This window comes from Methanobacteriaceae archaeon, from assembly GCA_030656015.1.
GTDB lineage: Archaea > Methanobacteriota > Methanobacteria > Methanobacteriales > Methanobacteriaceae > UBA349.
Genome location: JAUSNX010000014.1, coordinates 173,015 through 230,685, shown reverse-complemented (window position 1 = coordinate 230,685; position 57,671 = coordinate 173,015). Strand labels below are relative to the sequence as shown.

Genomic DNA, 57,671 nt, shown 5'->3' with positions numbered 1-57,671 from the left:
TTTTCAAATTGTCAGAAAAATCAGGATCCGTGAAATCAAGGTTTTTGGCATTTTTTATATGGCCTTCTGCGAATTCCCATGGTGCTCTCACATCCAAAATGATTATTTCATCGTTTTGTATTAATTTTAGGGTCTCTGATGGATTAATATTCTTGATGGTGGACATTATATCACTATTTAACTGCTGTTTTTGACATTAGATGAGTATTATAATTTAAAAATTATTAAATGTTCTGAAATTTAATAATTGTTTATATTTTTAATAGATGCTTATTTTCCAAATATGCTCAGAAATAGTAAAAATAAAAATTAGATAGCAGGATTTAACCCAGGAAATCTTCAGGTAAACCCTGCTCTAGACATTTTTCCAGTACTTTTTTAATTTTCTTCTGATGAGGTGGCCAGGCTATGTACAACAAGCCCTTTAACTTCAACCAGGACGATGCTTCAGGGGGTTCTACCAGTTCACGCATTTGAGGAGTATCTGGAATGCCGGCCAGGTGAAAGATATTGCTATGGGCATCGGCATAATAAACCGACTCTGCAAATCCTTTACCAAGCAGTTCACCATCTAAATTCCTAATATATGCTCCTCCCTCTGAATACTGGGCGCCGCTGGCATTGTAACCGGTTTGGCCTCCCTGAACAATAGGGGTCAGGTTGAAGTGACGAATGTCTTCCGGAACCATATCTTGGAACTGGAATTCCCAGTGATCAGGATACCAAGTATTGGTGACGAAATAATCTTCTGGATGGGACGATTTAACACTTTTAACCCATTTATCGATTTTTAAAGTCCCTTTAGTATCCACTGGACGGTTTTCAGCATCAATAAACTGCCCCTTCACATCTACGGTCATCGTCCCTGGCGGGTGGGGCCCAGTGAGCCAATAAAATTCCAGGTTATTATCTGTATGGGGTGCATACATGGTCATTTCTCGATCTCCATCGAATTGGGCCATGAACCAGTCCCATCCTCTAGAATGTGATGGTTTATTCAGAACACTAGCGGCCCGAACCACCTTGCACCGGGAGTTACCCAGAGGTTCCAGGGCATTGCCCCACTGGTGGTCGAACCAGAACTTACCCTCTTCAAAGGTTATTTCTTCCCCATCCAGCTTTAAGGTGCTGCCTGGTTCCAGCTGGAGATTGGTGGCAGAATAATAGAGGGTCCCGATGTCACAGCAGCACGGAAGACATCCCTGGTTTCCCTGTAAGAGAAAGTCCTTATTAGAAGAGAACTTAAGATCCACTTCCATCTCCAAATCCTTTTCACCGCCCTGATTCACTCCCCAAGCCCGCACTGTGAGAGGAAATAGCTCATCTTTTTTCTCGGATATTATCTGGTTTTTCCCGGCTTCATAAGAAAAGGGTTGTGATTTGAATTTTAATAATCCAGTAGTACCTGCAATGGCGAAGGGTCTGCTCTGGAGGTGTTCTTCACCTGCTTTGGCTACGGCCAATTGCATCTCAAAAATCTGATTTTCCCAATCTGTTAAGCCAAAATAATGTGCTATATCTGGGGGTAGTAAAGAATAGTGATAGAATGAAACTAGAATGCCATAGTCCCGCTGTTGAGTATCCTGGCAGTTACCTACAAAGAAGTGCCAACCTACTTGATAACCCAGTTGAGGGGCAAAGTCTCGAGGAAACTCAATATTTGATTTTTCAGGAATTTTTTGGTAGCCGCGGCTGCTGTCCACTCCTAAAAGATGATTCATGGCATAAGCCTGCAGTGAACTTAGTGAAGAACAGTGTTTGAGAAGTTCTTGATACCGTTTCTGGTAACTGGGGGTGAATGAATCAGGATTATCTAATAAATCCTGTATTCTGTGCCTCATCCTATTACCAAATGCATCAGGACTGTTTTTATCGCTCAAAATACATTTTTTCACATCAGGTGATATTTTATCTGCATGGAATTCTTTCATCCACAGAGCCAGAGCAATATTTTCCTTTGTCAAATCATCCAAGTTATTAAAATCATCTTCTTCCATTTTTTAACCCCTGAAAATTTCAAATTAAAAAATAATAAAAATTTGTTAAATTTCTTATTTTACCAGAATATTTTTGCTAATTTCTCCCAAATTATCGCACCCGGTGAGTATCATAGCCCGACGTAAATCATCTTTAACATAATCTAAATACATTTTAACAGCTATTTCGCCACCAGCAATAGCCATTTGGGCCAGAGGCCTACCAATGAGGGCCACATCAGCACCTAGGGCTAACATTTTAAGCACATCAAAACCTGTACGCACGGCACCGTCGGCCATAATGGTGATTTTACCTGAAATAGCATCCGCCACATCAGGTAAAACCTCGGCCACGCCCTGACCACAATCCATAACTCTTCCTCCATGATTAGAAACGTAACAGGCACTGGCCCTGGAATCTACCACCTTCAGGGCGTCTTCACTACCCATAATCCCCTTAAAAATCACCGGTTTTTCCACAGAATCTACCAGTTCCTGCAGCTCATTTTCACTTTTACGGTACGCTCTTTTTTCCGGTGAGGTCCAGAAGGTGGAACCCGCCCCTTCTAAATCTACTCCCACAGCAATAACGTCCTTTTCTTCAGCCAGTTTAAAAAGCTGGATTAATTTCTGCTGGGATTGAGGTTTGAATATGGGGATGCCCCACCCTCCATTTTCTCCCACGGTGTTTACTCCCAGGTCTTCGGGAGCGGTTGGAGTGTTTCCAACTAGACCAACTGATCCAAAGGTTTTAGCCCCGTTTAACAACCCACGATAGAATAATTTTTCAGGAATGCTGTCATTTAAAGAGAGTTTTACTCCAGAAAGACTGGCCCCCATTATGGGAGCAACCAGATCCTTTCCAAAAATGTTTAAAGACATTTCTGGTTCGTGGTGGGCCTTAACCACTCTCATTTTTAAACGGTATTCGTGTAGGCTATTATAATTGGTTTCAAAGGTCCGAGATTGACCAGCTCCACCCATACCAATGGGAGCCCCGAATTTCTGGCCAGTACATATTCGATCTCTTTGTCCGTCGCAGATAGAGTAAACACCACAGGTACCTGTGAGCATTTTTCGAGCCAGGTTACGGTAATAATTTAAATCTGTGGTTTCAGCATTTTTGCCCTGATAGGCAGCAATTTTTAGAGCAAAAACATCATCACTTATCTGTTTGAGGAATGTTTTGGGCATTCCACACACTGGGCATCTCCAAGTGTCAGAAATGTTATCAAACGTAGTACCTGGCTCCAGAATGGCATTGAGGTCTCCTTTTTCATCATCATAGGCAAAAACATTGCAATAGGTGCACACATACTTCATATTTTCCCTCGGATTGCATTTAACTCTGAGAATAAAATTATTTTTTATCCTCCGATTTTTCTTTTTTTTCCATTAATTCCGTCTGTGACTGCCCTATAGCCATAATAGGGGGAACTCCTTTAGGGCAAACCTGGCAGCAGTTTCCATGGAAATCACAGGCCCACCAGCCATCAGGAATATCTGCTTTTGCCAGACGCCTATTATCTGCGTCACGGGGATCAATATGGAATCTATAAAGCTTGGCTAGAGCAGCTGGACCTAAATAATCTCTATTTTCTCCATCAACTGGACAGGCTCCATAACAGGCAGCACAGAGAATACAATTGGTATAAAGTTCCAGATCTGGCAAATCAGAAGGATCCATGAGATGTTCTTTTGTTGGCATAGATACTGTTTTAAGAACCGGTTCCACGAATTTGTAGGATTTAAAAAAAGCATTCCGATCTACAATAAGATCTTTAACAACTGGAAAATGGGGAAGTGGTTCCACCAGAACTTCCTGGGAGGGGTCCCAGCCCACTTTTTCTTCCAGTGCAGGATAAGGTGACAAAGCGATTTGCTGTTCTCCTTTTAAGAGAGATGCCACCTGGGTCCTACAGGCCAGCCTGGGAACCTTATTAATGAGCATGGCACAAGCACCACAGACCGCGCCCCGGCAAGAGTACTGAAAGGCCAGAGAATCATCAAATTGTTCTTGAATATGAAATAATGCTCTAAGAACTGCCATACCAGGTTCTTCTTCCAAAGAAAACATATCGTAATGGGGAGCACCCATTCCTTCATGATAACGGAATACTTTTAATTTCATTTAGTAAACACGCTCCTGGGGTTTAAACATACCTAGAACAACCGGCTTATAGGAAACTGAAATTTTTTTATTTTGTAAAGAGGTAAGGGTATGTTTAAGGAATTTTTTATCATCACGTGAAGGATAATCTGTTCTGGCATGGGAACCACGACTTTCTTCTCGTTTCATGGCAGCAAATGCCACGGTTTCTGCCAGTTGAACCAGATATTCTAGCTCTAATAAACGGATAATTGCCTGGTTCAAGGCCAGTTCTTTATTATCTATTTTGACCTGTGATAATTTCTTTTTAATTTCTTCTATCTCTAAGATGCCTTTTTCCATTACTACTCGGTCACGAAATATTCCGAATTTACTGGACATAGTCTTATTTAAGGACTCTTTAATTTTGAACTGATTTTCACTGGTCTTTCTAGATAATATATTTTTTAGTTTACTATCTATTTTCGTAATGGCCTTTTTCAGGGGTTCCAGATTTTCCTGTTCTTTGTTTGGGCCTTTAGAAATTTCTTCTATTATTGCATCACCCACCAGTCGCCCAAAAACAACAGTTTCTAATAGTGAATTGCCTCCCAATCGGTTGGCTCCATGGACACTTATACATGCACATTCACCTGCTGCATAAAATCCTTTAAGAGATGTTTTCCCATCTTTATCTGCATCAATTCCTCCCATGGAATAATGCTGCCCTGGCTGGATTGGTATTGGTTCATTAATTGGGTCCACTCCAGCAAAATCAATAGATATTTGCCTTATACCTGGTAAACGCTCTTTTATAAGTTCCTCACCCAGATGGCGCAGATCCAAATGAACATATCCTCCTTTAAATCCTCTTCCCTCAGCAATCTCGATGTCTATGGTTCGGGCCACCACATCTCGAGGCGCCAGATCCAATGAATTAGGAGCATAATTCTCCACGAAACGCTCCCCATTTTTATTAATAAGAATGCCTCCTTCACCACGGGCCCCTTCGGTTATCAAAATATTTGTTCCATATAGTGTGGTAGGGTGGAATTGGATAAATTCCATATCTTTTAAGGATACTCCAGCATTTAAGGCTAATGATTGTCCATCACCTGTATTTATAAGGGCATTGGTGGAACTATTAAATAATCTACCAAACCCTCCGGTGGCCATAAGCACAGCTGATGCCTGGAAGCCATGAACTTTCCCAGTACGAATTTCCAGGGCAGTGCAACCCACACAATACTCATTTTCAGTTACTAGTGAAGTTACAAAAAAATCTTCATATATAGGAATATCTATTGATATGACTTGTTCATACAAGGTATGGAGCGCATTATGCCCGGTTCTATCTGCAGCATAACATGTTCTTGGAAAACCAGCTCCCCCAAATGGCCGCTGAGCAATTTTACCATTTTCTAAGCGTGACCAAGCAGTTCCCATGTGTTCCAATTCAATAACTGTTGAGGGGGCCTCTCGACACATTATTTCCACGGCGTCCTGATCGGCCAGATAGTCAGATCCTTTTACCGTGTCATAGGCGTGAATTTTCCAGTTATCCACGGTTTCGTTTTCACCAGGAACATTGGCCAGGGAAGCATTCATTCCACCCTGTGCAGCCACAGAATGAGAACGCAGGGGATGAACTTTACTGATTATGGCCACTTTTAGCTGAGCATTAGACACTTGCAGTGCAGCTCTAAGTCCAGTAAGGCCGCCGCCTATTATAATAACATCATATTGATGAATATCGGACAAAATATTCTTAGAAATAATATCTTTTTCATCATCTAAGCTTGAAATACCGTTCTTTTTTTCTTTTTCCTGCGAAGGACATTCTTTTTCTAATTCTTCTAATTCAGAATAGGATATTTTTTCTTTTTCCAGGGGTTTAATGTCCAATTCACCATCTCCTATTTTTAATTAAAAATCAAAATTATCGTATGGTAAAATATATTAAAAAATTAGATTAATATTAAAAATAGTGGTATTTCAATTCAATCATCTGTCAGGGGTAAATTGCTGACTTTCCAGGCCACAAAGCCACCTAAAATGTTATAAACCTTTGAAAAGCCGGATTCTCGCATTTTTCCCATAAAATACTCTCCTCTTACTCCAGATTTACAATAAATTACGTAACTCTTATTTTTATCCAGTTTTTCCACTTTTTCCTGGAAATGATGGCCGTCATAATCTAGATTCTGGGCATGGGGTATGTGTTCTTGTTGAAAGTCAACATGAGGCCTTATATCCACGATACTAATTTCAGAATCTTCTTCCATTAATTTAAGTGCATCTTTAGGGTCTATGGTTGTAAAATGAGACATGATAAAAACTCTTTTAAAAATCTTAATTATATTATGTTTTTCATCATTAGTAATTTTTTTGCTTGTGATGGTTTGAAACTATTTTTGAAAAAAAGGAGTATTATATGGTTTGGGGACATGAACAGCTCGTTTATCTCTGTTTAAAAATTATTTTTACACTGGCAATGCATGACTGATGGGGCAATAAAAATTTTCTTAATTTACTACAATTTTATTAACAAAATATTAAATATCTTCTAAAACATACTATTATTAGTTTAAATTCCTAAGTTATAATCTTAAAATCCTACTAGGTGATTAAATTAGAGTTTTAGTAAATTCTTTAAACTTCTAATTTCAAATTATAATTAAAATTCATATTCTAATTTGAGTAATGCTAAATTGCATGCAGGGGTTGAATAATATAATAGATCCAAATCTCATGGCCATAATTATGCCCTTATCCTGGGCTGCAGCAGTTAGTCCCACGGCATTGTCCGTTTTCTTGATTATGGTGTCTATTACGGATAATCCCAAGCTTTCAGGATTCTCTTTTTATTTGGGAGCGATATTCGTACTTTTATTAACGGTATTAATCGGATTTTTAATGGGAAATGCTCTCCAAAATACGGGTCATGCCGACCCGGCCACCATAGCATCCATTGACATATTTTTAGGTGCTATTTTAGTTCTATTGGGGTTAAGAAGTGCTTTTTCTAAAGGAAATAAAAGAAATAGCTCTTTATTCGAGTACCTTAAGATTGATAAAAAAGCAAGTAAATTTGCCCAGTTCCGTCGATATTTCACAGTTGGTCTTTTAACCTTTTTAATTAATTTTAGTACAGCTATATTTGTTTTAGCCGCTGGAAGACAAATTGGAATTGCTAAAGCAGGACTTTGGGCGGATATAGGTGCAGTAGCTGTCTTAACCATCATCACTTTAATCGTGGTGGAAGTTCCTCTATTCTTCTTCTTGGTGTTCCCTAAAACTGCCCAAAGAGTTACTCAACCCCTGAACCATTGGCTTTTTAAGCACACTAATTTGGTCATGGCAGCGTTTTTACTATTTATTGGGGGATTGGTCATTTATAATGGTCTTTCTCGTATAGGAGTAACCTGATAACAAGTAAAAATTCTTAATATGTTTATAATAACTCAAACCTAATTATAACAAAATTATAAATTATTTATTTTAATTTATTCTTCATTAATTTGATATAATATTAAAATGAATTATTAATTATGGAATTCATACTTAATCCCAATGAACTCAAAGGCCCCTGTAATCTTTCATTAACTATCAATAGTGGCCAAACTTCTCAACCAGCATGGGGTGAGAAAAATGGGGTTTTTCAGGAACTAGTTTTAATTGATAATAAACCATGTCTTTTAAAAGTGGCTGAAAGGGATGATTCATTAATAATTAATACGGAATCGCCTAATAAAATTTCAGAAGCCGCTATAAAACAAGAGATTAACCATATATTCGATCTTGATTTTGATTTAAATCATTTCTACGATTTTTTAAGAGAGGATCCTAATTTGAAACCTACCATTGAATTCTGCGGTGGAATGAGATTATTCATGGCTCATGATCCATTTGAATGTATAATTTCATCAATATCCTCGGCCAACTGTTCCATTGTGAGATGGAGCCGTTCCATTAGAGATATAAAGAGTAAATGGGGCCAAGAGTATTCACCTGGCCTTGAAAAATTCTATACTTTTCCTTCATCAAAAATAATCTCTCAATTACCGGAACACGACCTGGAAGAGATGCAGAGATGTGAAGATCACCTTTCTGAAGATTTTGAATTTACTAACAATCTTCAATCTTGTGGTGTGGGTTATAGGGCCAAATACATCATTAAAGCAGCTGAAATGATTCAAAACGAAATAAAACTAGATAAATTGGCTAAGATGAGTTATGAAAATGCATTTGAAACCATTCTAGAACTGCCTGGTGTAGGCCCTAAAGTGGCCGATTGTATTTTACTGTATGGTTTTGGTATGGGGGAAGCATTTCCAGTGGATGTATGGATAAAAAGAATAATTTGTCACCTATATTTTGATGGAAAAGATATTTCGGTTCCTAAAATACGGGAATTTGGCATGGATCAGTTTGGTGAATATGCAGGTTACACTCAGTTGTATTTATTCCACTATGCCCGTAAATCTGGACTTTTGGATAAATTAAAACCATCTAAAAGTTGATTATATTCTCTTACTGTATTTTATTTCCTGGAATTTAATCTTAAATGTGGCACCAGGGCTTTTTTGCATTTGTAGACTTCCATCTAGCTGGTTTATAAGGCTGGATACCAGTTCTAGGCCGAGAGTTTCTGAATGTTTTAAGTCGATTTCTGGAGAAATACCTACTCCATTGTCTTGTATAACCAATTCAAATTCATTTGATGCATTTTTATTAAATTTAATCCGAATTTCACCAAGTTTATTGTCGGGAAATGCGTGCTTAAGACTGTTACTCACCAGTTCATTAATTATCAATCCACATGGTATGGCGGTATCTATCCCTACTTTAACTTCTGCTATATCCACGAAAATATCTAAATCATGCCTTCCATAATTCCGCACCAGATCATCCACTAAATGCTGTGTATAGCTTGACATTTCTACTTGAGCTATATCTGATGAGCGATAGAGCTTTTCATGCACTAGGGAAATGGATCGCCAGGATTGTCTTCTACCAGTAATATTTCTATAGGTTTACTATTTATCATTTTCAATCCTCCGGATTTTTTGGAATAGTAAAAATAAATTTAGATCCTTTATCCAATTCAGATTCCACCCAAATACTCCCACCATGCCGTTCTACAATTTTTTTAGATATGGCCAGTCCAATTCCAGTTCCAGGATACTTGTCTTTACCATGCAGCCGTTTAAACACTTCAAATATTTTTTCTGAGTATTCTGGATCAATTCCAATTCCATTATCTTGCACCGTAAAAATCCATTCGTCTTCATTTTCATCGGAATTTATATTAATAACTGGATTTTCTTGCCTTTTGAATCTAATACTATTGCCAATTAAATTTTGAAATATCTGAGACATTTGTGAAGGGTCGGCTTTAATTTTAGGCAGTTTTTCATAGTTTATCTGAGTATGGTTTTCATTAATACTTACTTCCAGATTTTTCAAGACTTTATCTAAAATTTCGTCCATATCAATGAATTCAAATTCTTTCCCTCGAGTAGTTACCCTAGAATAAACTAAAAGATCATTAATCATCTTTTGCATTCGATTAGCACCATCAACAGCAAATGCCATGAATTCATGCCCATCTTCATCCAGTTTGTCTAAATATCGGCGTTCAATCAACTGCAAATAGCTGGAAACCATTCTTAATGGTTCTTGCAAGTCATGAGAAGCAATATATGCGAACTGTTCTAATTCAGTATTGGAGCGTTTTAACTCATTTAATTTTTGATCAAGTATTTTTTCATATTTTTTTCTTTCATTAATCTCTTTTTGAAGATTTTTATTTAATTGTATCAATTCTAAAGTTCTCTTTTCTACTTCTAATTCTAAATTATCTCTGGAATTTTCTACTTCTTGGTGGGCTTTTTGAATTTTTAGATCGGTTTTATTCAATACCTTAGTGTTTTGCCAGGTTAAGATGAAGGTTAAAATAATGGTGGAAAGGGCAAATAAAGAAATGGCAAATGGCCCCTTATATAATCCATAATTTCTGCCCTGGACCAGCAACCATCCCACAATTAGCGTGAGTAATATGGGTGGTAAAAGGATTCTTAACGCATTTTTACTTCCTAAAAGGTCGCTATTGAATGTCTGCATGATGCCTTTATCTGGTCGGGCGAATATAAATCCTAAAAATAAAATTAAAAATGCACTAGCAGCATATATGGCTATTCCAGTAAATGAAGGGATTTTATAAAGGTATGAAACATTATAGGCAAATCCCAAGAGTGCCATTATGGCCATGGACCCCAATATTAACAGTAAATACTGTCCTGGTCGATGCCCACTTTTAGTCTCGTAATCAATAAAAATAGCACTTAATCCGGCCAAAGTCAATCCTATGGATGCTGAAAATGCCATACGGTTGGGACTTGATGCTAAAAATGCTCCGGGCGCTTCTTTAAATAATATTTGGTCTATAAATAAATTAATTCCAGATAAATATTCAAAAAGCGTTAAAAAACCAATTAGAAATACTATAACTGATAATAACTGTGATAATTGCTTATTTGATTTATTATTCCTTTTATCTTGTAGTAAGTATAGTGCAAAACCAATTAAAACAAAACCCAATCCTGCATTGGCTTTAATGGTAGAAAAACCATCACCTGGACTTAATAAAATATTAATGTTGAAAGCCCAACCTAAAATGACTAGAATACCAAAAGTGATTATAATTAAGCTAATTAGCTCGGAAATTGATTTTAGCTTGAGGGAAGTATTTTTTGCATCGGACATGTTAACCGACCTTATTCATATTAAATTATGCATCAGATAATACTTATATTTGCTCATAATCTCCAATTTAATTAGATTAAATGCTTTTTTGAAACTATTTATAATAATTTAAGAATTAAAACACAGTATTGAATTAAACTGAAAAATTAGAATATAATTTAGAAATAAAGTAGAAACAATTAATTTATTATTAGTTTATTGACAATATATTCATAAGTTTAAATATAATCATGATAAAAAAATAAGACTAGTTATTTATCATGATAATCTGGAGGATAATCGATTTTCAATGATGAAAATTGATTTAATATGTCTTTAAAAGAATTTAAAAACTTTTAATTATATTATGGAGAATTTACAATGTTGAATAATGAAAATTCTACAGAAAATAATCTGGAAAATGCTAAAAATAAAATTTTAGGCATGCTGGATGACTATTCTTTGAAAGAAATTTCAGATGTTGTATATGAAGAAACCAGGGCCCTTACAAAAAGTAAAAATTGTTATGTGGCTTTTGTTGATCCAGAAAATAAAGACAGTGTAGGTATTTCGTTTTCTCACCTAACCAAGGGGTGCCAGTACTATGCAGATTTAGGGGAAGCAAGATTTAAAATCCGAAAGGATGGAACTTACGGTGGCCTTCTAGGTTATTCTCTGGATACTGGAAAATCATTTTTTACCCATAATCCTAAAAATCACCCGGCAGCACATGGATTGCCGTTAGGACATGAACCAGTGAGCCAATTTCTTTCAGTGGCAGTTAAAAATGAGGATGAAATTCTGGGACAGATTGTAGTGGCCAATCCAGAGGAAAATTATTCTCAATATCACCTGGAAATCACTGAAGAAATAGCTAATGTTTATGCCACGGTTTTAGAGCAATATTGTCTGGGAAAAATTAATATGAGGTAAATATTGTATTTCTTTATATTTTATATTAATTAGTTTATATTAATTAATAACTAAAAAATTAATTTAATTAATAGTACTTTACTGTTATTTTGCTTACTTTTATTAAAATCTAGATAATTCAAGAATTTAAACGAAAAGGAAGAACAGCATAATTCCCATGGCAAGCAAAAAAACTAGCATAATTACAACTACTTGAATTAGTTTCGTTTTCTGATTTTTATTCATATAATTTCCCCTTTTCTATAGTAAATACACTAAAAACTGAGTATGAATTAAAATTTGAATTAAAATTTGATATTAAAAAATAAATAATAAATATAGATTATTCTTCAATAACCCTTACTTTTTCCATAACATCTTTTTCCTGAATGGAATTGACTACACTCATCCCATTGGTCACTTTACCAAATACGGTGTGTACTCCGTCTAGGTGTGGTTGTGGGGAGTGAGTTATAAAGAACTGGCTTCCTCCAGTGTCTTTACCAGCGTGGGCCATGGACATAGCACCTCTAACATGCTTATTTTCATTTATTTCACATTTGATGGTGTATCCTGGGCCTCCTGTACCGTTTCCTTTAGGACATCCTCCTTGGATTACGAAATCTGGGAGTACTCGGTGGAAAGTTAATCCGTCATAAAATCCTTTATTAGCTAGTTCTTCAAAATTGGCCACAGTATTTGGAGCGTCTTCTTCAAACATAACCAGTTCAATATTTCCTTTTTTAGTTTCAATAACAGCTTTTTTCATTTTATTCACCTGATTCAGATTATATTTGTTTAAAAATATGTTAATTAATATATTTTAGAATATGTTGTATGTCTGGACATTTATTATTTTTAAATTATTTTCATAATTTATAGAGATTGCTTATTTTCACTATTTTTAATAAGTTATGGATAATACTACGAAGAAAATTATAGCAGCACTTATTAATAAGCGAAACCAACTAAATATAAAATTGCCGGTTACAAATGGTATTTAAAAATTTGTGACTACTTCCTAATTAATATAATGGGATTAACTAATAAAGTGCATTAGCATTAATTATAAGCATTGATGATTTAAATCCATGCTTAAGTTTTATTAACCGATTATTTAACAATAAATAGGGCAATACCATTTATAATTAGTTTTTAATTAAGAATATCAGGTGATATGATGAATACTCAGGAGATCATGGATTTAGATAAAAAATTCGTCATGCAAACTTACGGTCGCCAACCTCTGGCCCTTTCTCATGGAAAAGGAGCTGAGGTATGGGATGTGGAAGGAAAATCCTATCTTGACTGTTTTGCAGGAGTGGCAGTGAACAATGTAGGCCATGCCCACCCTAAAGTGGCTTTGGCTATATGTCACCAGGCCCAGAGAATGATTCACTGTTCTAATGTTTACTACACTCAGGAACAGGTAGAATTAGCCAAGTTACTTACACAAGTATCTCCCCATGACAGAGTATTCTTTGCCAATAGTGGTGCCGAGGCCAATGAGGGAGCCATAAAATTGGCCCGAAAATACACGGGAAAAGGCGAGATCATATCCACTGATAATTCTTTTCACGGACGTACTCTGGCCACAGTAACTGCTACTGGTCAGGACAAATATAAGGAACCATTTAAACCACTTCCTGGGGGATTTAAACACGTCCCCTATGGTGATATACAGGCCATGGTTGAAGTCATAACTGAGGATACTGCAGCAATTATACTGGAACCTATTCAAGGTGAAGGGGGAGTAATTGTACCTCCAGAAGGTTACTTGCAAAATGTACAAAATATTTGCCGCCAGCGAGATGTTTTACTGATTATGGATGAAATCCAGACTGGATTTGGCCGTACTGGGGAAATGTTTGCTTCCACTTTATTTGGAGTGGAGCCGGATATAACCACTATAGCTAAGGCCATGGGCGGCGGATACCCAATTGGTGCTGTACTAGCTAATGAGCGAATTGCTACTGCATTTGAACCAGGAGACCATGGATCAACCTTTGGTGGAAATCCATTAGGTTGTGCTGCTGCTAAGGCAGCCATTGAAGTTATACTGGATGAAAATCTGGTTCATCAATCTCAAGAATTAGGGGCTTACCTTAAAGCAAATCTAGAACAGATGGCTTCTAAATATGAAATAGTAAAAGAAGTACGGGGTAAAGGCCTAATGATAGGCATAGAACTCACAAAAAGTTGTGGAGATGTGGTTACTGCGGCTCGAAAACAAGGCGTTCTAGTAAATTGTACTGCAGATACGGTTGTTCGATTGTTACCACCTCTAATAATTACTAAAGAACAATTAGATGTAGTGGTAAAGGTTTTGGATGCGGCTCTGGCTAAAATATCTTAAAATCACAAAAACATTTATTCTTCAATTTTTATTTTAATTTTCTATTTTTAATTCTTATTTTAGATTTTTCGGCTGTTATTAATAGGTTTTATAGATAATTCAAAAAAATAGATTAAAGTAGATAAAATTCCTAATTAATATAAATTAATTAAATATCTTTTTCATCTAAAAAGCTTTCAAACCAGTTAGATAACTTTAGAGTCTTTATTTTGTCTAAACTTCTCCATTTAAATTCAGTGTGTTCGTCACTGATTTTTAAATCTCCAGAATTCACTTCTACAGTCATTATTACATGCACGGAATGTATGTGGGGAAGATCCTGCTGAGCTATACCTACTGCACGATTCAGGGTGATATCTAAATTGGTTTCTTCTTTGATTTCTCTTATCATGGCCTTATCAAAAGATTCTCCTGGTTCTACTTTACCTCCTGGAAGTTCCCAGCACTGAGGATTACTTCGAGAATCTGGGGCACGTTTTAAAATAAGAATATTGTTATCAGAATCTTTTATTATGGCTCTAACTACCAGTCCAAATGGTTTATCTGTCATTTTATTCTCCTGAATTCTCATTATTAAATGGAAAATGATGCTTTTTAATTATAAATCCCTATTAAATGTCATATTTTTTAATCCATTGTCCACTAATTAATTTTATTTATACATATCATTTATTTTCTTTTCGGGCTTATTTATGATGATTCATATTGATTTCAAATATTTTATATTTTTTTAAATAATTTATACTTTAAAAATAATAAATATATGCAAAGAAGCGTAATTATGGAGTTTGCAGAATTAGTGGAGAAAAGATTTGCGGCCAGAGCATTCAGTTAAAAGAAAATCAAGGAAGATAAAATAGACTATATCTTGGAGAACTGCCTCAGAATATTGTGCCCACGAAACTCATTGTTTTAGGATAATACTCTAGAAGAACCATCAGCAAAAATAAGGTTCCCTAAAGAAGAAATAATGCTTTAATTTAGTTACTTATTTTAATATTTTTCTTTTTCCATTTTTTTAGCATTATTTGGTAATGCTATTTTATTTTTAAGATCCATTAGATGCGTTTTATGTATAATAACCTTTCTTCATTACTCTATTTAAGTCATCTAAATATTCATTTAATTGATTTATAAATTTAAATAAAATGAAAAATAGAAAGTTGATGTTAACTTAAGTTTATTTGGAGGATTTATAGATGGTTTTCGATTTAGAAATTAGCGAAAAAGGCAATCTAAGTATTGGCGGTGCCGACGCTACAGAGATTGTCCGGGAGTATGGAACTCCTTTATATGTTATAGATGAGAATAAAGTGCGAGAAAATTACCGTCGAGTTTACGAGGCTTTTTCCAAGCATTATGATGATTTTCAAATATTTTACGCCTGCAAAGCCAATACCAACCTTTCTGTGCTGCGTATTTTAGAACAAGAAGGTAGTGGCATAGATGCAGTATCTCCTGGAGAAATTTATACTTCTTCACTCACGGGATTTGATCCTCAAAGAATCCTTTACACTGGAAACAATGTAAAAGATGAAGAAATGGAGTTTGCCATAGAAAGTGGTGTTAGATTAAATGTGGATTCTGTTTCTCAGCTTAAAAGACTGGCCAAAATCGTGGATCCTAAAGGTTTTAAAATATCTTTCCGGGTAAATCCTATGGTCGGGGCTGGCCACCATGAGCATTGTATCACTGGTGGAGAAATGAGTAAATTTGGAATAATGGAAAAAGAAGCTGTGGAAGTATATAAATTAGCTAAAGAGCTTGGATTTGATCCGGTAGGTATACATACTCACATTGGATCCGGTATTCTGGATCCAGAACCATTCAAATTAGCAGTAACCACTCTCATGGATATTGCAGGTGATATTGCAGAGAATGCTGGAGTTAAATTTGAATTTATAGACTTTGGTGGGGGACTGGGAATTCCTTATACTCCTGAAGAGGATATACTGGACATTGAAACCTTTGCCAAAGAAATCACGGATTTATTCAAGGAAAAATTGGCTCAATACAATCTGGGAAAACCAACCATGTGTATAGAACCTGGAAGGTATATAGTAGGCGATGCATCTTACTTACTGGCTAAAGTAAACACGATAAAACAGAGTTATCGTAAATTTGTAGGAGTAGATGCAGGATTCAATACTTTGCTGCGTCCGGCCATGTATGGTTCCTATCACCACATTGTGGTGGCTAACAAACCTCAAGCAGAAGCAGTGGAAGAAATAGACGTTGCTGGAAATGTATGTGAATCAGGAGACCTTTTTGCCAGAGATAGAACTCTTCCAGAGATAGAAGAAGGAGATATAATCGCTATTATGAATGCCGGGGCCTATGCCTTTTCCATGGCTTCTCAATATAATTCACGGCCAAGGCCAGCAGAAGTACTGGTAAAAGATGGTGAAATGGATTTAATAAGGGAACGAGAATCTATGGCTGATGTTTTAAATAAACAAATCCTTCCTGCAAGACTTTTAAAATAAATTCATAAAATATGGGGATAATATTATTGACGTATTGGAGATTATAGGGAGATTATAAAATGAGTAAAGTTAACATTTTATTTTCTAAAATGCACGGTCTAGGAAACGATTACGTGGTAATTGATGAGATTGAGAGTGAATGTGTTAGTGAAGATAAAAAAAGCGAACTTGTGGTGGAATTATGCCGCAGAGGATTCTCAGTAGGTGCTGATGGAGCAATATTTGTAGCACCTGCTACGGGAGAAGGAGATATAAAATTCCGTATATTCAATGCCGATGGTAGTGAAGCTGAGATGTGTGGAAATGGTATAAGATGTTTTTCCAAGTTTGTTTATGATAATGGGATTATTCGCAAGGAAAAAATGGATGTAGAAACCCTAGCCGGAATTAAAACGGTTGAGATGACTCTTTCGAATGGGAAAGTTGAATCTTGCAGGGTTAACATGGGTAAAGCCACCTTTAAAACTAGTGAAATACCTATGGATGTAGCAGAAGATGAATTTGTAGATAAATTACTCAAGGTAGAAGGACAACCCATGCAGATGACAGCTTTAAGTGTGGGAAATCCTCATGCCGTTATATTTGTAGATAATGCTGGTGAAATTGACCTTGATAAATGGGGCCCGGCCATTGAGAATCATCCATCATTTCCCCAAAGAACCAATGTGCACTTTGTAGAAGTGGTTTCTACTAAAGAAATAATTATGGCTACTTGGGAACGAGGAGCAGGCCCTACTTTGGCCTGTGGTACTGGAGCTACTTCTTGTGTCATTGCAGGTAATAAACTGGAAAAATTAGCAGAAAGCGTACTGGTGCACTTACCTGGTGGAGAACTCCAAATTGATGTTTATTCTGAAGAAAACGAATTAGGGGCCTTCATGGAAGGAGATGCTGTTTTAGTATTTGATGGAATAATGGTTATGGATGTTTAAATCGACTTAACCATTAAATTCTTTTTTTATAGCACAACTCTTTAAAATTAATAATAAAACAAGAGCCTGAATTTTTAACCAGTTTTATCTCACCATCAAGCTGCTTAACCAGACTATTTATTAATTGCATTCCCAAAGTTTCAGTATTTCTGAAATCAATTTCTTCGGGGAAACCTACACCATCATCACAAATTTTTAAAATATATTCTTCGTTTTTAGGAGCCATTTTTATTTTTATGTTTCCTTTAGACTCTTTAAAACCGTGCTTTAGGCTGTTGGATATTAATTCATTTATCATTAATCCGCAGGGAATAGCTGTTTCTATATTCAAATAAACATTTTTAATATCAATGTGTATTTTCACATTACCTGGAATTTCGATATAGCTATTTATAAGGCTTTCTGAAAGGTTTTTTACGTATTCTCCGAAATCAATATGATTTAAACTGATGGAGCCATATAATTTCTCGTGAATCAGGGCCATAGATCGTACACGATTCTGGCTTCCAATTAAAACATCGTGAGTTACATCATCTTCAATATACTGGCTTTGTAGATTCAATAAACTGGAAATTATCTGTAGATTATTTTTAACCCGGTGGTGAATTTCCCTTAGAAGTACTTTCTTCTCCTCTAAAGACTCCAGGATTTTGTTTTCATTTCCAACTTTTTGCAAGGCAAGGGTGTAAAAATCAGCCAGCCTTTCCAAGGCTTCCACATCATTTTGGGTGTAATCTTTTTTAGAATTGGAAACTGCAATTTGACCTACATTTATTCCATCATTTAAAACAGGAACTGAAAGAAATCTATTGATATTTAGGTGGCCTTTGATATTTTTAAATAAAGGGTGGTGAGATGCATTATTAGTAAAAAAACCCTCGTTTTTATTAAAGCTGTGGCTCATTAAACTACCCTTCTCATTTTCACCGGTTCGGATAATTGGTTTGGAAAAATAATAGTTATCGGGAACAGGTGGCATCATAGAAAGAATCAGCATGTTTTTAGTTTCAGGAATTATCTCGCTTACAAAACCAGATGTACTATCCGTTAATTCCATGGCCTGGGCCAAAATAACATATGCAATATCTTCCAAGCTGGTTTGGGAAGAAATTAATGGTGCATAAATTTTATTTAAAGATTCATTGACTTTTAATTCCCATTTAAGTCGATTATTAGCACGGTTTCGTTCACTCACATCTATTAGGGAGAGTAATGATTTTTGAGCACCAGGAATTATACTGGCGGTCGTAAAAACGTCTTTAGATTCCTGTTCATAGTCTAAAAACTTGAATTCATAGTTCCTGGGAACGGAATCTGGATCCAAAAATCTCTGAGATTGATAACGGCCCATTATTTTCTGGTAACTGGGATGTACAAATGAGGTACACTTTAATTTGCCTTCAATTTCCTCTTTGGGAAGCCCATAAAGCTTTGCGAATTCAGAATTAACCAGAGAAATCGTTTTATCTTTTTCAATAATAACTGATGCGGTTCCCGTGTTTTCAAAAATAGTTCTATAGTAATGTTCGGTTTCATTTAAATGTTTCTCAGTCTTTTTGTGATGACTTAAATCTCGAGTAGTTACAATAAAATACTGAAATTCGCCATTTGAATCCATAACTGAATTGGTTTTGGATTCAACCCACAAGTAACTACCATCTTTTTTTATTAATCTATGTTCAAAACTAACTATTTTGTTTTTAAAACAAAGATATTTTTGTTTTTGCTTAATTAAATCTCGTTCAGAGGGAGGTATTATATTATACACGTTTTTACCTGTTAATTCCTCTGAAGAGTATCCCAGGAGTTTTTTGATATAGGGGGAGATATAGGTACATATTCCCTCATAGTCATGAGTACATATTATCTCCGTAGCATTATCTGCCAATAGATGATATTTTTCCTTTTCTTGGGATAGTATCTGCTCTGTTTTTTTCTCTTTAGTTATATTTCTTAAAAATATGGAAATTTCATTGGAATTAGGGATTATTCTGAAATAATACCATGTTTCATGGGGGGGCTCTCCAAAATAAGCATCAAAACAAACTTTTCTTTCGCTTTCAATTGATTCATAATATTTTTCTTCAAAAAAAGATCCTTTTATTCGGGGGAATGCTTCAAAAATGTCCATTCCCATGATTTCGTGCCGACCTCTTTTTAAAATCTCCTCAGCAGCACTATTAAAATAAACAACTCTCATTTCAGCATTTATGGATAAGAATCCATCACTGGTACTTTCTAAAATTTTTTTTATTCTCTCTTCAGTCCCTACCAGAGCTTCACGAGATTGTCGCTCCCTTAATTGAAGATTATAAACTCTGTCTTTTAGTTTATTTATTTCTTGATGTGCATCTTCAAGATCAAAGGGATTATCTGTAATAAAACCACCTCTAAGGTGAAATAAAGAATTAAAATTATTTTTTATTCATTATTTCTTATTTGCGATAAATAATAATTGATAAGAAGTTAATATAAATATTTATAAATTAATCTCTAAAGTCAAACTTATATATTAAGAATAAATTTCGAAAAATAGATTATAATAAATAGATTAAATGAATAGTAAATTAATTTTATAGCACGATTATGTGATTATAATAGATGGGATGTAAAAAGGTACTAATTGTCTAAAATAATTTTGAAATTAATTAATAACCATTTAATAGGGGTTCTTCTAGATGTATGAAATTAAAATACAGAACAAGATCACAGAGGCCCAGATAATCATAGACGGTTTTTTAGATATTTTAAGAAAAAATGATTCGGAAATGGGGCTTAAAATATGTCAAGAAAAAGATCTGACCATGCACTATAAAAAAATGAGCAGTATAATAAAATATATGGAGCGCATGGACCCACCTTGGGAATTTAGAATGGCTCACCCGGGAATTATTCTAGCATTGACCAACTATCGCTCGGCCATAATGGAACTGCTTAATTACTGTCATGATAAGGATCAAAAGCACCTGGAATTCATGCTTAATTTAATGGAACAAGGTTGTCAACTAATGGAAGAAAATGAGCATCATATGTTGAAAATGAATCGTGAAGACGGAAAAGTGAGGGAAGAAAGATTCAAAAACAAATGCTTTATTGCCACTGCGGCCTACGGAGATTTTAATGCTCCAGAAGTGATTAGTTTAAGGAATTTCAGGGACTATTACCTTCTTAAAAGAATCTGGGGCCGAATTTTGGTTGAAATTTATTACCATACCAGCCCTCCAGTTGCTGGCTATTTAGAAAATCATTCTAAATTATCTAATTACACTAAGAAATGTTTAAACAATCTTTTAAAATATATTAACCGACAAAATAGGTATTAGATCGCGGAATCAAGTATTTATTATATATTTAGATAGGATTTATTTTATTTAAAATTATTTTTAAGAATATTTGTATATTTAAATTATATTTAGAAAAAAAAACTTACCAAAAAGGACAAACAATTAAAATCAGGAGAAAAACCATGAAAGACCAAGAAAAATGGAACTACTTTGACCAGGGATTAGACCTGTTTGACGAGGAAAAATACGATAAATCATTAGAATTCTTTGAAAAGGCCTTAAATATGGACCCTATCTTTGAAAACGCCATTGCCTATAAATCATTTGCTATCACTGAATTAAAATCATTGGATGAATCTTTAGAATATATTGAAAGCCAGATAGAAGAAAATCCAGATATAGGATCATTATATTATCTTAAGGCCAATGCACTTTCTGATTTAGAACAATTTAAAGAATCAAATGATTACTTTGATATGGCCATTGAAAAAGGCTTTGAAGAAGAAATTACTTATTATGCTCGAGCATACAACTATTTAGGGCTAGATGAATGTGATCAAGCCATTCCCTTTTTTGAAAAACATCTGGAAATCAATGTGGATGATGTTCAATCGTGGTGTGAAATGGGAAACTGCTTAAATTCCCTCTCAAAATTTGAAGATGCCTTAAAGTCTGCAAATAAAGCTATTGAAATGGATCCGGATTACTATTTGCCTTATTCCTACCAGGGAGTATCCTGGATGGGGCTGGAAGATAATGAAAAAGCATTAAAGTGTTTTCAAAAGGCCTTGGAACTAAATCCTGGTGATGAAATTTCTATTTTAAATATGGAGAAAATTTTAAAAAAATAGAATAAATTAATGAGATTTAAATATTTCAGGACACCCTATCCTTTTTTATCTATTAAAATATTTAATTAAATAATTCTCTATTCTTATTTTTTGTTGATAACTATTTTAATAGTATTTAATAGAAATTAAATTCATATCGTGGGGTTATTTTAATTAATTGTAATTTTAGATGAACTTGATTACTTAATATATTAATTTATTTATATCATTATAAGTTTTAATATAATAAAATAGAGACCTTACTATTATCTTATTTTGCTGAAACTTTATTTTCAAACCAGTGAAATTTACACTTTTTATTTCAAAAATATCATTTACACATAAAATTTACCATATAATCATAAGGAGAAATAAATTGACCAATAATCAAGCTAAAAAACTTTATCAAAAGGGAATAGAATTATTAACCTATGGAAAGCCCCAGGAGGCCATGAATTATTTCCGTGAAGCTGTAGATGCAGATCCTTTCTGTATGGAGGCCCAACTGGAACTGGGATACATTTTAGGAACTATGGAAATCTATGAAGAGGCCTTAAAATCATTTAACAATGCTTTAAAAATACAAAACTCATTTCCCGGCCTATTTGGTCAGGGACTTTCCCTTTTCTTATTAGAAGATTATGAAAAATCTCTAGATTCATTTTTACAGGCCCTGGAGATTGGGGAAAATGAGGATATCTGGTACTATAAGGGCGATTGCCACCTTATTTTAGGGGATTATGAAAACGCAGTTAATTCTTTTGAAATCTCTCTTTCCATGGATCCTGACTTTGTTGAGGCATGGAATGACTTGGGTGTGGCCTATAGCATAATGGGACAGGATGAACGGGCCATAGAATGCTTTGAACAGGTATTGGGGATTGATAATTACTATGAAACAGCTATTTATAATCTAGGTTCCACTCTAGCTGATAGTGGTAATTATGAGGATGCTTTGGGATATTTAAACCGGACCATAGAAATCGATCCAGAAAACTTCAAGGCACTCTTTTACAAGGGTAATGTTCTTTACTTCCTGGAGAAAGAAGAAGAAGCAGTAGAATACTTTAAAAAAGCTCTTAAAATAGACAATGAACAGAAAGAATTGTGGAATTATTTGGGCTATGTACAGTTTAGCCTGGGTCAAAATCACGAAGCCCTTGAATCATTAAAAGAGGCCATTAAATTGAATAATGATTATTCGGCACCTTATTTAAATCTGGGAAATGTTTACCTGGATTTGGGTAAAGATGATCTGGCCTTAGAATCCTTTGAAAAAGTCCTGGAAATTGAACCAGATAATGAGGAAGCACTTTTTTATAAAGACAGCTTAAAAGATGATTGGGATTAAGTAATAGTCCAATTTTTTACTAAAGTACCTAAAAAGAAACGATTGGAATTAAATAATAACAATAATCTAATTTAAATAAAATTTAAATAATATTAATCAATTTAAGAGGAGATATCTTGTCAGATAAGTCTAAAACATTCTTTGAAGAAGGAAAAAAATATTCAGAATCAGAAAATCATGAAGAAGCAATTAAATCATTTCAAAAATCCATAGAAATTGATCCTGATTTTCAAGAGGCCTACAGTGAACTGGGGTATGCGCTAGGCAATGTCGAAAAATATGATGAAGCACTGAAATCATTTGAGAAGGCTTTAAAAATTCAGAACACCGCTTCTGCTCTTTATGGTCAGGGCTTGACCTTGTATTACATAGAAAATTTTCCTTTAGCTATCGAATCCTTTGAAAAGGCTTTAAAAATAGATGAAAGTGAATGGGCAAATTATTATCTCTCTCGCTGCTACTTTAACCTGGGAGAATATGAAACCGCACTTGAATACCTGAATAAGGCACTAAATATCAGCAATGATTTCTTGGAAGCCTGGAATGATAAAGGAGTTATTTACAGCATTCTCCAGAACGATCAAGATGCCTTAAAATCATTTGAAGAAGTTTTAAGAATTGATAACACTTATTTACCAGCTATTTATAATTTAGGAACTACTCTGGCGGATATGGGTCGATATGATGAGTCCCTGAAATGCCTGAACCGCTTAATTGAAGTGGATGGGAACAATTACAAAGCTCATTTCTACCGGGCCAATGTTTTATTCCTCATGCAAAAAGGTGAAGAAGCTTTGGAATCATTTAAAAAAGCTATTGAACTGGATAGTGAACAACCCGAGGCCTGGAATTATCAGGGATGTGTTCTGGCCAGTATGGGAAATAACGATGATGCCATAGAATCATTGGAAAAGGCCATAGCTCTTTATCCAGAATACGAAGCTGCTTATATGAATTTGGGAGTGGTTTATAAAGGTTCTGAAAATGAAGAAGAAGCATTAAAATGTTTTGAGAAGGCCTTAGAAATTTCACCAGATAATGAAGATGCTTTGAGGGAAATAGGGGAATTAAAAGACAATTAATTTAATTAAATTTTTTTCTTTAATCTTTTTTTTCAATAAGAATATTAAATACATCTTTTTTTAGAGAAAGCTCTTTTTATTGTTTTATTTTTATCATAGATTTCTACTTCAATTTTTTGATGATAACTCATTTGTTTTTTATCAAAATTACTTTGTTGATAAACAAATTTTATAATCTTCTTTAATTAATATAATATGGGGTGAAAATTATGATTATAGCAGTATCAGACTTGCACTTGGGATATGAAAAAGCAGACAAAGAAGATTTTTTAAACTTTTTAGATGGTTATAATCCCGGAGAAATAAGTCGCTTAGTTTTAGTGGGGGATGTTTTTGACTTTTGGAGAGAGGACAATATTAACATAATTAAAAATAATAAGGAAATACTCTCTAAAATCTCTTCTCTTAATATTCAGGAAGTAAATTACATTATTGGAAATCACGATTATTATCTCTATTCTCTGGCTCAGAGATATGGAATTCAGGATGGGAACCAGTACTTTTACGGCCCGTTTGTAGTTTCTAAATCCCTTCGATTGGAAGATGGAGGCGAAAACTTCTATTTTATTCATGGATATGAATTAGAAGTCTTTTCTTTTTCTGAAGTTATGAGTATTGATATTTATGAGACCTTTTCTAAGAATATGGGTCTAAGCGGGGACTTAAGTGGTAAAGCATCCAGTGAATTGTGGGATGTTATTCAAGCAGGCAGCAGTATCTCTGGAAAGGTTAAAGATCTCCTGGAAAAAGTCCCGGAAATTCTTTTAAAACATCCCTCTAACTCAGAAAGGAATGTGGAAAAACTATGGGATCTGGCTAATTCAAAGGCAGCGCGCTGTATGTATTTGGGAATGGATCCAGAAGAAAAGCTAATTTTTGGACACACACATAAACCCTGTATTTCCAATGATGTGGTGAATACTGGGGCCTGGATGGATGGTAAAAATAGCTATTTAGAGATTTTGGATGGTAAAATGGCCCTTAAAAATTTTCCAGGTGATGCGGAAATTTCTTCTTGCCCACCTACAGAATAAATTAATTTTATTTTTTGGGAAAATATATTTTTAGAAAGATTAACACTTACTATTACAAATTTACTATTCTTTGAGAAAACCACTTATAACTACTATTTCTTCAAAGAAAAATCGTTCGCTGGCACTTATTTCTACTTTAAAACCCATATTTTCCAATTTTTGACAAGTTTTTTCATTATTAGAAAGGGAAGACTGTACCAGCTGTACTATTCCTTTATTATTTAAGTAATTTCTAACTTCATTTAAAAAGAGATCAATCACCCGCCGTCCATCTACGCCACCGTCCCAGGCAGCATCCAACTCATCACCTATAATTTCATCTTCTGTACTAGGTAGATATGGAGTATTAAATAAGATTAGGTCGAACTTTTCACCTTGCACCGGTTGAAAAAGATCTCCCTGGCGAATATCCATATTTTCTACCTCATTAAGCAAAGCATTGGTCTGGGCACATTTTATGGCATGGGGATTAATATCGGTGGCCACTACTTTAGAAGCGGTTTTAGAAGCATTCAATGCCACTAGGCCAGTTCCAGTCCCTATTTCTAATACAAGATCTCTTTTATGTACTATTAAATTGTCAACTAGAAGAAATGTATCTTCTGCTGGGGCATAAACCTGTTTGCAGGTTTCAAATTTTACATGGTTATAGTCTGGCATTTTAAATTCTCACAATTGGCCTGGAATTAAATAGACTTAAATATATGTATCAAAATTCTAATTCCATTTCAAATCCTTCTTTAGCAGCAGGAAGGCAATCTAAAATACTTCCCAGTCCGGATAAGTGAAGATTTAATGCTACAGCACCCTTTACTTCTTCCCAGCTAGCACCCATTTTTCGGGCCATGGCTGTGTGGATTTTAACTCCATCGAGGTTTTTATGTGCAGTTTGTATGGCAATATTCACTAGTTGCTTGGTTTTAGGATCAAGACCTGGAAGATCTTTTTGAGCCTTAACTAACTGGTTGAAATTTTCAAATAAAGATGGTAGTTCTTCTTTAAAAAGTTGATAGGAATTTTCACTCATGTACTTATCTCCGCTATTCTGAACTATTAATGAATAAAAATGGTTATTATTTCATTTATTTAATAATTCTTTTAAGTTCGTAGATATTTCTAAAATCTTCTCGGGAGATAATTTAAAAACTCTTTCTTCTAGAAAATTATTTTCCATTTTAGAATCTAATTCACCTAAAATTTCTTTAACTTCTTCCTTTTTAAAATTCCCTATTTCATGGAAAGACTCTCTCAGAGATTTAGAAGATTTCTTTCTACGGTGCTGGAATAGGGCCCGACAAACAGAAGCAAAAAAGTCATCTGTTTCTATATTTTTCAGAGGTATCATTTTTACCACGGCAGAATCCACTTTTGGTGGGGGTACAAATGATTGGGCCGAGACATTATCCACTATTTTCACCTGGGCCTTAAAATGCATCATTACTGATAAGCGGGAATAATGCTTACTTCCCACCGGTGCATTCATGCGCTGAGCAAACTCCTTTTGATACATTAAAACTGCCAGATCAAAATCATACTCTAAAAACTTGAAAGTAATGGGGGATGAGATTTGATAAGGCAAATTAGAAACAATTTTATTAAAATAGGGAAAATCAACTTTTAAAGCATCTGCTTCCATAACTTCTACATTTGCCAAGCCTTCTTCTTCCACGCGCTCTTTTAATATGCGCGCTATTCTAGGATCCTGTTCAATGCCCACTACTTTTTTGGCCTGCTTGGCCATAGGAATAGTTAAAGTCCCAATACCCGGGCCTATTTCCAGCACAACATCATTAGAATTTAAACTGGCAAAATTAAGTATCTTTTTTCTTTTAAAATCGTCAATAAGATAGTTTTGACCTAATTTTCGATTTAAACGGATTTCATGTTGCTGTAAAACCTGTTTAGTTTCTTGGGCCAGAGAAATAGTCCCTGATCCGTTTTCATTAAGGGACATTTTTTATCTTCCAATTAGCATTTAAAATTTAAAATTTAGAATATTGTGGAATATATTATAATTATTAAAATAAAATTTAATCTGAAATAATTTAAAATATAAATTAAAATAAAAAAATAATTTAGATTTGCTTTCGCCTGGTTGGGGGTCTAGTGAACAATATATATTTTTTTTTCCCTCTAGTGGCGGGTTCAGCATCAAGTTCAATAAGAACCCTTTTTACCAGAAGTTTAGTAGGATCAGATAGCATGGGAACCCTACTTTTAATATCATCAAAGCTTTCAAAAGGTTTATCTTCCCGAGCCTTAATAATATCCCACATGTGCTTTTTACCAATACCAGGTAACAGTTCTAACTGGTGAAGTCGAGTGCTTATGGGTCCTGAGTCATTGAAAAAATGGACGTATTTTTCTTCTTCAGCGTGTATAATCTCTTCGATGACGTATTGCAATTCCACACGGGAGGTTGCAGTTAAATCTTCATGCTTTAATCTGCGATTCACACGGGAAACTTTTTCTCTTTTACCAGAACCGATATAAACATCTTCATGAATTTCTATATCTTCATCAGGTTTAGGAGAAAGTTCTAGAAGAGTAAATTCTGTCTTGCCTATGGCCTGGGCCACGGGTTTTCTTTTAAATGTCGAATGACCTTCCCGGATATAACCCAGGGGTAGATAATCAAGAATAATCGCGTAATCTTCCATGGCAATCACAACTGCAAAGGGGTTATTTAGTTCTTTATAAAAAGAACGAGGACCAAAAACTGATTGTTATTTAGTCAATTATTCAGTCCGGTATTTTTCAACTATTTTCAGGATTTGCTCAAGATCCTCACTTTTAATAGGGACCCTTTCTTTGGCAAAAAGTAATCTAAGGTCTGCCAGGTCTTCAGGCAACATATCAGTTATTTTAATAGCATATTTCTTCTTGACCACTTCTTCTAATTCTCCGATTAGTTTATTAGATTCTTCTAATTCTAATTTGGAGAATTTGATTACATGATCTAGACTAATGTTCTGCTCGTAATTGAGCTCATGCTCCTGGGCAAATCCTTCTAATATATCTTTGACCTCGGCAACGGAGATCGGTTCGGTCTCCAAAACCTTTTTCCCTATCATGGGAATCACTCTTGTATTTTCAAGTGTTCTGGTCGCACAATAAGTTTTTTAGCCTTGTTACCATCGTTTAAAGAGACGATGTAAGCTCTTCCTCGACTTTCCACTACTTTAGCGGTTTTGCCGTGGAATCTTGGGTGTGGTTGACCTTTTTGAACGCTTGGGTCGATAATGATGTGGACTAAATCGTCTGCATCAAATCTTTGAATCTTTTTAGTTATAGGGTTGGATCGCCCTGGTCTTTTAGTTAATTGAAGTTTATGTCTTGTTTTGCTTCTAAAACCTCTTGATCTTTGCACCATAATTTAAAACCTCCATAATGGCCTAAGGCCGGTAAACATTAATAAAATTGTGATAACAGCAGATATCACTAAATAGGCTGCTTATGTTTCTCAAATTTGCATAATTACTATTAATAATTAGAGAAAATCCAGATAATCAAATTATTTAATTTTGTAAATTATCATCCATACCTATTAGAATAGGATATTTATTCTTGTTACTAATATATTTTCCCCTTGATCAATAAATGTAACTTTTTCAGATACCTACTTCCAGCACATCCAGCTCGGTACAATTGGCAGGGGTTCCCAAAACCTGGCTTACATTGGGTTGGGTTCTTTCTTCATCTCCAGAAATTAATTCTTTAATATAAAGCCCGCCCTGACCTTTTATAATTAATTTAATGGTTTTGGAATCAATAATTTCGTATTGGATATCCATAACTTCTCTCTCGCGAATTTTATCTGCTCTACGGTGTGAAACTCTAATTGGGGTGCGTTGTTTGATTAAAGTAAGGGTTTTGAGACTTTTAAGATCATCTTCTGTTACTTCATCCTCTAATTCAACCAGGGCCTGATAAATTTTATAGGTATCTGGGGAAGAAGTCTTAATTTCAGCTTTCCGAGATCTAACAGAATATTTAAGATCTAAAACCTCTACTTTACCCTCATTAATTTCATTAATTTCTTTTTGGAGAATATCAAGATTTAAAACCCTTCTGCGCGGTTCTTTTATTTCTAATACAAATGGACGTCCAGTTCCAAGCATTCTAACATCAATATCTTCTCTTCCAGCACCATGGAATTTGGATTCTTTGCTATGACTCATTTTATGCGCTGGCTCAGAAATTAGTTCTTCCACAGTTTCTAAATACAGCTTACCTGTGAAATTACATCCTTCGCATCCTTTACCTCTGCATTTTCGGCATGGCCACTTAGTTTGTGGTATTCCACGGATTAATTTTTTATATCTTCCCTCTAAAAATAGTGGATTTATTTGAATGCGGATTTTAGGTTCTTCTTGACGGAAATCTGCATTTATAACTATTTGAGGATTATCAAAATCAACTTCGGTGTTTAAACGTTCTTCCAGAATTTTTCCCAGCTCACGGTTGATTTCTCGTTTTATACTTTCAACATCTAAGTTTAGGCAATTATTTAATTCTTCATCCTTTTTTATAAGTTCAGAATCCACTTTGCTTCCCACTAAAAAGCTGAAATATTCAAGATCAAGGCTTTTTATTTTGTTTTCAACTTCATCTGCAGCAATTTCCAGCTTTTGAAATAAATCTCCACATATAACGCATGGATTAGTTGAGTTGAATTCCTCTCCTTCCTGAGACATTATTTCTCTAACTTCCATACCTCTTAGAGGATTTCCGGGCCCTTCTAGATCATTAGAAAATTTACGACCTAAGCAGTGGTTGCATATATCTCCTTCAGTTTTTTCTTTGATTTTTTGAGCTTTTTCTTTTATATAGGGGTCCATTTAATTCAACCTGTAATCTTTATAAACTATCTAATAAACTATTTTTAAATAAAATTATTAAATTGATTCTTTATAAATCGACAATTGAACAATTTAATTTTTAAGAATTAGGATAAAAATGAAATTTTTAATTTAAATTATTCAATTTAATTAAAAACAAATCTAATTAATGAGTTTAACTCATTAGCTTTTTCTTAATGACTTATTTATCGAGCCATTTAACGCATAAATTGTCTCATGAGCTGCCCCATAGGCCCACTCATTTTACGTTTTCCAAATCCTTTCATGGCTTTTTTAGTGACGTTATAATATTTTAAAAGTTCCTTAACGTCTTCATTTTTCATTCCAGATCCTCGAGCAATTCTTTTTATCCGGGACTGCTTTATTTCAGTAGGATGCTCCATTTCATAATTGGTCATGGAATTCATAATGATTTTATATTTATCAATTTTATCTTCGGTCATTTGAGATGCATTTTTAGGCAGTTTTCCCATTCCGGGCATCATATTCATGATTTGGTTCATAGGCCCCATTTTTCCCATCATATCAAACTGGGATTGCATTTCTTTAAGGGTAAATTTTCCAGAAAGCATGGCATCCATGGTTTCGGCAGCCATATCTTCATCGGCCACTTCTTCAGCCTTTTCCAGAAGGGTTTTAATGTCTCCCATTCCTAAAAGACGTGAAATGAATCTTTCAGGATCAAAGGCCTCAAAGTCATCGATTAGCTCTCCAGTACCAATGAACTTAATTGGTGCTCCAATTTCTGCCACAGCAGATAAAGCACCTCCTCCTTTAGCAGACCCATCAAGTTTGGTTACTATTATAGATCCCACCTTTGCTGTTTGAGAGAATGCCTGGGCCTGATCCTTGGCCTGTTGACCTATAGTTCCATCAATAACTAAAATGGCTTCATCTGGATCAACCACCGAAGATATTTCCAACATTTCATCTAAAAGATCTTTTTCTTCCTTGTGACGACCGGCAGTATCAAATATAATTAGGCTCTGATTTTTAAACTTTTCTAGACCTTTTTTAGCTAAATCAAGAGCGTCTTTGTTATCAGGATCTCCATATAGGGGTACGTTCATTTCTTCAGTTAATTGCCTTAGCTGTTCATAGGCGGCGGGTCTCCAGGTGTCGGTACAGACAATAGCTGGATTGAATCCTTTTTTCTGAAGATATCGGGTTAATTTACCAATGGTAGTAGTTTTACCACTTCCCTGAAGCCCTAAAAATAGTATTTTAAATGGTTTTTTATCTATTTCTATTTCTTCGGCTTTTTCTCCCAGTAGATTGACCAGTTCTTCATATACTATGGTTACTATATGTTCTTTAGGAGTTATGCCCTTGGGAGGTTCTTCTTTTAATGCCCTTTCTTCTATTGATTTGGATAATTTTAAAACAAGTTTAATATTAACGTCAGATTGGATTAAAGCCCGTTGAATTTCTTTAACAACTTCTTTAACCATTTCTTCGTCAATAATTGACATTCCTGCCAGTTTTTTCATTGTATTGGTAAGGTTCTTACCTAAATTGCCTAACATCTACTCACCTGATGTGAAATGATTTTGTAAATAAAATCAATTGAATTTTAAATAAATATAATATGAAATAATAATTATTTTAATCATTTCTTAAATCATATCATTTATATGTTATTTTGAGAATCATTTAATCTAATATTTTAATATCATAACTTTTGTGTTATTTATATCATATCATGGATTTATAATAGATTTTAATTATATCTATTTAATTATAAATTCATTAGTATATTAATAATATATAAGAATTGTTTAAAATTAGTTTATTAAATAATTTATACTATCAAATCTAATGAATTATTAATATATTTATATTTATAAAATTCAAAAAAATTAATTAATAATCCATTAATTAAAATCTCATTTAACTTTATTTTAATCAAAAAATTATTATTATTTATTTAATTCAATAATTTAGGTGTTTCTAGTGCTTGAAAAACTGAAAAAAACTTTAGAAGAATCTCCAATTATAAAAAAAGGAGAATATAATTATTTTGTTCACCCAGTAACTGATGGAATTCCACTTACCCAACCCGAAGTACTAAAAGAGATTGCAGTGGCGATAAAAAATCACTTCTGTACTGATGTGGATAAAATTGTCTGTATTGAGGCTATGGGTATTCACTTAGCCACGGCCCTATCTCTAGAGACGGGCATTCCATTTGTAGTAGTTAGAAAACGCCAATATGGACTTCCAGGAGAGGTTGCAGTCCATCAAACAACAGGATATAGTCAGGGAGAGCTTTTCATTAATGGTATCAATTCGGGTGATAAGGTACTGATTATAGATGATGTGGTAAGTACTGGTGGAACTATGATTGCTGTTTTACAAGCTTTAAAAAATATGGGTGTGGAAATAGCAGAAGTAGTAGCGGTTATTGAGAAGGGTGAAGGCAAAAAAATAGTTGAAAAAGAAACAGGGCTCAAATTAAAAGCTTTAATTAAGGTAGATGTGATTGATAATAAGGTTACTGCGGAACCTATTCTTAAGTAGTGAGTTAATGTCGGTGTCATGCTGAAAATTATTTAAATTTTTATCTTACTGCAACTTCTAAGAAATCTTCAATATACTTAAAATAGTAGATTAATTACTAAAAATATTAATTCAAAGATTAATTCAATATTAAATTCAAATTTTAAGCTGGTAAATTATATGTCTATGTATGATCTAGATCTTGAAAAAGTTATAAAGAAAATTAAGGATATTAATGCATCTGTAGTGGGATTGCAGTTTCCAGATGGCCTTAAAATTCACGCTGCTAAAGTAGCTGAACAACTAGAATTAGAAACCGGGGCCACTGTTATAATCTCTGCAGATCCATGTTTTGGGGCTTGTGATACTGCAGACCGGAAAATGGCAGATTTAGTTGATATACTAATTCATTATGGTCACACTGCACTTCCTTTGGATTATCCGGTACCAGTGATGTTTATTGAGGCTTATTCTCAAGTAGATGTGAACGAGGCACTGGAAAAATCTTTAGAACTCCTTCAGGGATATCATAAAATTGCCCTAGCCACCACTACTCAGCATTTACATCTTTTAGAAGATACAAAACACTTCTTAGAAGCAAATGGCAAAGAAGTGATGCTAGAATCAGGTTCCAGTACCAGAATAGGCCAAGTTTTAGGATGCAATTTTTCTGCTATAAAGAATTTGGATGTTGATGCCTATTTTTACGTGGGGAGCGGAAATTTTCATCCCTTAGGCATTAAATTATTCACTCACAAACCAGTAGTTATTGCGGATCCTTACCGAGGAGAGGCAAGGGACATAGAAAAATTTGCAGATAGAATTTTAAGGATTCGCTTTGCCAGAATTACCAAGGCTCGTGAAGCAAAAAAATGGGGAATTTTGGTCTCTTCCAAGGAAGGCCAGTACCGCATGGTCCTGGCTCGTAAAATAAAACAGAATCTTGAAAATGAAGGGAAAGAGGCTTTTTTGATAATGATGGAAAACATATCACCTGATTTACTATTGCCTTTTTTAGATTTAGATGCCTTTGTAGCGACGGCCTGTCCTAGAATAGCTATTGATGATTCTCAAATGTATAAAAAACCTTTATTAACTCCTCAAGAGTTAGAAATAGTTCTTGATAAACGGGAATGGGATAATTATCAGTTAGATGAAATATATTTTGGGGAAGAATAAAAATTTAGAATATAAACTCATAATGTTTCACAAAAAATAAATTAACAACAACTCATATATAATAGAAAAATTAACATTATTATATTCTAAAATGTTTTTACTTAATTTAAAATCACATTATAAAATCATTTTCAGATCACTAATTTTTCAAAAGAGGTGAATGGATGAAGGCTAAATCTGGAGATTTTGTTTTGCCCGGGGATTTACTGGGTGTTAGTGAGGAATTTGTTCCATCAGAAGGAGCATATGATGATAATGGATATATAAAGGCTATGGTCGTGGGGACCGTTTCCCTAGATGATAAAAATAAACGCATATTTGTGCATCCTCAAGCGGGTGCTCCTCCAGTATTAAACAAAAATACAACAATTATAGGCCAAATACTAGAAGTTCGAGGCCAAAGAGCGCTGGTTAAAATCCATTTTATTAAAGACAACCCTAGAAAACTGGTGGCTTCTTTTGTTGGAGGAATACACGTTTCTCAGGCGGATAAAGGATATTTGGCTAAATTAACAGATGCTTTTCATATAGGTGACCTTATAGAAGCCAGAATAACTAAAGTGGTAGGTTTAGACAATATTGACCTTAAAACCTCTCAGAAAGATTTGGGAGTGTTAAAGGCTATGTGTACCCGATGCCGACATTTCATGAAACAAACTGGTAAAAATGAAGTAACCTGTCCTAACTGTGATAATAAAGAGAAAAGAAAAATTTCGGTAAATTACCAGGTTTGAAAAGGTATTCTAATGAAATCATTTTAATCTATTAAACATAATTAAACCTATTTAACTAGATTAAAACCACTTTTAATTATTAAAATTTATAATTAATTCAATAAACTTAAAAATATAAACTTAAACTGATAATCAAATTTTAATGAGGTATAACATGGAAATTATTACTAGTAAAAGATATGAATTGGAAATACTTGCTGAAGGAGAGACTCACACCCTCTGTAATGCACTTAGAAGAATTTTAATGGAAGATGAAGATGTTAAATCAACGGCTTATGCCATTGATCACCCAATTGTGGGAGAACCTAAAATATATGTAAAGGCCAAAAGTCCTAAAAAATCTCTCAAAGTCGCTTCAGAAACTTTAAAAGAAAGATGCGCAGAATTCAAGGGCCTTTTAGAAACAATTGAATAAGTTAGCTATTAAGTGGATTATAATGAATTAAATTGATTAATAGATTTTAATATTTCATTATTATTAATCCTGAAATTAATCAATTAGTATCAAATAACTTACCATTTTACAAATAATTTTTTTCTAAGTTCTATTTTTAACTTTTAACACTTATTTTCACTAATGAATTAGTATAAGATTAATGATATGAAGAATTTTCATGAAAAATAAGAAATTCCGAACTATTAAGTCTGAAATAAGAATTTTAGGCATTGATGATGCCCCATTTACTCCTCATAAGGAAGGTAATGTTCTACTGGTGGGAACCTTTTTCCGGGGAGGGTCATGGTTAGATGGAGTCTTGACTACCTATGTCCAAATTGATGGAACTGACTCTACAGAACAGATAGTGAAAATGGTCAATGATTCTCGGTATAATGGCCAATTAGGTGTTATTATGCTGGACGGAATTACTTTTGGCGGTTTTAATGTGGTTGATATTACTCAAATATTTGAAAAAACTACAGTTCCGGTTGTTGTGGCCATGAGAAGATATCCTGATTTTGAAAAAATAGAAAAAGCTCTTCAAAACTTCTCAGATGGGGAAGAAAGATGGAAAAATGTAAAAAAAGCAGGGCCAATACATCAAGTTGATGATTCAGGAAGTTTATTCATTCAAATTTGCGGAATAGAATTATCTGATGCATTGGAAATAGTGAGGCTGTCCACTACTCATAGTAACTTACCCGAGCCTATTAGAACGGCCCATATAATTGCTGCTGGAGTAGAAACTGGAGAATCTTATGGTAATGCGTGATAGGACCAATATTAAACCGACTCGAAATAAATGACTCGAAATTAAATTATTAGAAATTTATACTATATTATCAAATTTAATCATTTATTAATCAGTCTTTTGGTCGGAAGTGATATTATTAATACTCAGACTCCTAAAACCCCTTTTTTAACGGTAGATATTATCATCATGTCTCCTAAGGATACTATTGTACTTATAAAAAGAAAATACGATCCATATAAATCTTACTGGGCGCTCCCAGGGGGATTTGTAGAGATTGGTGAATCTGTTGAGCAGGCTGCTGTAAGGGAGGCTTGGGAAGAAACGGGTTTAAATGTTGAACTTGTAGAACTAGTTGGTGTTTACTCTAATCCTGATCGAGATCCTCGAGGACACACGGTAACGATTGTTTATATTGCCCAAACAGTTTTTGGGAACTTGAAAGCAGATAGTGATGCTGAGGATGCTTTTGAATTTACTAAAGATGAAATTAGTGATTTAAAACTTGCATTTGACCATAAAACCATTTTAAAAAATGCTTTAAATATTCTAAATAAAAGAAGTTAAAAAATCAAATCAGAAATTATATATCTTAGATTTTAAAAATATTAGAAGATAATTGAATAAAATTTATTTAAAAAATAAAAACTATTAATAAGAACCAGTAATAGAATCATAAAATCAATTAAAATTATTCAAAATTAGACTATATGCTTTAACTGATAAAATTAATTGATTTAAACATTTAATTTCATACTAATAGTTAAATCTAATAAATTATCAATCTTACTTTGTAAGGAGGACTTATATGGAGTTTTGCCCTAAATGCGGAGCTATGATGTTTCCTAAAGACAACAGTTTCCAGTGTAAATGTGGTTATCAAAAAGAGATTACCAAAGATCTGGCTAGTCAATACGATGTATCTGAAAAAATAGACCCTAAAGACACGGTTATATTCACCGGTGATGATATAAACACCCTTCCAACTACTCGTGCTGAATGCCCCAAATGTAAAAATATGGAGGCATTTTGGTGGCTTCAACAGACCAGAAGGGCGGATGAAGCTGAAACTCGATTTTTAAGATGCTCAGCTTGCAAACACACTTGGAGAGAATACGACTAATGGAGCATTAATATGAAAGAATCAAAGTCTGAAAAGTCATCATCTGAAGAAAAAAATACACTATCTATTTTTAATTTAGCTAAAAAAGCATTAAAAAATTTAGATCCTAATGTTGAAAATCTTGATGATTCAAAAAATCATTCTAATGATTCTAAAGATTCTAATGATTCTTCCAAATCCGAAAATGAATCTAAAAAATCTTCCACTGAAACTTCTCTACCCCATAAAGATGGAAAAAGTTCAAAATCTTCTAAAAATAAAAATAATTCGATAGATTCTAAAGAATCTGTAGCTGCTAATGATTCTAAAAGCAGTTTTTCAGGAATTAGTGCTAAATTTAATCAATTTAAAACATCTATTCAAGGAGACCGGCAAAAATTATTTACTATGATCGGATTAGCAGTAGCAGTTATCCTGATATTGTTGGGGATATCTTTTTTATTTGGAACTTCTGATAAAGTTTCTGACAATGTAGTATTTGGGGAAAAATCTGTAACTTCCGCTTTTTTTGTTATAATTGGATTATTAATAATTGCGGGAATTTATGCACCTAAAATTATTGGAAAAACCTCTTTTGATAACATTTATCAGGAAATGAAAGGAGTTGAAGATAATTCTTCTAAAAAAGATGTAGATGATTCCAAAGATGATGATTTGAATAATAATCATTCATTAAAAGAATCTCCATCAAAAGAATCTGAAAATGAAAAGCTAATTGACCAGGATTCACTTGAAAATGAAGAATTATCACAAATCCCCGAGAAAGAAAAATAACAATAAATAGAATTTTTTAGCTTCATTTGATTAAGTTTCGATTATTGGACTAAAATATTGCTTAATTTATAATAAATATCAGAATACTATCAGATTATAAATAACTTTTTCCAATTCATTAAATTTAGATATTTAATAAAATAGATAAATATTAATTATATATACTTAGATAGTGATTATAGATTATATATAATACTTAAGGGATTGTTAGTGAACTATTTAGTTCATCCTATGCTAAATTTATAATTAATGGAGGATGAAAATGTTTAAAGCAGAGTTAAGTGACCCCAATATACTGAAAACCAGTTTCGATGCAATTTCTTCCATTGTAGACGAAGTACAAATACAGACTGACAGTGAAGGTTTGCGTCTGGATGCTCTAGACCGTAGTCACATCACATTCGTTCATTTGGAACTGAAATCCAGTCTATTTGATGAGTATGTCTGTGATGAACCTGAAAAAATCAATGTAGATACTGAAGAACTGATGAAAGTCTTGAAACGATCTAAAGGCGATGATAGAGTTTACATGTCATTAGATGAGGGTAATTTTATTATAACCTTTGAAGGGGAAGCTAAAAGAAGATTTAAAATCAGACTTATTGATATTGAATATGAAGCTCCAAGTCCTCCAAACTTAGAGTATCCTACTGAGTTCGAGGTTCCATTTAGTCTGCTTAAAGATTCTATACAAGATATAGATATTTTCTCGGATAAAATCGCTATGAGTGTGGACGGGGATAGATTTGCCGCATCTGCTGAGGGTGAGTTTGGGGATGCTAATATTGAATATTTGCATGGTGAAAAGATAGAAACTAGTGCCCGTTCAGTATTTTCCCTGGAAAAGATCAAGGAAATGCTTAAGGCTGACAAATTTTCAGATATTGCCACTATAAGTCTGGGAGATGACATGCCTTTAAATCTTAAACTCAGAATGGTTTCTGATGAAGGTGAATTAAGCTTTTTATTGGCTCCTAGAATTGAAGCAGAAGACTAAACTACCTTTTTTTATTTAACATTTCATTTTTTTGAAATAAATTTAAGAGAGGATTTAAGCGAGGAATAGGGTTGGACGAGTTTTTCCAGAAACTAAGGAAAATACAGAAGAAAGAGCGCAATGAAGGTGGCCTTGCTCGGGTTGGTGAGGACTTTTATAAAAGAATTCACCGCTATTTAGAAGAATTAATGGATACCGTAGGAAATGATCCATTTGCTAAAGAGCAATATCTTTTAAGAGATACTCAGAGAATAGCCACTGAAATCTGTGAAAGAAGAGAACACAAGATCACTGATAGCGCTGTAATGAATATTCAAAGGTCATATCATTTATTTAAGGGAAAACCTCAATTTGATTTGCAAGATACAACTCCTTTAAATCTTACTCCTGAAGAAGAAAAGCTCTATTTTTCTTTAATAGATACTTTAAAAGGTTATAGAGGCAGGATAATACCTTCTCTAGATGTTCTTGATGATCCACAAATTGTTCCTAACAATTTGATTGCCCCCGAACAAATAGATGCATCTAATGAAGATTCATCAAAAATATCTGTTTCAAAAACAAATTCGACTTCAAAATCTTTAAAACCAGAAGATACTTTAACCAATCAAAATAGTGAAAATATTGGTGTTGAATCTTTTAATGAAGAAGGCATAGCTGAGTTTGTTCCTCCGGTGAGGCCAGAGGACTTATCTAAAAGTAAATCAAAAACTGAAAAATCAGGTATGGATTTAAAAACGGTGGTTATATTTGATGAGCTACCGTCAATTTTAGGGGTAGATCAAAAGGTTTATGGGCCTTTCTGCCCACAAGATGTTGTTAAAATGCCTGAAATTAATGCCCAAATATTTATAAAGGCCCGAAAAGGAAGATATATTAAGTCTTAATTGATGAATATAATTTAAATAATATTTAATTGCCATATTAGATTTAATTTCATTTTGGATGCAATCCTAGTTGTTTTCTTAATGATGGCTTTTGATGTATTTTTAACATTTAAAACTCATTTTTAGAACTTATTTTTTGGGAAATGATTTTTTAAATTCATTCATCCAAACATATAAATAGGCATTCCAATGATAAACACATAATATATCTTTTCTACCCCAAGATGGGGATAGCAATTATTATGATTCAGATCAAATATTTTATTATAATATTTATGATATGGATTACTTTTACAATAGAGGTGATTATATGAAAATGCCTAAAGAAAGGAGAACTTACTGCCCGAGCTGTAAGAAACATACCGTTCACGAAGTATTCGAATCAAAAAGAAGGAAAGCTAGCGAGCTAAAATGGGGACAAAGACAGTTCCGAAGAGTTACTGCGGGTTACCGAGGTTACCCAAGGCCACTTCCATCAGGAAACAAACCCATAAAAAAACTGGACTTAAGACTTAAATGCAAAGAATGCGGTAAAGCCCACATTCAGAAAAAGTCCTTTAGAAACGGGAAAATAGAATTTGTAGCCTAGAGGTGTTATAATGGCGGCATTCCAAAATACAAAAGGTAACTTCCTAAAGGTAAAATGTATGGATTGTGGAAACCAGCAAGTGGTCTTTGATCGTGCTGCTTCCGTAGTACAGTGCATTATCTGTGGTAAAACCCTGGTAAAACCAAAGGGTGGAAAATCTCAGATTACCTCCCAAATAGTTGAAGTTTTAGATTAAATTTTTTTTTAAATTATTTTTAATTTTATTTTAAGGATTTTAGGTGTTTTTCATGGTAAGAAGAAAAAATCAATGGCCTGATGAGGGCGAACTAGTAGTAGGAACTGTACATAAGGTTTTAAACTACGGTGCCTTTGCCAGCCTGGAAGAGTACCAGGGTAAAGAGGCGTTTATTCATATTTCTGAGGTTTCCTCTGGTTGGGTAAAAAATATCCGGGATTATGTAAGAGAAAACCAGAAAATTGTTGCTCGTGTACTAAGAGTTAACCCTAAGAAAGGCCACGTGGATGTATCCATGAAGCGTATTAGGGAAGACCAGAGAACCAAAAAAATCCAGTCCTGGAAAATCGAACAAAAAGCGGAGAAGTTCCTGGAACTGGCTGGTAAAACCATGGATAAAGATCTGGACACTGCTTATAATGAAGTGGGATACCTAATGATGGATCGTTTTGGAGATATTTATGGTGCATTTGAAGCTTCTGCTGAGGAAGGCGAATCTGCCCTTATGGATGAGGGAGTTAGTGAAGAATGGGCCCAAGCCATAACTAAAATTGCCAAGAAAAACATTACTCCTCCTGAAGTCCAGATTACGGGGTACGTTGACATTAAATCATACGCTTCAAACGGCGTGGAAATCATAAAAAAAGCCCTTGAATCTGCAGAAGGCGATAATATAGTTATCCAGTGTGTAGGTGCTCCTAGATACAGATTAATTGTCAAAGCTCCGGACTATATTCAAGCAGAAAAGAATCTTAAAGATGCAGCTGATCGTTGTATAGATTTAGTAGAAGCATCTGAAGGTGAAGGAACTTTCCATCGTGAATTAGAATGATTAAACTAATTATTCATTTTAATTTTTGATTCAAGATTAATTTTCAATTAGTAATTTCAGGATATTTCTATGAAAATGAAAATGAAAAGGTGTAAATCCTGTGGGGAATATACTCTTAAGGATAGCTGCCCATATTGTGTTGGTGAAGTAGGAGTCATTTTTCCTGCTAAATATTCTCCTGAAGACAAGTATGGAAAGTATCGTAGGATTCTAAAAGAACAGATGCAGTATAGGGTTAATGAAACTAGTTAAGACACTGATTAATTGAATAAGAATATTTTTAATTCACTGTCCTACTATAACATTAAATTTAATATTCTATCAAATATTCTTTATTAATGAATATTGAGGGATAAAAATGAAGGAAACTATTATAAATATTTTAGAAGAAGTAGAGTTAAATCAACCTATTTTCATAGAAGCTCTTCCAGGTATTGGTCATGTTGGAAAACTCGCCGCAGATCACATAATTGAAGAACTGGGTGCAGTAAAAATGGCTGAAATTCATTCACCATCATTTCCTCCACAAGTACTGGTAGATGAGAATGGAATTATACATGCCATGAAAAATGAACTCTACTATCTAAAATCTGCTGGAGAAGATGAAAGAGATTACCTACTTTTGGTGGGGAATACACAGGGCTTATCTCCTGAAGGTCAATATGAAGTTTGCGGACTCATATTAGATTTAGTGGAAAAACACGGTGCTAAAGAGATATATACTCTTGGCGGACTAGCCACAGGCCAACCTGTAGAAACATGCGCTGTTTTTGGTGCTGCAACTAACAACGATCTAGCTAAAAAACTGGAAGATCATGAAGTTACTCTCAGGTCTGCAGACGGCGGTATTATTGGAGCATCTGGCCTTTTATTGGGCATGGGAACTCTCCGAGGAATGGAGGGTGTCTGTTTAATGGGTGAAACTCCAGGATATTTCATTGATGCTGAAGCAGCCAAAGCATTACTCACTGTTTTAATGTCTCTTTTAAATTTAGAAGTAGATACTGAAAGTTTAGAAGAACGTGCTATTGAGACTCGTAAAATGATTTCTAAGGCCCAGCAGATGGAACAGGAAATGGTTGAGCGTACAGCAATGCCTCCTGGTGAGGAAGATCTGAGATACATAGGATAATTCCCAATATTTTAATTTTTTTTTTTAAATTAGTTGATTATGAGTATTTTTTTTAATAAATTTTAAATTTCTATACGGAATACTGAAACTTTGCTTTAATTATATATATCTCAATAATCTAACTTCTTTTATGATAATTAATGCGGACTTGCATATTCATAGTTGTTTTTCCAGGGCCACATCAAATAACATGGTTATTGATGCCATAGCTCCTCAGGCCAAACTTAAAGGCCTTCAGTTGGTGGGAACAGGAGATGCACTTCATCCAGGATGGTTAAAAATTATAGAAGACAGCACCGCCCCTGCTGGAGACGGAATTTATTCTAAAGAGGACTGTGATTTCATTTTAACTGCTGAAGTGGAAGATAACAAAAGAGTTCACCATTTAATGATTTTACCATCTATAGAAACTGCTCATGCTGTCAGAAAAGAGATGGTTTCTGTTGATAAGGAAAAAGAAGGACGTCCCAGAGTCCGCATGAATGGAGCCCAAATAATGGATATTGTGCACGCTCATGATGGGCTTATTGGCCCAGCACACGCATTTACTCCTTGGACCAGTATGTACAAGGCCTATGATAGTTATATGGATTGTTATGGAAAAAAACCAGACTTTTTGGAGATAGGTCTTTCTGCAGATACAGATATGGCTGACACCATTAAAGAACTGGAAGATATACCATTTTTAACTAATTCTGATGCACATTCGCCATGGCCGCATCGTTTAGGTCGTGAATTCAATGAAATAGAGGTAGAAGATATCTCATTCACTGGATTAAAGAATGCACTAAAAAAGAAAAGAATGAAGGCCAATTATGGGTTTGACCCAAGATTAGGAAAATATCACCTTACTGCTTGTACCAGATGTTATGAAATATTTTCTCCAAAAGAAGCTCAAGAGGCTAATAGGAAGTGTTCTTGTGGTGGAACCATTAAAAAAGGTGTTGATTATCGAATATCCGAAATAGCTACTTGGAAAAGACCGCATCATCCTTATCATAGGCCGCCTTATATTCATATAATGCCTTTGGCTGAAATAATTTCTCTAGCATTTTCTAAAGGAGTTACCACAAAATTTGTTCAGGGAATATGGGAGAATCTGGTTAATAACTTGGGAAGCGAAATAGATGTTATGATTCGCGTTCCCTTAGAAGATATAAACGAAATTTCACCAGAAATGGCTCCGGTTATTCAGGCTTTTAGAGATAAGACTCTGGTAATTGTTCCCGGAGGGGGCGGAAAATATGGTGAGATTAAATTTCCAGAAAATAATTTAGATAACTATCTTTAATCTATTAATTTAGCTTAATTTCAATTAATTAAATTAATAGAAAATTAATTAAATTAATAGAAATTTACTATTAGTGTGATTAAAATGGATTTTAAAGCCACTATGGGAATATGTCGTAAAGTAGATTCTGAGAAAAAAATAGTTATTGTACCTCAGGAAGCAGATATATTGGAAGAAAATGAATTGGTAGTTGTTATTAATTCAGAAGAGTTTATAAAACTACTAGATAACTTTAAAGATAAATTTGATTTCATGGAAACAATTAAGAAAGATATATCTTCAGAAAAATAGTTAATTTTTATAATTAAAACCAGTAAATCGAATCCAAATTCCTTCAAGTTAATTACTGTTAGCTACCATCAAATGATTTACTAAAACTATGCACTTATTTTAAGAAACATTATCTTTTATATTAGCCGTGCTTAAAACTAAATCAATATTCTAATGGATTTTAGGGTACATCTACTAATGATTTAAATTAATTTTGAATATATTCAATTTAGAAGTAATAGGAATCATATGTATTAAATTTAAAAAAATATTATAAACGGACCCGCCGGGATTTGAACCCGGGACCCTCAGATTAGGAGTCTGATGCCCTATCCTGGCTAGGCTACGGGCCCTAGTTATGTGGCTATCAAATTTTTATTTTTACATTTGATTATTATTAAAGATAACAATTTATATAAATAATATAGATTAAATTTCTAAAAAAAGTTCTTTGGACGGACCCGCCGGGATTTGAACCCGGGACCTTCGGATTAGAAGTCCGACGCCCTATCCAACTAGGCTACGGGCCCTTATTAAAATGATAAAAAGATGTTAGTTTGTTTTACTATATAACTGCTGCGGTTTTGCCGAATTTTAACCATTTTTATAAAAAAAATATTAAAGTTTACAAATGATTTGATATTTGCAAAACTATTTTTTACAATATTTTTTACATATATATTGGAGATTCTGGTTCGTTCTGAACTGTTTCAGCTAGCTTTTTAAGTCGTGATTCTATTTCCTGAGCTTCTTGTAATAATGGATCAGGATCTATGCTGATATCTAACATAGTATTTAATGTATCTACCACTCCAGCAGCAGCGCGGGGGTCAGGATAGGGATTTAATATTTCTGCAAAGAGACAGGATGCAGGTATGTTTTTTGAAGCACACTGAGTTAATAAAGTTCCAGATAGACCATTTATATTTCCAAAGGGTAATATTGGAAGGCCCATATCTTCTAATCGTTTGCTGGAATCTTCACTATTCCCTGCAGCGGTTGTGGGTCGACTTTTTTCCCTAACAACCATGCTGTTAAATGTTATCAGTTCTTTACTATTGTTTCTATCCATCCAGTCCACAATGGAACTAGTCATGTCGTATACAACATTAGGTGGCACAATAAAATCGGATAGGAATAAAACTAATCCTTCAGCTTCATAAATCCTAAAAGGGTGTAAAGCAACTCCTTTGTAGAGAACAGCTAGTGGTGGAAAATATTTGGATTCAATATATCCTATTTCCTTCATTTTGAGGTCTTCTACTAAAAGCCAACCAATTATATTCCCAATTAAACCTCCACCTGGAGATCCTTCAAGTACAACGGCATCTTCAATATCTTCTGATTTAATTTTACAGCACTCAGTTTTAGTTATCATGCTTGTACGCCCCCTTCTATTCCTGTGACTTCCCCAGTATTTGCATCAATTATTATTCCACCTATTTGCTGACCTTTTTTAAATTTAAATTTAGGATCATTTCCATCTGAAATAACTGGTACAATGTATGAGCTGCCTTTGAGAACAGGAGTTCCGAGGTATGTATAGCCTTGATCATTTGTTTTTGCTGCTATAATTTTCGCCTTAGCGACTGAAACTTTCACACTTGAACCTCCGTTACTACTTCCCTGAGAACTTACTGAAGAACCGGATCCACTACTTTGGCCCTGAACTACATCAGAAGGACTGGAAGAAGATTGAGAGTCACCTTGACTTGAACTATCACTACTTTGTGGAGTAGTTAATTGCCATAATTGTGGGGTCTGACTTATTTGATAACCGGCTGCGGCTACACCTATCATAAGCACTATAACCACTGATACTAATATTTTTGAGTTTATCATTAACTCACCTTTTAAAATTTATTATATTATTTTATTTATTATTATATACCTTGTATATCTGAACTTATTAAATTATCTTAAATTTGACTATAGTTTTTTATTCAAATCAAGTTTTTATATGATATTATTGTGAATACCAGATTCACATTATTATATCTGCGGGTTATAAACTTTGGCTATGAATATAATTAACTAATATTAATTAGTTACTAAAGGTAAATAAATTACTAAAGTTCTCTATTTCTAATTAAATGCGTTTATTTTCTTCTTTTAAAAAAAGAATTAATCATGGGTTTGCCATTATATAAATACTTTTCATTTTTTTCCTAATTGAAAAACTTATAACATATAATAATAGTTATATAAATGATAGTTTTTGAACTTTAAAACAAGAGGTGATACATTTGAGCGAAAGGATTGTTATATCGCCGACATCACGACAAGAAGGACACGCAGAACTTGTCATGGAAGTCGATGATGAAGGAATCGTGACCAAAGGACGATACTTCAGTATTACTCCTGTTAGAGGTCTTGAGAAAATAGTTACAGGCAAAGCTCCAGAAACCGCTCCAGTTATTGTACAGCGGATTTGTGGTGTTTGCCCTATACCTCACACTCTAGCTTCAGTTGAGGCCATTGATGACTCACTGGACATAGAGGTACCTAAAGCAGGACAACAACTACGAGAGTTAACCCTTATGGCCCACGATATAAACAGCCATGCTATCCACCATTTCCTGATAGCTGCTGATTTCGTACCAGAAAATCTTATGGCTGCTGCCATAAACTCTGTTTCCGAAATCAGGAAAAACTGTCAGTATGTAGTGGACATGGTAGCTGGTGAAGGTATTCACCCATCCGATGTGCGGATTGGAGGAATGGCCGATAATATCAGTGAATTAGCCAGAAAGAGGCTATACTCAAGGTTAAAACAATTAAAACCAAAACTCGACGAACACGTTGATTTAATTATTGGTTTAGTAGAAGATAAAGGACTACCCGAAGGTTTAGGTGTACATGATCAAAAAACCATGGCTACTGATGTACTTTACGGTAATCGTGACAACTTCGATCTGGATAGGTTCACTGAAATAATGCCTGAAAGCTGGTATGATGATGCGGAAATAGGTCACAGAGCTTGCTCCACTATCCCATTATATGATGGTAGAAATATTGAAGTAGGTCCAAGAGCTAGGATGGCTGAATTCCAAGGATTCAAAGGAAGTGGTGTGGTAGCACAACACGTAGCAAGGGCCTTAGAAATGAAATCTGCTTTATCTAGAGCAATAGATATTTTAGATGATTTGGATACTTCTGCTCCTGCTCAGGCTGATTTCGACATTACAGGTACTAACAAATTAGGTATAGGTGCCATTGAAGGACCTAGAGGAATGGACGTACACATGGCACAAATTGCCAATGGTAAAACTCAGTTCTACAGTGCTTTAGTCCCTACAACCTGGAACATACCAACTATGGGCCCTGCAACTGAAGGATTCCACCACGAGTTCGGACCTCATGTTATCCGTGCATACGACCCATGTTTGTCCTGTGCTACTCACGTAATTGTGGTAGACGACGAGGACAGCAGCGTCATTAAAAATGAAATCGTCAGAATTTAATGGATTTATAAAGGGAATAAAATGCCATACGATGCAGAGATATTAGTAGTAGGGTGCGGAAACGTTTTGTTTAAAGACGACGGTTTCGGCCCAGCAGTGATCGAAGCCTTAGAAGAATATTTTAAGGAACACAAAGACGAAAAGCCAGAAAATGTTATGTTTATTGATGCTGGAACTGGAGGTCCTCACTTTGTATTTTCACTTCCCCAAGATTCCTGGAAAAAGATGATCGTGGTGGATATTGTAGAATTTAAGGCAGAACCAGGCACGCTAAGAAAATTCGAAGTGGATGAAATTCCAAAAGGATCTTATGAAAACATGCATTCATGGCCCGTTAATCAACCATTACATGAACTCAGTGAAACCGTAGATGTCATGGTTATAGGATGCAAACCCGAAGAAATCTCTGCCCCTGATGTGGTTATGGGACTCAGTCCCGCTATTGAAAAAGCTATTCCTGAAGCCATTAAAATGATTTTAAAGGAGATAGGGGTTTAGCAAAATGAGCTTGATTTCCAGAATAAAGGATTTATTAGGAATAGGGGCTAAACCAGCTAATGAGGAGGCTAAACCAGCAAAATCAGGAAAAGTTGGAGCTTCAGAACAGGAGGTTGAAAAAGTGGCCGAAGAAAATGCAAAACCAAGAATTGGTTACATTCACTTGAGTGGATGTACCGGAGATGTTATGTCGTTAAGTGAGAACTACGACATTCTCGCCGAATTACTCACCAATATGGTGGATATTGTTTATGGACAAACCCTGGCAGATGTATGGGAAATGCCAGAAATGGATCTAGCACTCGTAGAAGGGTCTGTCTGTCTGCAGGATGAACATAGCCTGCATGAATTAATGGAAACAAGGGAAAAAGCAGCTATGGTATGTGCTTTTGGATCATGTTCTGCTACAGGATGTTTCACTAGATACTCTCGGGGTGGACAACAAGCAAGACCAGATCACGAATCATTTGTGCCTATTGCTGATTTGATTAAAGTGGACTGTGCAATACCAGGATGTCCACCTTCCCCAGAAATTATCGCTAAAACAGTAGTAGCTTTAATTAATGGAGACATGGACTATTTACAGCCTATGATAGATTTAGCAGGAATGACCGAAGGATGCGGATGCGATCTTCAAAAATACGTGGTCAATCAGGCTTTATGTATCGGATGCGGTACCTGTGCCATGGCCTGCCAAACCAGAGCTGTTAGCATGACTAATGGGCGACCAGAAGTTAATGGTGACCGATGTGTAAAATGTGGAATCTGTTATGTACAGTGCCCACGAAGTTGGTTCCCAGAAGAACAAATCAAAAAGGACTTAGGACTATAGGAGGCTGGAAAAATGGTTTTAGGTACTTACAAAGAAATAGTCTCTGCAAGAGCAACCGATAAACAAATCCAAAAAGTCTCTCAAGACGGTGGAATTGTCACCGGTTTATTAGCCTTTGCACTAGAAGAAAAAATCATTGAAGGAGCCGTAGTTGCTGGACCTACTGATGAATTCTGGAAACCAGAACCAATGGTAGCCATGTCTGCTGATGAGATCATCGCAGCTGCCGGTACCAAGTACACTTTCTCCCCTAACGTAATGATGTTAAAGAAAGCTGTACGGCAATACGGTATTGAAAAATTAGGAACTGTTGCTATTCCATGTCAAACCATGGGTATCAGAAAAATGCAGTCCTACCCATTCGGTGTACGATTCTTAGCTGATAAGATCAAGCTATTGATTGGTATTTACTGTATGGAAAACTTCCCATATGCTTCTCTAGAAACTTTCATCTCAGAGAAAATGGGAGTCAGTATGGAATTAGTAGAAAAAATGGACATTGGTAAAGGTAAATTCTGGGTATACACTCAGGACGAAGTCTTAAGCATACCACTTAAAGAAACCCACGGATATGAACAAAGCGGATGTAACGTCTGTCTGGATTACGTGGCTGAATTAGGTGATGTGTCCACTGGATCTGTTGGTTCACCTGATGGATGGTCCACGGTTATTACCCGAACCGATGGTGGAGATTCTATCTTCAAACAAGCAGTTGAAGCGGGAGCATTCGAGACCAAAGACATTGCTAATGTTAAACCTGGAATCGACCTTCTACAAAAATTAGCTGCTCAGAAGAAAGAGAAAAACCAGAAAACCATCGACAAGAGAAAAGAAATGGGACTACCAGTACCATTCTAATTCTCTTTTTCTTTATTTTTATTTTGGATTAATCAATTATTCACTTATTTGAAATAGGTGGGTTTTTTATGGATGTTTTAATTGCTTTTTTAGCCATAGTGATGGTTTATATTTATGGAATTGTATATTATTTTTATAAAAGATCAAAGAAAAGGCAAAAAAAGAAATCTGATCTGATGATTAGGGCTATTACATATTTCAGACGGAAAAATTTTGATCAAGCGAAGTATTATTTTGAGATTGCTTATAATGAGTCACTTGAATCTGAAGATATGTATGTGGCTGCCGAAAGCCTTTATTATTTGGCTTTTATTCATGACAACAACGGACATAATCCAATGGCACGTGAAATTCTTCAAGAAGCACTAGAGTATTATCAACACCTAAATGAATCTGAAGGAATAAAAAAAGCTCTGAATTTAATGGCTAAAATTTCACAATAGGTTCTCCATATTTTATTTGAATTGATTTGTATGATAAAAATGGAGTAGTAATAATAACTCCTACTCCTCAACTATCTATTCTATTTTTTAGTATTTTTATTCGGTAATGATTTTACATCCATCTGATTCAACAATAACAGTGTGTTCTGCTTGAGAAACCCAGGCCCCACTTTTTTCTCTAAGTACATGGTAGGGATAGATTGCCCTGGATTTAATTAACACTCTCATGGATGAAGTAAGTCTTTTTTCATCAAATGAATCTAAAAGCCATCGTTCAGTGAATGGAAGTATTTTATATTCTGATTTTATAGTTCCCATGACTTTTTTGGCGTGCAACATTCTCATGGGCCTGTCGCGTAAGAAGCGGAAAATATATGTGGGGTGCATGTCTGTTACATACCCCACCCCATCAGTGGCAAAAGGTTCCACCGCTAAAACATCTCCTTCTTCTATTTTATGGCCATTTTTTTCTCCAATATTGGGAATAGAAAGCCCTGAGTGGAGAATCCATTGTTCCATACTGTGTCCAGTTAGATTGGCCACAGGTTTGAAACCATAATCTTGTATGGTATTTTCCACCACTTTGCCGATTTTTTCAAGTTCTACACCGGCTCTTATGGTACTTATAGCATTGTTTAAGGCTTCTCTCGAGGCATCAATCATTTTAAGATTTTTTTGAGCTAGATTCTCACTGTATTGGTCTTCTTTAAGATCTTGATATCCGTCGACTAGGATGGATGATGCACTATCGGCGATATAACCATTTATATGAGCTCCAAGATCTAGTTTAACTAGATCACCAGATTTAATAAGAGTTTCATCTCCGGGAGGGGAGGTGTAATGTGCAGTTAATTCATTAATTGACACGTTGCATGGAAAAGCAGGAAATCCTCCTTTTTGAATAATCTGACTTTCTACAAAATTTACAAGGTCTATTATTGGTAGTCCATCCTTAATTATTTTCAATGCATCTTCTCTAACTTGAGAAACAATTTTTCCTGCTTTTTCATAGGATTCTATCATAAGATCACGATTTCATTAGTTAATAATTATTGAATTTATATGAATATATCAGATTAGAATTTTTATATTGCTTTTTATATTTTTTAGTTATGCTTTAATAGATTTATACTATTTCATTTTCCAAATGATTTATTTTTAAGCATAATTCACAAGAATAATTACTTTCAAAGTGCTTTAAATAAGCTAATTTTTAAAAAAACAAACTATATCATTCATGACTTAGAAATTAAGTATAAATAAGAATTTTTATATATGATACCATACAAAAAATAAATGGAGGGAAATTATGGCTTCAAGCACGATTGCGATACCACAAAATATTTTTCTGTTAATAATTGCTGTAATTGCATTAATAGCTATAGTAGTAGTGGTTATTCAATGGAGAAGAGTTAGGGAAACTCAGAATAATGCTATTCTCATGGATAAACAAATAGAACTCAAAAAGATATCTCTGGTGGAAAAAGATATGGAATCTAAAAGATTAATGGAAACTGCTATTCCATTACCTAAAGACCAGCAAGATAACCTAATTAATATTCGCCAAGGTACTTCGGAATTAATGGCTGAAATTGGTTATCTCCATACTGAAATAAGTGAGAGATTGGCTAGATTAGAAGCCCAAACCGAGTTCAAGAAACTGCAGAAAATGCTCAATGAGATTGAGAATAAGGAATCAGAACTAGATAAAAATATTAAAAAGGTTAAAGGGGACTAAAAATGGATGCTATATCATTACTGGCAATTCTTGTATTGGCCGGAGCGATTGTAGTACTATTTTATTATTATTTACAAAATTCTAACAATGCCAGTGTTGGTAAATTTAAAAGTCAAGTATATGAGTTTGGAGATCGTGTTGGTGGGGGTCATGAGTCTATGTCTGCAATGGGACAAAAAACAGCGGGTGTAGGGGAAAAAATGTCCGGAATGGGTGATAAAATAATGGGAAAAGTTAAAGAGGTTCCTATTAGCACTGATGTTCTTTCCAACAGAATTGATGCTTTTTTAGATGAGAAAAGCGATGAATTAATTAAAGACTGGGATTTGGCAACTAAAACTGATGTGGATGGCCTTGAAAAAAGAATGGATGTAGTTACTCGCAATATTGATGAATTAGAACATAGATTCAATGAGTATAGGGGTTACACTAATAAAAAAATGGATTCACTGGATAATCGGCTTAAAAATCTAGAAGGAGTTGAAGAAGAGAAATCTTCTCCTTAAGTCAACAGATTAAGCTAAATTAATAGTGATAAGCTGTCATTTTTCTATTTTTCTATTTTTCTATTTTTCATGTTTGGAATATATATTTGTATAACTTTTTTTCTATTTTCTCAAACAAAAATTAATTATGAAATTCAATAAAATAAGGATATTTTTATTTATTTTGGAAAATTGAGGGAAACCTTTATATAGGAATACCACTAATGTTTAGTTACAGCGGGGTGGGGTAGTCTGGTGATCCCGCGGGGCTCATAACCCCGAGAGCCCTAGTTCAAATCTAGGCCCCGCTATTCTTTTTATAATTAATTTAAAATTAAGTATTTATAATTTTAATCCGGATTTCCTGTTTATTTATTAATTTTAAATTTTTTAAATATATATAATTGTTAGTTTAAGAATAACACTATACTTTTTTAATATATAATTCTGGAATCTGACCAGTACCTATGATTTTGTATTTTTTATGTGTAGTTTTTTCCAAGGAAGAGATAATAACATATAAAATTAAGTGAAGTATTATTAAAGACTTTAAATTAGCCTCAATATCAAAATCAGTTTTATTTTCTAATTTAACAATTATATTATTATCTGCACGGTCAATTTTTAAGTGATGTTCACTTTCAGGCCCGAATTGATTTATTATGCTCTCCAGATTCTTAAAAGGGTTTTCTTTATCTAAATTAAGTTCCAATTTTAAATTTTCCCAAATTTCAGGGTTAAGATAATTTGCTATAGAACTATGGTTTGCAATGGACTCACTATCGCTTTCTGCCCAATCTTTCATGGCATCTGCTACTGCATTACTGTACCAACCTTTCTCAAATTGATACTTCTGAGATGCTTTTTTTCTGAATTTCAGATCTACATCTGAATCAATTGCTATTGTTACCCTTTTCACTATAAACACCTTAATTTTGAATGAAAACATATCACAATACATTTATTACCAAATTTTTTTCATTTATACCTAGATGCTTTAGAAAAAGTAGTTGAATTAAAGCCGGATTTAATATTAATGGATATTGGATTAGCGGGAGATATGGATGGAATTGAGACAACTCAAAGAATCCATGAGATAATTGATGTTCCAGTAATCTATTTGTCTATGTATGCTGATGTGAATACTATCAAGAAATCGAGGTCTACTAGTGCATTCAGATATATGAATAAGCCTTTTAATGAGGAAGAACTTAAATTTACGATTGAAATGGCAATTGAATCTCATAAAAATGCCAAATTACTAAAAGATGCAAAAAAATATAAAAGTGTCTTAGAAAATATTCCCGCAATTGTTTATCGTATATATGTCGATGAAAGTGGATACTCAGAAATAACTCTATTCAATGATCGAATTGAGTATATCACGGGTTTTTCATTAGACGAGCTAAATAATAATGAAATATTATTTTTAATGCCCTTAATTATCAGAAAAAATAAAAAGGATATGTCTGAACATATTAAACGACTAATAAACTCTAAAAAAGGGTTTTCATTGAATTATGAAATTGAAACTAAAAAAGGAGATATTAAATCAATTCATGAAAAATGTGAACCTGTATTTGGCCTGGAAGGAAAGTTGAAATACTTTGATGGTATTATTACCGAAATTTTATTAGAATAAATTGCTAATTTTAATAAAATAATGGGAGTTAATAAACTATTCTCCATTTAAAATGGACACCATAGAGTTCATATGTTTTTTAAGGTCTTCAGTTTCTTTTAACAGCTTTTGATGTCTTTTTTTGTGCTGATTTATTTTTTCTTCTAGAGATCTTTGAACTTTTCCCAGTTCTGCCAGTTTGTTGTCTTTTTCAGATATGATATTCATATACTTCTCTTCAGCTTTTTTAAGGCGTTCAATTTCTCTTTCTTGAGATACGGACTCACCATAAACTTTTGAAAAACTATCTTCCAGTTTTTTGAATTCTTTTTCAATTATTTCGTGGGCTTTATAATAATCTCCCAATCCTTCTTTGATATCTATATTATATTCTGAAATATTCTGAAAATTTTCGGCTGTTTTTTCCATGGTGCCACCTTTTTTAAGAAGATTTTCAATGCTCGACTTTAAATCCTCATCTCTGCAGGTTTTGCTAACAAAATCACCATTTTTAAAAGTTTTAATTTTATTTAAAAGTTCATCATCGTTATGTGAACTATAAAAAACAATAGGAATTTTAAATTGATCTTCAATGGCTTTTGCAGCACTAATGCCATCTAATTCCCCTTTAAGAGATATGTCCATAATTACTAAATCAGTATTTTTATATTCGACTCTTTTCAAAGCTTCTTTTCCCGATAAAGCAATCTTAGGAACTTCATATCCCCAAGATTTAATTTTTTTCTGTAGTTCTATAGCAAAAATACCATCATCTTCCACTATCAAAACGTTTTCTGTCATAATATCCCCCTATTATCACATTTTACAATTTAATATACCATCTCTTTCAATATTTTTAAATTCAATGAATGATGATTTAGTATAATTATGAATTATAAATTACTAATCATGATTAATTAAGATAAATTAATGAGTCTTATTAATTAATTTGTAATTTTCTATTAATAAAAATTATTATTAAAATATAAAAATAATTCCTGAATTTAATTGTTTTATAAATCTTTTTTCAGGTTAATTACTAGTTTATTTAATTTAATTAGCATTATTTTGATAAATGAGAGGATTAATATAAATCCTTACAATATTGGCTTGATTGGGGGCAAACCAGAATTGTAGTGTATGTTACCCAAGGAAATTAAAAATATCAAATCCTCTCATGATTATAAAAATGATAATTAAAGCATATAAAAGAAGCTCTAATGCACTTTTTCACAAAAACACAATTAATCTAAAATGAAATGAAATATTATTAAATTTATTAAGTATCAATTTATTTTGTTGATATTATACTTCATACTAAGTGAACTCAACAAATAGATTTTTATATTATAAAAAAGGATTGATAGTATATTTAATTATTTGATGGCAAGCCGAAGAGCAGCCACCGGTTTCCCTTTTTTTAGGGTTTAAATTGAGGAAACTCCACTCATCATACAGAACCGCGGTACTGTGAGGTACTTGCTGAGAAGTTAGACTCTGGAGCAGAAACGACACGTCTTTTAATGAATGAACATGATGCTTTCTCGAAAAAGTTGAACGACATTAAAAGGAACGGTGAAACGGCCAATCCGTGGGATGCAAGGGCAAATGCTGCTGGTGACTAACTGTACGAGGCAGAGGTAGTCCGCCTAGATGAATGCTGCTGAAACAGAAAGTGGGTTACTCCCGGCATGCCATCACTCAAACTCTAAAATAGGTTTTATTAATTAAATTTATAATATTATTTCAAATGCTATTTTTTTAATTATTCAATCAATTTTAAAAGCACCTTTCTCACAGTAAAAGAGACCAACCATTTTATATTCTAGCTGTACTGGGCAGCGAGGGCAATGACAACCCCATTTTTCAAGTTTACAACTGGTCGCTCCAGTACTACAATACAAAATTTCTTTTTTACTTTCCATGCATGCATTGTATGCAGGACATCCTGGACATAGGCATTTATCTCTATTTTCAGGAGTATTTGGAACATTAGATAATTTATCATCCATATTAACACATCCATTCTTTTAATAAATCTTTTAATAAATATATGCCTTATTTTCATAAAATAATTTTCATTTAGAAACTTATTGGAAATATTAACTTATTAAAAATTAATTTAAAGCCAGGCATTTATCAACTTTTAATAAAAATAAGAACAATAGGATTTTCAGCACAATGTATTTTTATTAGTTTTTACTAAAATGAAATAAGAACAAAATGGGAATCTATAGACTTTCTTATAAAAATTTACGCCGGAATAAATGGAGAAATTTTTCTACCATTATTCGAATTGCATTTGGTGTTATAATTCTACTTTTACTTTTAAGTTCTGGAATTGGAATGAAGACTTTTTTAAAGGAAGAACAACCAATCGATAATAATTTAATTTCCAATCAAACTACTAATAAGACATCAAATCTGAACTTAACTAGTGAAGAATTGCTCAATAATGTTACAAACTTTTTTAACACTACTGTTGGCTTGAATTTCAATAATTCTCAAGCTACAGGTTTCATTAGCCAGGTTTTAACTAATCTCATTTATCTGGTGGATATATTGGCCAGTTTAGTATTTTTAGTTGGTATTTTTGGAATAACTTATGCTATGGATATGAATCTTGTGGAAAGACGAAGAGAAATAGCTCTACTAAAATTAATGGGATTTACTACCTTTCAAGTTGCTGCGACCCATTTATTAGAAGCAGCTTTATTGGGGCTTTTAGGTGCAGTGGTGGGAACTATTCTGGGGTCACTAGTTATTTTTGCAGCCACTAATTTTGTTAAAATAATTTCTATTTCCGTTATTTTGCCATGGTGGCTACCTATATTAGTTATTATACTCACGGTCATTTTAAGTGCCCTAATTGCTTTATTTTCAGTCTGGTTCCATACTAAAAACGATCCAAACGAGGTTTTAAGACATGGATAGGTCAGTTTTAGAATTTAAGGATGTTCATAAAGAATATGATGATGCTGAAATGAAGTTAATAGCACTCAGTGAAGTTAATTTCAAAGTCCAAAAAAATTCTTTGAATATGATTACTGGACCGGCAGGGTCTGGAAAAACAACTTTATTTCATTTAATAATTTTAATGGATCTACCTACTACTGGAGATATTTTTTTAAATAATGAAGCTGTTTTGGATTTATCTTTATCAAAAAGGAGTGTTTTGAGAAGGGAAAAAATAGGAACTATGCTCCGATGGGGAAACTTAATGCCTTATCTAACTGCTTTAGAAAATATAATGCTCCCTATGATTAATAAAAATGACCAAAAGGCCATTCAAGTCATGGAACTGCTAGAATTTAGCGAAAAAAAGGATATGTTGCCTAATGGTCTCACTCACTTTGATAAACAGAAAACTGCTCTGGCCAGGGCGTTGGTAAATGAACCTAGTTTAATAGTAGCAGATGAGCCTTTTGGAGATCTAAATAATGAAAAAACCATTAAATTAATGGAATTATTCCATAAAATAAAGAATGAAACATCTATTATAATTCTATCTGATGATAATGACTCTAATTTTGATAAATATTTAGACTCTTCATTTATCTTAGAAAATGGAAAATTAATAAAAATTAATAAAAAAATTAATGGAATTCATTGAAAATTTGATTTAAGTGCACTGAAGTTAACTTCTATGTGTCTCTATTGATCCAATGACATAAATTTTCCATTCAATTCTATTTAAATTAAAATAACAAATAATAAAATAAGTATTTTTGATTTTAATGTGATTTAATTAATCACCAAACCATGCATATGGCCTAGTGATTGATAGCATCTTTTACCTTATCAAAAAAACCCTTATCTGCATTATGAATTTCTTCTCCACTTATGTCAGCGAACTGCTGTAAGAGCTCTTTTTGTTTTGTGCTTAACTTACGAGGAGTAACCACTTTAACTTTAACATAGAGGTTTCCTTTTCCATTCCATCTTAGATGGGGCATGCCTTGACCTTTAAGACGGAAAGTTGTTTCACTTTGAGTCCCGGCAGGTATTTTAAGTTCAATTGGTTTTTCAAGTGTAGGGACTTCAACAGAATCTCCTAAAGATGCTTGAACAAAACTAATAGGTTTTTCATGGTAAATA

General features: G+C 34.0%; 64 protein-coding genes, 3 tRNA genes and 1 other RNA gene (2 of these 68 running past the window's edge). 40 read left to right on the top strand and 28 right to left on the bottom strand.

The window, feature by feature from the left end:
- The 6 genes from Q7I96_10860 to Q7I96_10835 form a co-directional block, all read right to left on the bottom strand.
- Positions 1-166, bottom strand: partial view of a rhodanese-like domain-containing protein gene (locus Q7I96_10860; protein ID MDO9628102.1) — the 5' portion only. 140 nt of this gene lie to the left of the window's left edge; the window shows 166 of its 306 coding nt (coding positions 1-166); it begins with the start codon at positions 164-166; the stop codon falls past the left edge of the window.
- 157 nt (positions 167-323) lie between these two features.
- Positions 324-1,997 (bottom strand): lipocalin-like domain-containing protein, encoded by a 1,674-nt coding sequence (locus tag Q7I96_10855; GenBank protein MDO9628101.1) that lies wholly within the window; start codon positions 1,995-1,997, stop codon positions 324-326.
- Between the two features lie 54 nt (positions 1,998-2,051).
- Positions 2,052-3,299 (bottom strand): alpha-hydroxy-acid oxidizing protein, encoded by a 1,248-nt coding sequence (locus Q7I96_10850; GenBank protein ID MDO9628100.1) that lies wholly within the window; start codon positions 3,297-3,299, stop codon positions 2,052-2,054.
- 37 nt (positions 3,300-3,336) lie between these two features.
- A complete protein-coding gene (locus Q7I96_10845; GenBank protein ID MDO9628099.1) occupies positions 3,337-4,107 on the bottom strand; it encodes a succinate dehydrogenase/fumarate reductase iron-sulfur subunit in 771 nt (256 codons plus the stop codon).
- The gene (locus Q7I96_10840) at positions 4,108-5,970 is read right to left on the bottom strand and encodes an FAD-binding protein (GenBank protein ID MDO9628098.1); all 1,863 of its coding nucleotides are present in this window, start codon (positions 5,968-5,970) and stop codon (positions 4,108-4,110) included.
- Between the two features lie 95 nt (positions 5,971-6,065).
- A complete protein-coding gene (locus tag Q7I96_10835; protein MDO9628097.1) occupies positions 6,066-6,395 on the bottom strand; it encodes a rhodanese-like domain-containing protein in 330 nt (109 codons plus the stop codon).
- A 385-nt stretch (positions 6,396-6,780) separates the two neighbouring features.
- Here Q7I96_10835 and Q7I96_10830 point away from each other — a divergent pair, with 385 nt between their 5' ends.
- The gene (locus tag Q7I96_10830; protein ID MDO9628096.1) at positions 6,781-7,494 is read left to right on the top strand and encodes a GAP family protein; all 714 of its coding nucleotides are present in this window, start codon (positions 6,781-6,783) and stop codon (positions 7,492-7,494) included.
- 122 nt (positions 7,495-7,616) lie between these two features.
- Positions 7,617-8,588 carry a DNA glycosylase gene (locus Q7I96_10825; GenBank protein MDO9628095.1) on the top strand — a complete coding sequence of 324 codons (972 nt, stop codon included), beginning with the start codon at positions 7,617-7,619 and terminating at the stop codon, positions 8,586-8,588.
- Here the strand turns inward: Q7I96_10825 and Q7I96_10820 are convergent, their stop codons facing one another.
- Positions 8,589-9,059 carry a sensor histidine kinase gene (locus tag Q7I96_10820; GenBank protein ID MDO9628094.1) on the bottom strand — a complete coding sequence of 157 codons (471 nt, stop codon included), beginning with the start codon at positions 9,057-9,059 and terminating at the stop codon, positions 8,589-8,591.
- Positions 9,060-9,117: 58 nt separating this feature from the next.
- The gene (locus Q7I96_10815) at positions 9,118-10,833 is read right to left on the bottom strand and encodes an ATP-binding protein (GenBank protein MDO9628093.1); all 1,716 of its coding nucleotides are present in this window, start codon (positions 10,831-10,833) and stop codon (positions 9,118-9,120) included.
- A gap of 360 nt (positions 10,834-11,193) precedes the next feature.
- Between Q7I96_10815 and Q7I96_10810 the strand changes: the two genes are divergently transcribed.
- Positions 11,194-11,745, top strand: coding sequence for a GAF domain-containing protein (locus tag Q7I96_10810; protein MDO9628092.1), 552 nt, complete (start codon positions 11,194-11,196; stop codon positions 11,743-11,745).
- Positions 11,746-12,067: 322 nt separating this feature from the next.
- Here Q7I96_10810 and Q7I96_10805 read toward each other — a convergent pair whose 3' ends face one another.
- On the bottom strand, positions 12,068-12,493 hold the full coding sequence (locus Q7I96_10805) for a peptidylprolyl isomerase (protein ID MDO9628091.1): 426 nt from the start codon (positions 12,491-12,493) through the stop codon (positions 12,068-12,070).
- 411 nt (positions 12,494-12,904) lie between these two features.
- On the opposite strand from Q7I96_10805, the gene Q7I96_10800 reads away from it, so the two are divergent.
- Positions 12,905-14,080: an acetylornithine transaminase gene (locus Q7I96_10800; GenBank protein ID MDO9628090.1), complete on the top strand. Its 1,176-nt coding sequence runs from the start codon at positions 12,905-12,907 to the stop codon at positions 14,078-14,080.
- A gap of 148 nt (positions 14,081-14,228) precedes the next feature.
- Here the strand turns inward: Q7I96_10800 and Q7I96_10795 are convergent, their stop codons facing one another.
- Positions 14,229-14,630, bottom strand: coding sequence for an NUDIX domain-containing protein (locus tag Q7I96_10795; protein ID MDO9628089.1), 402 nt, complete (start codon positions 14,628-14,630; stop codon positions 14,229-14,231).
- Positions 14,631-15,279: 649 nt separating this feature from the next.
- On the opposite strand from Q7I96_10795, the gene lysA reads away from it, so the two are divergent.
- Together lysA and dapF are read left to right on the top strand one after the other, a co-directional pair.
- On the top strand, positions 15,280-16,566 hold the full coding sequence (gene lysA / locus Q7I96_10790; GenBank protein MDO9628088.1) for a diaminopimelate decarboxylase: 1,287 nt from the start codon (positions 15,280-15,282) through the stop codon (positions 16,564-16,566).
- Between the two features lie 59 nt (positions 16,567-16,625).
- Entirely contained in the window at positions 16,626-17,498 is an 873-nt protein-coding gene (dapF, locus tag Q7I96_10785; GenBank protein MDO9628087.1) for a diaminopimelate epimerase, read from the top strand.
- 13 nt (positions 17,499-17,511) lie between these two features.
- Here dapF and Q7I96_10780 read toward each other — a convergent pair whose 3' ends face one another.
- Complete coding sequence (locus Q7I96_10780; GenBank protein MDO9628086.1) at positions 17,512-19,710, bottom strand: PAS domain S-box protein; 2,199 nt, start codon at positions 19,708-19,710, stop codon at positions 17,512-17,514.
- A gap of 466 nt (positions 19,711-20,176) precedes the next feature.
- On the opposite strand from Q7I96_10780, the gene Q7I96_10775 reads away from it, so the two are divergent.
- The 5 genes from Q7I96_10775 (at position 20,177) to Q7I96_10755 (ending at position 25,079) form a co-directional block, all read left to right on the top strand.
- Positions 20,177-20,821, top strand: a complete 645-nt coding sequence (locus Q7I96_10775) for a CFI-box-CTERM domain-containing protein (GenBank protein MDO9628085.1) — start codon at positions 20,177-20,179, stop codon at positions 20,819-20,821.
- 143 nt (positions 20,822-20,964) lie between these two features.
- Positions 20,965-21,633, top strand: a complete 669-nt coding sequence (locus tag Q7I96_10770; protein MDO9628084.1) for a tetratricopeptide repeat protein — start codon at positions 20,965-20,967, stop codon at positions 21,631-21,633.
- 355 nt (positions 21,634-21,988) lie between these two features.
- A complete protein-coding gene (locus tag Q7I96_10765) occupies positions 21,989-22,963 on the top strand; it encodes a tetratricopeptide repeat protein (protein MDO9628083.1) in 975 nt (324 codons plus the stop codon).
- 116 nt (positions 22,964-23,079) lie between these two features.
- Complete coding sequence (locus Q7I96_10760) at positions 23,080-24,045, top strand: tetratricopeptide repeat protein (protein MDO9628082.1); 966 nt, start codon at positions 23,080-23,082, stop codon at positions 24,043-24,045.
- Between the two features lie 209 nt (positions 24,046-24,254).
- On the top strand, positions 24,255-25,079 hold the full coding sequence (locus Q7I96_10755; protein ID MDO9628081.1) for a UDP-2,3-diacylglucosamine diphosphatase: 825 nt from the start codon (positions 24,255-24,257) through the stop codon (positions 25,077-25,079).
- Positions 25,080-25,142: 63 nt separating this feature from the next.
- On the opposite strand, the gene Q7I96_10750 is transcribed toward Q7I96_10755, so the two are convergent.
- The 8 genes from Q7I96_10750 to Q7I96_10715 all read right to left on the bottom strand — a co-directional run bounded on the left by Q7I96_10750 (position 25,143) and on the right by Q7I96_10715 (position 31,467).
- Positions 25,143-25,739, bottom strand: a complete 597-nt coding sequence (locus Q7I96_10750) for a class I SAM-dependent methyltransferase (GenBank protein MDO9628080.1) — start codon at positions 25,737-25,739, stop codon at positions 25,143-25,145.
- Positions 25,740-25,788: 49 nt separating this feature from the next.
- Positions 25,789-26,106 carry a carboxymuconolactone decarboxylase family protein gene (locus tag Q7I96_10745; GenBank protein MDO9628079.1) on the bottom strand — a complete coding sequence of 106 codons (318 nt, stop codon included), beginning with the start codon at positions 26,104-26,106 and terminating at the stop codon, positions 25,789-25,791.
- A 51-nt stretch (positions 26,107-26,157) separates the two neighbouring features.
- On the bottom strand, positions 26,158-27,033 hold the full coding sequence (gene rsmA / locus Q7I96_10740; GenBank protein ID MDO9628078.1) for a 16S rRNA (adenine(1518)-N(6)/adenine(1519)-N(6))-dimethyltransferase RsmA: 876 nt from the start codon (positions 27,031-27,033) through the stop codon (positions 26,158-26,160).
- Between the two features lie 121 nt (positions 27,034-27,154).
- Positions 27,155-27,739: a DUF655 domain-containing protein gene (locus Q7I96_10735; GenBank protein MDO9628077.1), complete on the bottom strand. Its 585-nt coding sequence runs from the start codon at positions 27,737-27,739 to the stop codon at positions 27,155-27,157.
- 78 nt (positions 27,740-27,817) lie between these two features.
- On the bottom strand, positions 27,818-28,153 hold the full coding sequence (locus Q7I96_10730) for an RNA polymerase Rpb4 family protein (GenBank protein ID MDO9628076.1): 336 nt from the start codon (positions 28,151-28,153) through the stop codon (positions 27,818-27,820).
- A gap of 5 nt (positions 28,154-28,158) precedes the next feature.
- Positions 28,159-28,449: a 50S ribosomal protein L21e gene (locus Q7I96_10725; GenBank protein MDO9628075.1), complete on the bottom strand. Its 291-nt coding sequence runs from the start codon at positions 28,447-28,449 to the stop codon at positions 28,159-28,161.
- Positions 28,450-28,690: 241 nt separating this feature from the next.
- Positions 28,691-29,920: a tRNA pseudouridine(54/55) synthase Pus10 gene (locus Q7I96_10720; protein MDO9628074.1), complete on the bottom strand. Its 1,230-nt coding sequence runs from the start codon at positions 29,918-29,920 to the stop codon at positions 28,691-28,693.
- 218 nt (positions 29,921-30,138) lie between these two features.
- A complete protein-coding gene (locus Q7I96_10715) occupies positions 30,139-31,467 on the bottom strand; it encodes a signal recognition particle protein Srp54 (protein MDO9628073.1) in 1,329 nt (442 codons plus the stop codon).
- 427 nt (positions 31,468-31,894) lie between these two features.
- On the opposite strand from Q7I96_10715, the gene hpt reads away from it, so the two are divergent.
- The 17 genes from hpt to Q7I96_10630 all read left to right on the top strand — a co-directional run bounded on the left by hpt (position 31,895) and on the right by Q7I96_10630 (position 43,655).
- Complete coding sequence (gene hpt / locus Q7I96_10710; GenBank protein ID MDO9628072.1) at positions 31,895-32,461, top strand: hypoxanthine/guanine phosphoribosyltransferase; 567 nt, start codon at positions 31,895-31,897, stop codon at positions 32,459-32,461.
- 159 nt (positions 32,462-32,620) lie between these two features.
- The gene (gene dph2 / locus Q7I96_10705; protein MDO9628071.1) at positions 32,621-33,619 is read left to right on the top strand and encodes a diphthamide biosynthesis enzyme Dph2; all 999 of its coding nucleotides are present in this window, start codon (positions 32,621-32,623) and stop codon (positions 33,617-33,619) included.
- Positions 33,620-33,783: 164 nt separating this feature from the next.
- On the top strand, positions 33,784-34,353 hold the full coding sequence (locus tag Q7I96_10700) for an exosome complex RNA-binding protein Csl4 (protein ID MDO9628070.1): 570 nt from the start codon (positions 33,784-33,786) through the stop codon (positions 34,351-34,353).
- A 154-nt stretch (positions 34,354-34,507) separates the two neighbouring features.
- Positions 34,508-34,768, top strand: a complete 261-nt coding sequence (locus Q7I96_10695; GenBank protein ID MDO9628069.1) for a DNA-directed RNA polymerase subunit L — start codon at positions 34,508-34,510, stop codon at positions 34,766-34,768.
- A gap of 199 nt (positions 34,769-34,967) precedes the next feature.
- Positions 34,968-35,564, top strand: coding sequence for a DUF99 family protein (locus Q7I96_10690; protein MDO9628068.1), 597 nt, complete (start codon positions 34,968-34,970; stop codon positions 35,562-35,564).
- 99 nt (positions 35,565-35,663) lie between these two features.
- Positions 35,664-36,110 (top strand): NUDIX hydrolase, encoded by a 447-nt coding sequence (locus tag Q7I96_10685; protein ID MDO9628067.1) that lies wholly within the window; start codon positions 35,664-35,666, stop codon positions 36,108-36,110.
- 241 nt (positions 36,111-36,351) lie between these two features.
- Positions 36,352-36,666 carry a transcription factor S gene (locus Q7I96_10680; protein MDO9628066.1) on the top strand — a complete coding sequence of 105 codons (315 nt, stop codon included), beginning with the start codon at positions 36,352-36,354 and terminating at the stop codon, positions 36,664-36,666.
- 12 nt (positions 36,667-36,678) lie between these two features.
- Positions 36,679-37,440, top strand: a complete 762-nt coding sequence (locus Q7I96_10675; GenBank protein MDO9628065.1) for a hypothetical protein — start codon at positions 36,679-36,681, stop codon at positions 37,438-37,440.
- A 262-nt stretch (positions 37,441-37,702) separates the two neighbouring features.
- A complete protein-coding gene (gene pcn / locus Q7I96_10670; protein ID MDO9628064.1) occupies positions 37,703-38,437 on the top strand; it encodes a proliferating cell nuclear antigen (pcna) in 735 nt (244 codons plus the stop codon).
- A gap of 71 nt (positions 38,438-38,508) precedes the next feature.
- On the top strand, positions 38,509-39,324 hold the full coding sequence (locus Q7I96_10665; GenBank protein ID MDO9628063.1) for a hypothetical protein: 816 nt from the start codon (positions 38,509-38,511) through the stop codon (positions 39,322-39,324).
- A 310-nt stretch (positions 39,325-39,634) separates the two neighbouring features.
- On the top strand, positions 39,635-39,913 hold the full coding sequence (locus tag Q7I96_10660; protein ID MDO9628062.1) for a 50S ribosomal protein L44e: 279 nt from the start codon (positions 39,635-39,637) through the stop codon (positions 39,911-39,913).
- A 10-nt stretch (positions 39,914-39,923) separates the two neighbouring features.
- On the top strand, positions 39,924-40,109 hold the full coding sequence (locus Q7I96_10655) for a 30S ribosomal protein S27e (protein MDO9628061.1): 186 nt from the start codon (positions 39,924-39,926) through the stop codon (positions 40,107-40,109).
- Positions 40,110-40,161: 52 nt separating this feature from the next.
- Positions 40,162-40,941, top strand: a complete 780-nt coding sequence (locus tag Q7I96_10650) for a translation initiation factor IF-2 subunit alpha (protein MDO9628060.1) — start codon at positions 40,162-40,164, stop codon at positions 40,939-40,941.
- 69 nt (positions 40,942-41,010) lie between these two features.
- The gene (locus Q7I96_10645; protein ID MDO9628059.1) at positions 41,011-41,193 is read left to right on the top strand and encodes an RNA-protein complex protein Nop10; all 183 of its coding nucleotides are present in this window, start codon (positions 41,011-41,013) and stop codon (positions 41,191-41,193) included.
- Positions 41,194-41,299: 106 nt separating this feature from the next.
- Positions 41,300-42,073: a proteasome assembly chaperone family protein gene (locus tag Q7I96_10640; GenBank protein MDO9628058.1), complete on the top strand. Its 774-nt coding sequence runs from the start codon at positions 41,300-41,302 to the stop codon at positions 42,071-42,073.
- A gap of 130 nt (positions 42,074-42,203) precedes the next feature.
- Positions 42,204-43,364 carry a TIGR00375 family protein gene (locus Q7I96_10635; protein ID MDO9628057.1) on the top strand — a complete coding sequence of 387 codons (1,161 nt, stop codon included), beginning with the start codon at positions 42,204-42,206 and terminating at the stop codon, positions 43,362-43,364.
- An 84-nt stretch (positions 43,365-43,448) separates the two neighbouring features.
- A complete protein-coding gene (locus Q7I96_10630) occupies positions 43,449-43,655 on the top strand; it encodes a hypothetical protein (protein ID MDO9628056.1) in 207 nt (68 codons plus the stop codon).
- Positions 43,656-43,912: 257 nt separating this feature from the next.
- Here Q7I96_10630 and Q7I96_10625 read toward each other — a convergent pair.
- The 4 genes from Q7I96_10625 to Q7I96_10610 all read right to left on the bottom strand — a co-directional run bounded on the left by Q7I96_10625 (position 43,913) and on the right by Q7I96_10610 (position 45,476).
- A tRNA-Arg gene (locus tag Q7I96_10625) sits at positions 43,913-43,987 on the bottom strand.
- A gap of 103 nt (positions 43,988-44,090) precedes the next feature.
- Positions 44,091-44,164 (bottom strand) — tRNA-Arg (locus tag Q7I96_10620).
- 140 nt (positions 44,165-44,304) lie between these two features.
- Positions 44,305-45,012, bottom strand: a complete 708-nt coding sequence (locus Q7I96_10615; protein MDO9628055.1) for a proteasome assembly chaperone family protein — start codon at positions 45,010-45,012, stop codon at positions 44,305-44,307.
- Positions 45,009-45,476 carry a peptidase propeptide domain-containing protein gene (locus Q7I96_10610; protein MDO9628054.1) on the bottom strand — a complete coding sequence of 156 codons (468 nt, stop codon included), beginning with the start codon at positions 45,474-45,476 and terminating at the stop codon, positions 45,009-45,011. Before Q7I96_10610 ends, Q7I96_10615 begins: the two co-directional genes overlap by 4 nt.
- A gap of 404 nt (positions 45,477-45,880) precedes the next feature.
- On the opposite strand from Q7I96_10610, the gene frhA reads away from it, so the two are divergent.
- From frhA to Q7I96_10585, 5 genes are all read left to right on the top strand, one after another.
- Positions 45,881-47,098: a coenzyme F420 hydrogenase subunit alpha gene (gene frhA / locus Q7I96_10605; GenBank protein MDO9628053.1), complete on the top strand. Its 1,218-nt coding sequence runs from the start codon at positions 45,881-45,883 to the stop codon at positions 47,096-47,098.
- A gap of 21 nt (positions 47,099-47,119) precedes the next feature.
- Positions 47,120-47,596, top strand: coding sequence for a coenzyme F420-reducing hydrogenase, FrhD protein (gene frhD, locus Q7I96_10600; protein MDO9628052.1), 477 nt, complete (start codon positions 47,120-47,122; stop codon positions 47,594-47,596).
- 4 nt (positions 47,597-47,600) lie between these two features.
- The gene (gene frhG / locus Q7I96_10595; protein ID MDO9628051.1) at positions 47,601-48,428 is read left to right on the top strand and encodes a coenzyme F420 hydrogenase subunit gamma; all 828 of its coding nucleotides are present in this window, start codon (positions 47,601-47,603) and stop codon (positions 48,426-48,428) included.
- A 12-nt stretch (positions 48,429-48,440) separates the two neighbouring features.
- Positions 48,441-49,286, top strand: coding sequence for a coenzyme F420 hydrogenase subunit beta (gene frhB, locus Q7I96_10590; protein ID MDO9628050.1), 846 nt, complete (start codon positions 48,441-48,443; stop codon positions 49,284-49,286).
- Positions 49,287-49,354: 68 nt separating this feature from the next.
- Complete coding sequence (locus Q7I96_10585; protein MDO9628049.1) at positions 49,355-49,729, top strand: hypothetical protein; 375 nt, start codon at positions 49,355-49,357, stop codon at positions 49,727-49,729.
- Positions 49,730-49,825: 96 nt separating this feature from the next.
- Here the strand turns inward: Q7I96_10585 and map are convergent, their stop codons facing one another.
- Entirely contained in the window at positions 49,826-50,752 is a 927-nt protein-coding gene (gene map, locus Q7I96_10580; GenBank protein MDO9628048.1) for a type II methionyl aminopeptidase, read from the bottom strand.
- 286 nt (positions 50,753-51,038) lie between these two features.
- Here map and Q7I96_10575 point away from each other — a divergent pair, with 286 nt between their 5' ends.
- The 3 genes from Q7I96_10575 to Q7I96_10565 all read left to right on the top strand — a co-directional run bounded on the left by Q7I96_10575 (position 51,039) and on the right by Q7I96_10565 (position 52,263).
- Positions 51,039-51,467: a hypothetical protein gene (locus Q7I96_10575; protein MDO9628047.1), complete on the top strand. Its 429-nt coding sequence runs from the start codon at positions 51,039-51,041 to the stop codon at positions 51,465-51,467.
- Between the two features lie 2 nt (positions 51,468-51,469).
- A complete protein-coding gene (locus tag Q7I96_10570; GenBank protein MDO9628046.1) occupies positions 51,470-51,973 on the top strand; it encodes a hypothetical protein in 504 nt (167 codons plus the stop codon).
- A 215-nt stretch (positions 51,974-52,188) separates the two neighbouring features.
- Positions 52,189-52,263, top strand: a tRNA-Met gene (locus Q7I96_10565).
- Positions 52,264-52,376: 113 nt separating this feature from the next.
- Here the strand turns inward: Q7I96_10565 and Q7I96_10560 are convergent.
- Positions 52,377-52,871: a hypothetical protein gene (locus tag Q7I96_10560; GenBank protein MDO9628045.1), complete on the bottom strand. Its 495-nt coding sequence runs from the start codon at positions 52,869-52,871 to the stop codon at positions 52,377-52,379.
- A 36-nt stretch (positions 52,872-52,907) separates the two neighbouring features.
- On the opposite strand from Q7I96_10560, the gene Q7I96_10555 reads away from it, so the two are divergent.
- Positions 52,908-53,594, top strand: coding sequence for a response regulator (locus tag Q7I96_10555; GenBank protein MDO9628044.1), 687 nt, complete (start codon positions 52,908-52,910; stop codon positions 53,592-53,594).
- Between the two features lie 36 nt (positions 53,595-53,630).
- Here the strand turns inward: Q7I96_10555 and Q7I96_10550 are convergent, their stop codons facing one another.
- Positions 53,631-54,374, bottom strand: coding sequence for a response regulator (locus Q7I96_10550; GenBank protein ID MDO9628043.1), 744 nt, complete (start codon positions 54,372-54,374; stop codon positions 53,631-53,633).
- 585 nt (positions 54,375-54,959) lie between these two features.
- Between Q7I96_10550 and rnpB the strand changes: the two genes are divergently transcribed.
- An RNA gene (rnpB, locus tag Q7I96_10545) (RNase P RNA component) lies at positions 54,960-55,268 on the top strand.
- A 74-nt stretch (positions 55,269-55,342) separates the two neighbouring features.
- Here the strand turns inward: rnpB and Q7I96_10540 are convergent.
- Positions 55,343-55,585 (bottom strand): DUF2769 domain-containing protein, encoded by a 243-nt coding sequence (locus tag Q7I96_10540; GenBank protein MDO9628042.1) that lies wholly within the window; start codon positions 55,583-55,585, stop codon positions 55,343-55,345.
- 211 nt (positions 55,586-55,796) lie between these two features.
- Here Q7I96_10540 and Q7I96_10535 point away from each other — a divergent pair, with 211 nt between their 5' ends.
- Together Q7I96_10535 and Q7I96_10530 are read left to right on the top strand one after the other, a co-directional pair.
- The gene (locus tag Q7I96_10535) at positions 55,797-56,507 is read left to right on the top strand and encodes an FtsX-like permease family protein (GenBank protein ID MDO9628041.1); all 711 of its coding nucleotides are present in this window, start codon (positions 55,797-55,799) and stop codon (positions 56,505-56,507) included.
- Complete coding sequence (locus Q7I96_10530; protein ID MDO9628040.1) at positions 56,500-57,186, top strand: ATP-binding cassette domain-containing protein; 687 nt, start codon at positions 56,500-56,502, stop codon at positions 57,184-57,186. Before Q7I96_10535 ends, Q7I96_10530 begins: the two co-directional genes overlap by 8 nt.
- 160 nt (positions 57,187-57,346) lie before the next feature.
- Here the strand turns inward: Q7I96_10530 and dnaJ are convergent, their stop codons facing one another.
- On the bottom strand, positions 57,347-57,671 hold the final stretch of the coding sequence (dnaJ, locus tag Q7I96_10525) for a molecular chaperone DnaJ (protein MDO9628039.1). The gene runs 818 nt beyond the window's last position; the window shows 325 of its 1,143 coding nt (coding positions 819-1,143); its start codon lies beyond the right edge, outside the window; its stop codon occupies positions 57,347-57,349.

Bases quoted from the DNA above. Each gene is read 5' to 3' on its own strand.
- Q7I96_10530 (MDO9628040.1), top strand. From the start codon at position 56,500: ATGGATAGGTCAGTTTTAGAATTTAAGGATGTTCATAAAGAATATGAT.
- Q7I96_10610 (MDO9628054.1), bottom strand. From the start codon at position 45,476: ATGATAAACTCAAAAATATTAGTATCAGTGGTTATAGTGCTTATGATA.
- Q7I96_10855 (MDO9628101.1), bottom strand. From the start codon at position 1,997: ATGGAAGAAGATGATTTTAATAACTTGGATGATTTGACAAAGGAAAAT.
- Q7I96_10615 (MDO9628055.1), bottom strand. From the start codon at position 45,012: ATGATAACTAAAACTGAGTGCTGTAAAATTAAATCAGAAGATATTGAA.
- Q7I96_10575 (MDO9628047.1), top strand. From the start codon at position 51,039: ATGGCTTCAAGCACGATTGCGATACCACAAAATATTTTTCTGTTAATA.
- Q7I96_10700 (MDO9628070.1), top strand. From the start codon at position 33,784: ATGAAGGCTAAATCTGGAGATTTTGTTTTGCCCGGGGATTTACTGGGT.
- Q7I96_10810 (MDO9628092.1), top strand. From the start codon at position 11,194: ATGTTGAATAATGAAAATTCTACAGAAAATAATCTGGAAAATGCTAAA.
- Q7I96_10675 (MDO9628065.1), top strand. From the start codon at position 36,679: ATGAAAGAATCAAAGTCTGAAAAGTCATCATCTGAAGAAAAAAATACA.
- Q7I96_10830 (MDO9628096.1), top strand. From the start codon at position 6,781: ATGCAGGGGTTGAATAATATAATAGATCCAAATCTCATGGCCATAATT.
- Q7I96_10635 (MDO9628057.1), top strand. From the start codon at position 42,204: ATGATAATTAATGCGGACTTGCATATTCATAGTTGTTTTTCCAGGGCC.
- Q7I96_10650 (MDO9628060.1), top strand. From the start codon at position 40,162: ATGGTAAGAAGAAAAAATCAATGGCCTGATGAGGGCGAACTAGTAGTA.
- Q7I96_10550 (MDO9628043.1), bottom strand. From the start codon at position 54,374: ATGACAGAAAACGTTTTGATAGTGGAAGATGATGGTATTTTTGCTATA.
- pcn (MDO9628064.1), top strand. From the start codon at position 37,703: ATGTTTAAAGCAGAGTTAAGTGACCCCAATATACTGAAAACCAGTTTC.
- Q7I96_10755 (MDO9628081.1), top strand. From the start codon at position 24,255: ATGATTATAGCAGTATCAGACTTGCACTTGGGATATGAAAAAGCAGAC.
- Q7I96_10805 (MDO9628091.1), bottom strand. From the start codon at position 12,493: ATGAAAAAAGCTGTTATTGAAACTAAAAAAGGAAATATTGAACTGGTT.
- rsmA (MDO9628078.1), bottom strand. From the start codon at position 27,033: ATGTCCCTTAATGAAAACGGATCAGGGACTATTTCTCTGGCCCAAGAA.
- Q7I96_10825 (MDO9628095.1), top strand. From the start codon at position 7,617: ATGGAATTCATACTTAATCCCAATGAACTCAAAGGCCCCTGTAATCTT.
- Q7I96_10800 (MDO9628090.1), top strand. From the start codon at position 12,905: ATGAATACTCAGGAGATCATGGATTTAGATAAAAAATTCGTCATGCAA.
- Q7I96_10655 (MDO9628061.1), top strand. From the start codon at position 39,924: ATGGCGGCATTCCAAAATACAAAAGGTAACTTCCTAAAGGTAAAATGT.
- frhG (MDO9628051.1), top strand. From the start codon at position 47,601: ATGAGCTTGATTTCCAGAATAAAGGATTTATTAGGAATAGGGGCTAAA.
- Q7I96_10540 (MDO9628042.1), bottom strand. From the start codon at position 55,585: ATGGATGATAAATTATCTAATGTTCCAAATACTCCTGAAAATAGAGAT.
- Q7I96_10680 (MDO9628066.1), top strand. From the start codon at position 36,352: ATGGAGTTTTGCCCTAAATGCGGAGCTATGATGTTTCCTAAAGACAAC.
- Q7I96_10720 (MDO9628074.1), bottom strand. From the start codon at position 29,920: ATGGACCCCTATATAAAAGAAAAAGCTCAAAAAATCAAAGAAAAAACT.
- Q7I96_10795 (MDO9628089.1), bottom strand. From the start codon at position 14,630: ATGACAGATAAACCATTTGGACTGGTAGTTAGAGCCATAATAAAAGAT.
- frhB (MDO9628050.1), top strand. From the start codon at position 48,441: ATGGTTTTAGGTACTTACAAAGAAATAGTCTCTGCAAGAGCAACCGAT.
- lysA (MDO9628088.1), top strand. From the start codon at position 15,280: ATGGTTTTCGATTTAGAAATTAGCGAAAAAGGCAATCTAAGTATTGGC.
- Q7I96_10750 (MDO9628080.1), bottom strand. From the start codon at position 25,739: ATGCCAGACTATAACCATGTAAAATTTGAAACCTGCAAACAGGTTTAT.
- Q7I96_10630 (MDO9628056.1), top strand. From the start codon at position 43,449: ATGGATTTTAAAGCCACTATGGGAATATGTCGTAAAGTAGATTCTGAG.
- Q7I96_10775 (MDO9628085.1), top strand. From the start codon at position 20,177: ATGTATGAAATTAAAATACAGAACAAGATCACAGAGGCCCAGATAATC.
- frhD (MDO9628052.1), top strand. From the start codon at position 47,120: ATGCCATACGATGCAGAGATATTAGTAGTAGGGTGCGGAAACGTTTTG.
- Q7I96_10845 (MDO9628099.1), bottom strand. From the start codon at position 4,107: ATGAAATTAAAAGTATTCCGTTATCATGAAGGAATGGGTGCTCCCCAT.
- Q7I96_10535 (MDO9628041.1), top strand. From the start codon at position 55,797: ATGGGAATCTATAGACTTTCTTATAAAAATTTACGCCGGAATAAATGG.
- Q7I96_10835 (MDO9628097.1), bottom strand. From the start codon at position 6,395: ATGTCTCATTTTACAACCATAGACCCTAAAGATGCACTTAAATTAATG.
- Q7I96_10815 (MDO9628093.1), bottom strand. From the start codon at position 10,833: ATGTCCGATGCAAAAAATACTTCCCTCAAGCTAAAATCAATTTCCGAG.
- dph2 (MDO9628071.1), top strand. From the start codon at position 32,621: ATGTCTATGTATGATCTAGATCTTGAAAAAGTTATAAAGAAAATTAAG.
- Q7I96_10730 (MDO9628076.1), bottom strand. From the start codon at position 28,153: ATGATAGGGAAAAAGGTTTTGGAGACCGAACCGATCTCCGTTGCCGAG.
- Q7I96_10695 (MDO9628069.1), top strand. From the start codon at position 34,508: ATGGAAATTATTACTAGTAAAAGATATGAATTGGAAATACTTGCTGAA.
- dapF (MDO9628087.1), top strand. From the start codon at position 16,626: ATGAGTAAAGTTAACATTTTATTTTCTAAAATGCACGGTCTAGGAAAC.
- Q7I96_10745 (MDO9628079.1), bottom strand. From the start codon at position 26,106: ATGAGTGAAAATTCCTATCAACTTTTTAAAGAAGAACTACCATCTTTA.
- Q7I96_10735 (MDO9628077.1), bottom strand. From the start codon at position 27,739: ATGGAAGATTACGCGATTATTCTTGATTATCTACCCCTGGGTTATATC.
- Q7I96_10585 (MDO9628049.1), top strand. From the start codon at position 49,355: ATGGATGTTTTAATTGCTTTTTTAGCCATAGTGATGGTTTATATTTAT.
- Q7I96_10690 (MDO9628068.1), top strand. From the start codon at position 34,968: ATGAAAAATAAGAAATTCCGAACTATTAAGTCTGAAATAAGAATTTTA.
- Q7I96_10660 (MDO9628062.1), top strand. From the start codon at position 39,635: ATGAAAATGCCTAAAGAAAGGAGAACTTACTGCCCGAGCTGTAAGAAA.
- Q7I96_10715 (MDO9628073.1), bottom strand. From the start codon at position 31,467: ATGTTAGGCAATTTAGGTAAGAACCTTACCAATACAATGAAAAAACTG.
- Q7I96_10770 (MDO9628084.1), top strand. From the start codon at position 20,965: ATGAAAGACCAAGAAAAATGGAACTACTTTGACCAGGGATTAGACCTG.
- Q7I96_10850 (MDO9628100.1), bottom strand. From the start codon at position 3,299: ATGAAGTATGTGTGCACCTATTGCAATGTTTTTGCCTATGATGATGAA.
- Q7I96_10645 (MDO9628059.1), top strand. From the start codon at position 41,011: ATGAAAATGAAAATGAAAAGGTGTAAATCCTGTGGGGAATATACTCTT.
- map (MDO9628048.1), bottom strand. From the start codon at position 50,752: ATGATAGAATCCTATGAAAAAGCAGGAAAAATTGTTTCTCAAGTTAGA.
- Q7I96_10640 (MDO9628058.1), top strand. From the start codon at position 41,300: ATGAAGGAAACTATTATAAATATTTTAGAAGAAGTAGAGTTAAATCAA.
- Q7I96_10570 (MDO9628046.1), top strand. From the start codon at position 51,470: ATGGATGCTATATCATTACTGGCAATTCTTGTATTGGCCGGAGCGATT.